Annotated in this window: 47 protein-coding genes and 1 pseudogene (2 of these 48 only partly in view); 23 read left to right on the forward strand and 25 right to left on the reverse strand. The window is 62.5% G+C overall.

Annotated elements, in window-relative coordinates; all coding sequences use genetic code 11:
* The 8 genes from DCO45_RS06915 to DCO45_RS06950 form a co-directional block, all read left to right on the forward strand.
* Positions 1–22, forward strand: partial view of an ABC transporter substrate-binding protein gene (locus DCO45_RS06915; RefSeq protein ID WP_243419269.1) — the 3' end only. The gene continues 1,202 nt to the left of window position 1, outside the view; the window shows 22 of its 1,224 coding nt (coding positions 1,203–1,224); its start codon lies off the left edge, out of view; the stop codon is at positions 20–22.
* Positions 22–852, forward strand: coding sequence for an SDR family NAD(P)-dependent oxidoreductase (locus DCO45_RS06920; RefSeq protein ID WP_207788053.1), 831 nt, complete (start codon positions 22–24; stop codon positions 850–852). Before DCO45_RS06915 ends, DCO45_RS06920 begins: the two co-directional genes overlap by 1 nt.
* A 52-nt stretch (positions 853–904) precedes the next feature.
* On the forward strand, positions 905–1,888 hold the full coding sequence (locus DCO45_RS06925) for a tripartite tricarboxylate transporter substrate-binding protein (protein ID WP_116925120.1): 984 nt from the start codon (positions 905–907) through the stop codon (positions 1,886–1,888).
* 63 nt (positions 1,889–1,951) lie between these two features.
* The gene (locus DCO45_RS06930) at positions 1,952–3,130 is read left to right on the forward strand and encodes an acyl-CoA dehydrogenase family protein (protein ID WP_116925121.1); all 1,179 of its coding nucleotides are present in this window, start codon (positions 1,952–1,954) and stop codon (positions 3,128–3,130) included.
* Positions 3,131–3,133: 3 nt separating this feature from the next.
* A complete protein-coding gene (locus tag DCO45_RS06935; protein WP_116925122.1) occupies positions 3,134–4,285 on the forward strand; it encodes an acyl-CoA dehydrogenase family protein in 1,152 nt (383 codons plus the stop codon).
* An 11-nt stretch (positions 4,286–4,296) separates the two neighbouring features.
* Positions 4,297–6,423, forward strand: coding sequence for an acetate--CoA ligase family protein (locus tag DCO45_RS06940; protein ID WP_116925123.1), 2,127 nt, complete (start codon positions 4,297–4,299; stop codon positions 6,421–6,423).
* A complete protein-coding gene (locus tag DCO45_RS06945) occupies positions 6,420–6,995 on the forward strand; it encodes a nuclear transport factor 2 family protein (RefSeq protein WP_116925124.1) in 576 nt (191 codons plus the stop codon). Before DCO45_RS06940 ends, DCO45_RS06945 begins: the two co-directional genes overlap by 4 nt.
* 226 nt (positions 6,996–7,221) lie before the next feature.
* Positions 7,222–8,415 carry a porin gene (locus tag DCO45_RS06950; RefSeq protein WP_165841136.1) on the forward strand — a complete coding sequence of 398 codons (1,194 nt, stop codon included), beginning with the start codon at positions 7,222–7,224 and terminating at the stop codon, positions 8,413–8,415.
* Between the two features lie 65 nt (positions 8,416–8,480).
* On the opposite strand, the gene DCO45_RS06955 is transcribed toward DCO45_RS06950, so the two are convergent.
* Both DCO45_RS06955 and DCO45_RS06960 read right to left on the reverse strand, forming a co-directional pair.
* Complete coding sequence (locus DCO45_RS06955; RefSeq protein ID WP_243419285.1) at positions 8,481–9,128, reverse strand: TetR/AcrR family transcriptional regulator; 648 nt, start codon at positions 9,126–9,128, stop codon at positions 8,481–8,483.
* A 447-nt stretch (positions 9,129–9,575) separates the two neighbouring features.
* On the reverse strand, positions 9,576–10,349 hold the full coding sequence (locus DCO45_RS06960) for an enoyl-CoA hydratase/isomerase family protein (RefSeq protein ID WP_021028139.1): 774 nt from the start codon (positions 10,347–10,349) through the stop codon (positions 9,576–9,578).
* Between the two features lie 413 nt (positions 10,350–10,762).
* Here DCO45_RS06960 and DCO45_RS06965 point away from each other — a divergent pair, with 413 nt between their 5' ends.
* Both DCO45_RS06965 and DCO45_RS06970 read left to right on the forward strand, forming a co-directional pair.
* Positions 10,763–14,215: a CHC2 zinc finger domain-containing protein gene (locus tag DCO45_RS06965; RefSeq protein WP_116925127.1), complete on the forward strand. Its 3,453-nt coding sequence runs from the start codon at positions 10,763–10,765 to the stop codon at positions 14,213–14,215.
* Positions 14,216–14,221: 6 nt separating this feature from the next.
* Positions 14,222–18,301, forward strand: a complete 4,080-nt coding sequence (locus tag DCO45_RS06970) for a hypothetical protein (RefSeq protein ID WP_133248082.1) — start codon at positions 14,222–14,224, stop codon at positions 18,299–18,301.
* 348 nt (positions 18,302–18,649) lie between these two features.
* On the opposite strand, the gene DCO45_RS06975 is transcribed toward DCO45_RS06970, so the two are convergent.
* From DCO45_RS06975 to DCO45_RS07010, 8 genes are all read right to left on the reverse strand, one after another.
* The gene (locus DCO45_RS06975) at positions 18,650–19,474 is read right to left on the reverse strand and encodes a glucose 1-dehydrogenase (RefSeq protein ID WP_116925129.1); all 825 of its coding nucleotides are present in this window, start codon (positions 19,472–19,474) and stop codon (positions 18,650–18,652) included.
* A 2-nt stretch (positions 19,475–19,476) separates the two neighbouring features.
* Positions 19,477–20,487, reverse strand: a complete 1,011-nt coding sequence (locus DCO45_RS06980) for a branched-chain amino acid ABC transporter permease (protein WP_116925130.1) — start codon at positions 20,485–20,487, stop codon at positions 19,477–19,479.
* Between the two features lie 64 nt (positions 20,488–20,551).
* Positions 20,552–21,433: a branched-chain amino acid ABC transporter permease gene (locus DCO45_RS06985; RefSeq protein WP_116925131.1), complete on the reverse strand. Its 882-nt coding sequence runs from the start codon at positions 21,431–21,433 to the stop codon at positions 20,552–20,554.
* A 17-nt stretch (positions 21,434–21,450) separates the two neighbouring features.
* Positions 21,451–22,191 (reverse strand): ABC transporter ATP-binding protein, encoded by a 741-nt coding sequence (locus DCO45_RS06990; protein WP_116925132.1) that lies wholly within the window; start codon positions 22,189–22,191, stop codon positions 21,451–21,453.
* Positions 22,184–22,957 carry an ABC transporter ATP-binding protein gene (locus DCO45_RS06995; protein WP_116925133.1) on the reverse strand — a complete coding sequence of 258 codons (774 nt, stop codon included), beginning with the start codon at positions 22,955–22,957 and terminating at the stop codon, positions 22,184–22,186. Before DCO45_RS06995 ends, DCO45_RS06990 begins: the two co-directional genes overlap by 8 nt.
* A gap of 14 nt (positions 22,958–22,971) precedes the next feature.
* Positions 22,972–23,724, reverse strand: a complete 753-nt coding sequence (locus tag DCO45_RS07000) for a glucose 1-dehydrogenase (RefSeq protein WP_116925134.1) — start codon at positions 23,722–23,724, stop codon at positions 22,972–22,974.
* A 44-nt stretch (positions 23,725–23,768) separates the two neighbouring features.
* Entirely contained in the window at positions 23,769–24,689 is a 921-nt protein-coding gene (locus DCO45_RS07005) for an SMP-30/gluconolactonase/LRE family protein (protein ID WP_116925135.1), read from the reverse strand.
* Between the two features lie 95 nt (positions 24,690–24,784).
* Positions 24,785–26,449 (reverse strand): long-chain-fatty-acid--CoA ligase, encoded by a 1,665-nt coding sequence (locus DCO45_RS07010; RefSeq protein ID WP_116925136.1) that lies wholly within the window; start codon positions 26,447–26,449, stop codon positions 24,785–24,787.
* A 254-nt stretch (positions 26,450–26,703) separates the two neighbouring features.
* Between DCO45_RS07010 and DCO45_RS07015 the strand changes: the two genes are divergently transcribed.
* The 4 genes from DCO45_RS07015 (at position 26,704) to DCO45_RS07030 (ending at position 33,850) form a co-directional block, all read left to right on the forward strand.
* Positions 26,704–28,368 (forward strand): NAD(P)/FAD-dependent oxidoreductase, encoded by a 1,665-nt coding sequence (locus tag DCO45_RS07015; RefSeq protein WP_116925137.1) that lies wholly within the window; start codon positions 26,704–26,706, stop codon positions 28,366–28,368.
* 124 nt (positions 28,369–28,492) lie between these two features.
* Entirely contained in the window at positions 28,493–30,598 is a 2,106-nt protein-coding gene (locus DCO45_RS07020; protein WP_133248083.1) for a 3-hydroxyacyl-CoA dehydrogenase NAD-binding domain-containing protein, read from the forward strand.
* Between the two features lie 42 nt (positions 30,599–30,640).
* Positions 30,641–31,825, forward strand: coding sequence for an acetyl-CoA C-acyltransferase (locus DCO45_RS07025; protein WP_116925139.1), 1,185 nt, complete (start codon positions 30,641–30,643; stop codon positions 31,823–31,825).
* A 177-nt stretch (positions 31,826–32,002) separates the two neighbouring features.
* Positions 32,003–33,850: an acyl-CoA dehydrogenase gene (locus tag DCO45_RS07030; RefSeq protein ID WP_116925140.1), complete on the forward strand. Its 1,848-nt coding sequence runs from the start codon at positions 32,003–32,005 to the stop codon at positions 33,848–33,850.
* Positions 33,851–33,991: 141 nt separating this feature from the next.
* Here the strand turns inward: DCO45_RS07030 and DCO45_RS07035 are convergent, their stop codons facing one another.
* Complete coding sequence (locus DCO45_RS07035) at positions 33,992–34,432, reverse strand: hypothetical protein (protein WP_116925141.1); 441 nt, start codon at positions 34,430–34,432, stop codon at positions 33,992–33,994.
* A gap of 172 nt (positions 34,433–34,604) precedes the next feature.
* Positions 34,605–34,799 carry a hypothetical protein gene (locus tag DCO45_RS22565; RefSeq protein ID WP_133248084.1) on the reverse strand — a complete coding sequence of 65 codons (195 nt, stop codon included), beginning with the start codon at positions 34,797–34,799 and terminating at the stop codon, positions 34,605–34,607.
* Between the two features lie 560 nt (positions 34,800–35,359).
* Between DCO45_RS22565 and DCO45_RS07040 the strand changes: the two genes are divergently transcribed.
* Positions 35,360–35,614 carry a hypothetical protein gene (locus DCO45_RS07040; protein WP_133248085.1) on the forward strand — a complete coding sequence of 85 codons (255 nt, stop codon included), beginning with the start codon at positions 35,360–35,362 and terminating at the stop codon, positions 35,612–35,614.
* Between the two features lie 107 nt (positions 35,615–35,721).
* Here the strand turns inward: DCO45_RS07040 and proX are convergent, their stop codons facing one another.
* Positions 35,722–36,732 (reverse strand): glycine betaine/L-proline ABC transporter substrate-binding protein ProX, encoded by a 1,011-nt coding sequence (proX, locus tag DCO45_RS07045; RefSeq protein WP_116925143.1) that lies wholly within the window; start codon positions 36,730–36,732, stop codon positions 35,722–35,724.
* 622 nt (positions 36,733–37,354) lie between these two features.
* On the opposite strand from proX, the gene DCO45_RS07050 reads away from it, so the two are divergent.
* Entirely contained in the window at positions 37,355–38,545 is a 1,191-nt protein-coding gene (locus DCO45_RS07050; RefSeq protein WP_116925144.1) for an ankyrin repeat domain-containing protein, read from the forward strand.
* Positions 38,546–38,942: 397 nt separating this feature from the next.
* Here the strand turns inward: DCO45_RS07050 and DCO45_RS07055 are convergent, their stop codons facing one another.
* The 9 genes from DCO45_RS07055 to DCO45_RS07095 form a co-directional block, all read right to left on the reverse strand.
* Positions 38,943–39,959: a PleD family two-component system response regulator gene (locus tag DCO45_RS07055; protein WP_116925145.1), complete on the reverse strand. Its 1,017-nt coding sequence runs from the start codon at positions 39,957–39,959 to the stop codon at positions 38,943–38,945.
* The gene (gene cheB / locus DCO45_RS07060; protein WP_116925146.1) at positions 39,956–40,963 is read right to left on the reverse strand and encodes a chemotaxis-specific protein-glutamate methyltransferase CheB; all 1,008 of its coding nucleotides are present in this window, start codon (positions 40,961–40,963) and stop codon (positions 39,956–39,958) included. Before cheB ends, DCO45_RS07055 begins: the two co-directional genes overlap by 4 nt.
* A complete protein-coding gene (locus tag DCO45_RS07065) occupies positions 40,960–43,182 on the reverse strand; it encodes a hybrid sensor histidine kinase/response regulator (protein ID WP_116925147.1) in 2,223 nt (740 codons plus the stop codon). The genes cheB and DCO45_RS07065 overlap by 4 nt, the downstream gene beginning before the upstream one ends.
* 55 nt (positions 43,183–43,237) lie before the next feature.
* Positions 43,238–43,924, reverse strand: a complete 687-nt coding sequence (locus tag DCO45_RS07070) for a chemotaxis protein CheW (RefSeq protein WP_116925148.1) — start codon at positions 43,922–43,924, stop codon at positions 43,238–43,240.
* A complete protein-coding gene (locus DCO45_RS07075; RefSeq protein ID WP_116925149.1) occupies positions 43,908–45,167 on the reverse strand; it encodes a protein-glutamate O-methyltransferase CheR in 1,260 nt (419 codons plus the stop codon). Before DCO45_RS07075 ends, DCO45_RS07070 begins: the two co-directional genes overlap by 17 nt.
* Positions 45,164–45,646, reverse strand: a complete 483-nt coding sequence (locus DCO45_RS07080; RefSeq protein ID WP_027010358.1) for a chemotaxis protein CheW — start codon at positions 45,644–45,646, stop codon at positions 45,164–45,166. The genes DCO45_RS07075 and DCO45_RS07080 overlap by 4 nt, the downstream gene beginning before the upstream one ends.
* Positions 45,647–45,648: 2 nt before the next feature.
* The gene (locus DCO45_RS07085; protein ID WP_116925150.1) at positions 45,649–47,286 is read right to left on the reverse strand and encodes a methyl-accepting chemotaxis protein; all 1,638 of its coding nucleotides are present in this window, start codon (positions 47,284–47,286) and stop codon (positions 45,649–45,651) included.
* A gap of 840 nt (positions 47,287–48,126) precedes the next feature.
* Positions 48,127–49,407 (reverse strand): dynamin family protein, encoded by a 1,281-nt coding sequence (locus DCO45_RS07090; protein WP_243419270.1) that lies wholly within the window; start codon positions 49,405–49,407, stop codon positions 48,127–48,129.
* Positions 49,404–50,231, reverse strand: a complete 828-nt coding sequence (locus DCO45_RS07095) for a hypothetical protein (protein WP_133248086.1) — start codon at positions 50,229–50,231, stop codon at positions 49,404–49,406. Before DCO45_RS07095 ends, DCO45_RS07090 begins: the two co-directional genes overlap by 4 nt.
* Positions 50,232–50,247: 16 nt before the next feature.
* On the opposite strand from DCO45_RS07095, the pseudogene DCO45_RS07100 reads away from it, so the two are divergent.
* Positions 50,248–50,460: pseudogene (locus DCO45_RS07100) on the forward strand (LysR family transcriptional regulator); the annotation flags it as partial.
* Between the two features lie 669 nt (positions 50,461–51,129).
* On the opposite strand, the gene imm45 reads toward DCO45_RS07100, so the two are convergent.
* Positions 51,130–51,540 carry an Imm45 family immunity protein gene (gene imm45 / locus DCO45_RS07105; RefSeq protein ID WP_116925152.1) on the reverse strand — a complete coding sequence of 137 codons (411 nt, stop codon included), beginning with the start codon at positions 51,538–51,540 and terminating at the stop codon, positions 51,130–51,132.
* Positions 51,541–51,661: 121 nt separating this feature from the next.
* On the reverse strand, positions 51,662–52,282 hold the full coding sequence (locus tag DCO45_RS07110; protein ID WP_116925153.1) for a LysE family transporter: 621 nt from the start codon (positions 52,280–52,282) through the stop codon (positions 51,662–51,664).
* Between the two features lie 104 nt (positions 52,283–52,386).
* On the opposite strand from DCO45_RS07110, the gene DCO45_RS07115 reads away from it, so the two are divergent.
* The 6 genes from DCO45_RS07115 (at position 52,387) to DCO45_RS23170 (ending at position 57,118) form a co-directional block, all read left to right on the forward strand.
* Positions 52,387–52,842 (forward strand): Lrp/AsnC family transcriptional regulator, encoded by a 456-nt coding sequence (locus tag DCO45_RS07115; protein ID WP_116925154.1) that lies wholly within the window; start codon positions 52,387–52,389, stop codon positions 52,840–52,842.
* A 115-nt stretch (positions 52,843–52,957) separates the two neighbouring features.
* Positions 52,958–53,476: a sigma-70 family RNA polymerase sigma factor gene (locus DCO45_RS07120; RefSeq protein ID WP_116925155.1), complete on the forward strand. Its 519-nt coding sequence runs from the start codon at positions 52,958–52,960 to the stop codon at positions 53,474–53,476.
* Complete coding sequence (locus DCO45_RS07125; protein WP_116925156.1) at positions 53,469–53,858, forward strand: DUF4880 domain-containing protein; 390 nt, start codon at positions 53,469–53,471, stop codon at positions 53,856–53,858. The genes DCO45_RS07120 and DCO45_RS07125 overlap by 8 nt, the downstream gene beginning before the upstream one ends.
* Positions 53,855–54,466: a FecR domain-containing protein gene (locus DCO45_RS07130; protein WP_116925157.1), complete on the forward strand. Its 612-nt coding sequence runs from the start codon at positions 53,855–53,857 to the stop codon at positions 54,464–54,466. Before DCO45_RS07125 ends, DCO45_RS07130 begins: the two co-directional genes overlap by 4 nt.
* A gap of 103 nt (positions 54,467–54,569) precedes the next feature.
* Entirely contained in the window at positions 54,570–56,375 is a 1,806-nt protein-coding gene (locus DCO45_RS07135) for a TonB-dependent receptor (protein WP_243419271.1), read from the forward strand.
* Between the two features lie 98 nt (positions 56,376–56,473).
* Complete coding sequence (locus DCO45_RS23170) at positions 56,474–57,118, forward strand: TonB-dependent receptor (protein ID WP_347707641.1); 645 nt, start codon at positions 56,474–56,476, stop codon at positions 57,116–57,118.
* A 138-nt stretch (positions 57,119–57,256) separates the two neighbouring features.
* On the opposite strand, the gene DCO45_RS07140 is transcribed toward DCO45_RS23170, so the two are convergent.
* A protein-coding gene (locus tag DCO45_RS07140) for an excalibur calcium-binding domain-containing protein (RefSeq protein ID WP_198424369.1) crosses the window boundary here: on the reverse strand, positions 57,257–57,422 show its 3' portion. The gene runs 155 nt beyond the window's last position; only the last 166 of its 321 coding nucleotides appear in the window; the start codon falls outside the window, past its right edge; the stop codon is at positions 57,257–57,259.

Below are 57,422 nucleotides of genomic sequence, written 5' to 3' on the forward strand. Positions count from 1 at the left end.
CGACCTGCTCAAGGGGCAGTGATGGGCCGCACTCTCGTCACCGGTGCCGCACGCGGCATTGGCCGCGCCATTGCGCTGCGGCTGGCCCAAGACGCCCATGACCAAGGTGCTAGGGCGCAGCTGACCCTGCTGGACCAGCATGCGGCCGAGCTGGATGCCGTGGCCGCCGAGCTGCAAGCCCTGGGCGCCCAGGTCCAGGTGCTGGCGGGTGATCTGTCGGGGCTGGACTTTGCCGCCCAGGCAGTGGCCGCTGCCGTGCAGCACTGGGGCGGGCTCGATGGCCTGGTCAGCAATGCCGGCGCGGCATTTCCTGGGGCCTTGAGCGACTACCCAGTCGCCGACTGGGACCGGACCTTTGCGCTCAGTGCGCGGGCGCCGTTGCTGCTGGCCCAGGCGGCGCTGGCGCCGCTGCGCGCCAGTGGCGGCAGCATCGTGGTCATCACCTCGGTATCGGCCAGCCATGCCACACCACCACTGGGCGCCTACAGCGCCAGCAAGGCAGCGGCGCTGATGCTGGTGCGCCAGCTGGCGACCGAGTGGGGGCCGCTGGGTGTACGCATCAATGCGCTCTCGCCCGGCTTGATCGCCACGCCCGGTACCGCGCTGGCCTATGCCGATCCGGCAGCCAAGGCCCAGCGCGAGCAGCGCGTGCCGCTGCGCCGCATCGGTGAGCCGGGCGATATTGCCGGTGCCGTCAGCTTCTTGCTGAGCGATGCGGCTGCGTACGTCAACGGCGCCGAGCTGGTGGTCGATGGCGGGCTGGCCCACACCATGATGGCTTCGCTGCCGCAAAAAGCCTGGCAGGACCAGGCGGCGCTAAGCCGCTTGCCCCAGGCCGTTGCCGCGCGTTAGGCGCCTGCTGGCCAGCTAGTAGCAACAACGTATTTTGTGATGGAGACCTGCCGTGTCTATCTCTCAAAAATTCAAGCGGGCCGCCACCTGGGGCGTGCTCATCGGTGCCTGGGCCGGGGCCGTGGTACAGGCGGCGGAGTTCCCTGACAAGCAGGTCACCATCGTCGTGCCCTATGCGGCCGGCGGCTTTACCGACCAGGTGGCCCGCGCCATTGCGCCGGTGCTGGCCGAGAAATGGGGCAAGCCGGTGGTGATCGACAACCGGCCCGGCGGTGGCACCACCATTGGCACGGCCCTGGTTGCCCGGGCCCCGGCCGATGGCCATACCCTGCTGCTGAGCAGCCTGGGTTACTTGACCAACCCGCTGATGATGCCCCGCCTGCCCTATGACCCGCAGGATCTCAAGCCGTTGATGATGGTCTCCGAGTCGCCCAGCGTGCTCTATGTGGGCAAGCAGGTGCCCGCCAACAACCTAGCCGAGTTCGCCAGCTATATGCGCGCCAACGATGGCAAGGTGGCCTTTGCCTCATCCGGCGTGGGCTCCAGCCCGCATATCTGTGCCGAGATGCTGGCCTCGGCCGTCGGCGCGCACATCATCCACGCGCCCTACCGGGGCAATGCCCCGGCCTTGAATGCCTTGATGGCCGGCGAGGTAGCGGCCTTGCTGGATGCGCCCAGCTCGGTCAGCTATGTGCAGGCCGGGCGCATGAAGGTGCTGGGTGTGGCCAGCGACAAAGCCGTGCGCAGCGCGCTGCCGCTGACGCCGTTCTCCCAGTCGTCCGCGCCCGAGCTCAAGCCCTACAGCTGCAGCAGCTTCTTTGGCTTCTTCATGCCTGCCAAGGTGCCCGCAGCTTTGCAGCAGCGCATCTACCGCGATCTGCGCGCCGTGGTGGAAGTGCCCGCCGTGGCCGAGGGCGTGACCCGCCCCGGCGGCGAGCTGCACCTGCTCGGCCCCGAAGACTTCACCGCCTACCTGGATGCCCAGCGCCCGCGCTGGGCCGCCGTGATCCGAGAAAAACACATTACCCAGGAATGAGGGCAGGGGGCACCCAGCCCTTGCCCGCCCCTTGTCGTTTGATTTGACCTTGAACCCGGAAACATGACAGCAACCACCGATCCCTATGCCGACTTTCGACAATCCCTGCGCGACTTTGCGCAGCAGCATTGCCCGCCCGCGCTGAAAGCCAAGGTCCGCGCCAACGAGAAGCTGGGCCGCGCCGAGATGAGCGAGTGGGCCAAGATCCTGCAGCGCAAGGGCTGGAGCGCCCCCAACTGGCCGATCGAGTGGGGCGGCACCGGCTGGGACATGCAGCAGCGCTATTTGTTTGAAGAAGTGATGGCGCAGGAAGACTGCCCGCCGCTCTACCACCATGGCATCGGCCACATCGGCCCGGTGATCATGCACTTTGGCACGCCCGCGCAAAAGGAGCGCTACCTGCCGCGCATTGTGGACGGCAGCGAATGGTGGTGCCAGGGCTATTCCGAGCCCGGCGCCGGCTCCGACCTGGCCTCGCTGCGCACGGCAGCGGTGCGCGATGGCGATGACTATGTCATCAACGGCCAGAAGATCTGGACCTCCCATGCGCAGGAGGCCGACATGATGTACACCCTCGTGCGTACCTCCAAGGAGGGCAAGAAGCAGGCCGGCATCTCCTTGCTGCTGGTGCCGATGGACGCGCCCGGCATCGAGGTGCGCCCCATCCCGACGATTGACCACTGGCACCATGTCAACGAGGTGTTCTTGCGCGATGTGCGCGTGCCTGTTGCCAACCTGATTGGCGAGGAGGGCGGCGGCTGGGCCTGCGCCAAGTTCCTGCTCGACCGCGAGCGCCTGTCGCCCGCCACTGTGCCGCGCCTGGTGCGCCTGCTGGAGCAGATCGAGCAGCCGCTGCGCGAGCGCGGCCGTACGCAACAAGGCGCCAGCCAGCACATGCTGCTGGAGCGCTTGTTCCTGGCCCAAGCCGCTGTGGCCGGCGCCAAGGAGATGCTGATCAGCGCCATCGACGAAGAGATGCAGGGCACGCTGGCCTCGTCCAAATCCTCGGCACTCAAGCTGTTCTGCTCCGACCTGGCCCAGCAGATCATCGGCATCGCCTTTGACATGAGCCCCGACTACGCGGCGCGCCTGATTCCGAGCCTGCCCGAGGACAGCCCCGCCGATGTGGAGCTCAAGCGCGAGCTGATCCACACCTACCTCTTCTACCGCTCACGCACCTTGGCCGGCGGTACCAGCGAAGTACAAAAAAACGTGATTGCACGCGATATCTTTGGAGCCTGACCCATGCCTTTTCAAGCCTCTCCCATGTTTCCGGGCGACCTGTACGACACGACGCTGCGGGTGGCAGAAGACGCTACCGCGGTTAATGCCACGCTGACTGAGGCCCAGGCCTGCGACCAGGCCAGCGACAGCTGGCAGCAGTTTCTGGAGCTCGGCTGGCAAGCCGTGCTGGTGCCCGAGGCCAGTGGCGGCGCGGGCTCGACCTTTGCCGATGTGGCCTCCATCGCAGAGGCCGCTGGCCGCTATGGCCTGACCACGCCGCTGGTCGCACGCTGCGCCGTGGTGCCCGCGGTGCTGGGCGCCATCCCCGGCCGCGACGATGTGGCCCAGATGCTGGGGCTGCTGGCCGCCGGCGAAGTCTCCATCGCCCCCGTGTTTGCGCATGACGGCAGCTGCAGCCTGACGGCGATGGTGGATGCCGAAGGCGTGCAACTGCAGGGCAGCCTGCGCGGCATTGACCTGAGCGAGCCGGCCAGCCATCTGCTCTTCCTGGCCCGCAGCGCTGCTGGCGAAGCCTTGCTGCTGCTGGCCAGCCGCGATCAGCTGGGCGGCAGCCTGCAAAGCTGGGCTGGCCACGATGGCCGGTTGACCGCCGACCTGAGCCTGAAGGCCACGCGCCTGCCCGCCAGCGCCGTGCTGCAACGGGGCCGGGCGGCCGTCGCCTCTGCCGAGCGCGCCAATACCGTGGGCGCGCTGGTCTGCTGCGCGCAGATCGTTGGCGCCATTGGCGCGATGGTCGAGCAGACCATCGAGTACCTGAACACGCGCCAGCAGTTTGGCGTGCAGCTTGCCACCTTCCAGGCACTGCGCCACCGCACGGTGGACATGTATGTGGCCTATGAGAGCGTGCGCGGCATGGTGCGCGAGCGTGTCGTGGCCTTTGACCAGGGCGACAGCGATGCGCATGCCGTGGCACTGCTCAAGCACTACCTGTCGATCGCGGCCCGCCAGGTGGGCGAGTCGGCGATCCAGCTGCACGGCGGCATTGGCATGTCGCGCGAGCTGCCTGCCGCCCGCCTGGCCATGCATGCGATTGGCTGCAGCCTGCAGTGGGGCGACCGCTACGAGCAGCTCGATAGCCTCGCAGCCGACATGGCTGCCGAGATCGCGGCTGAAGTCGCCGCTGAATCCGCACCCGCCGCCGCCCGCGCCTGAGAGGACCCGCCATGAGCCACGCATCTTCGTCCCTCGACGCCTTGTTCCACCCCCACTCGGTGGCCTTGGTCGGCGCCTCGTCCGATCCTGAGCGCATTGGCGGCCGGCCGCTGCGCTTCATGCTCGAAGCCGGCTTTGCCGCGCCCATCTACCCGGTCAACCGCAGCGGCGCGCTGATCCAGGGCCTGCAGTCCTACCAAAAGGTGTCGGATATCCCGTTCCCGGTCGACCAGGCCATCATCTGCGTGCCGGTGGCCGGGGTGGAAGAGGCCGTGCGCGATGCCATTGCCAAGGGCGTTAAGGCCATCCAGGTGATGACGGCCGGCTTTGCCGAGATTGATGCAGCCGGCCGCGCGCTGCAGGACCGCATTGTCGGCCTGTGCCGCGCTGCAGGTGTGCGCATGCTGGGCCCCAACTCGCTGGGCATGCTGAATGTGCCGGCGCGCTTTTTCTCGACCTTCTCCACCTTTCTCAATGGCGCCCAGCCCCAGCCCGGCTCCATCTCGCTGGCCACGCAAAGCGGCGCCTTTGGCTCGGCCGCCTATGGCCTGGCCACCTTGCGCGGCCTGGGCTTCAGCAAGATCATCGCCACCGGCAATGAGGCCGATGTCGATGTGGCCGAGAGCATCGACTACCTGGCCGATGACCCGGGCACCCGCATCATCTGCGCGGCCGTTGAATCCTGCCGCGACGGCAACCGCCTGCGCCGCGCCTTGCTCAAGGCAGCCCGCGCCGGCAAGCCGGTGCTGATCATGAAGGTAGGGCGCACCGAGCTGGGTGCCGCTGCCGCCTCCACCCACACCGGCTCGCTGGCCGGCAACGACAAGGTCTACGACACGGTGTTCCGCGAATGCGGCGCCCTGCGGCCCGAGTCCATTGAGGAGATGCTCGACATTGCCTACCTCTACACCGTCAGCGGCGTGCTGCCGGCCAATGACGAGCTGGGCGTGTTCACCGGCTCGGGCGGCATCGGCGTGCTGATGGCCGACGAGGCAGGCGCACAGGGCATGGAGCTGCCGCCCTTACCCGCCCCTGCACGCGAGGCCACCCTGGCGCTGCTGCCTTTTGCGGTGGCCGCCAACCCGCTGGACATGACGGCCCAGGTCACCTCGGTGGCCAGTGGCACCGCGCGCACCCTGGGGGTGATGCTGGAGTACACGCGCTATGGCGCAGTGTTGGGCTACCTGGCCCATGTGGGCCTGTCGCCCGAGCGCTTTGTCAGCACCCAGCAAGAGATTGCGGAACTGGCCGCGCAGCACCGCGAGCGCCTGACCATCCTGGTGATGCTGGCCTTGCCCCAGGTGCGCAGCGCGCTGGAAAAGCAGGGCGTGGCCGTGTTTGAGGACCCGACCCGCGCCGTGCGCGCCGTTGCCGGCCTGGCCAAGATCCGCCAGCGCTGGCAGGCGCTGTACCAGCTGCCCGGCAGCGCGCAGCCCGCCGCAACAGTCTTGGCGCTGGACGACGTGCATACCGAAAGCGGCGCCAAGCGCGCGCTGGCGGCCGCCGGCCTGCCGGTGCCGCCCGAGCACCTGTGCAGCAGTGCCGCGCAAGCTGCTGCTGCCGCAGCGCAGGTGGGTTTCCCGGTGGTGGCCAAGATCGTCTCGCCCGATATCGCGCACAAGACCGAGGTCGGCGGCGTCATGCTCAACCTGCAGGATGCTGCTGCCGTCGAACGCGCCTTTGCGACCTTGATGGACCGCGCCCGCACAGCGCGGCTCGATGCCCGGCTGGACGGCGTGCTGATCGCCCCGATGCTGAGCGGTGGTGTGGAGGTGATCCTGGGCCTGCACCGCGACCCGACCTTTGGCCAGATGGTGATGTATGGCAGCGGCGGCACGGCGGTGGAGCTGTTCCAGGATGTGGCGCTGGCCTCGGCACCACTCACGGCAGCACGCGCCCAGGCCCTGGTCGATGCCGTGCGCTCCAGCCAGCTGCTGCGCCGCTGGCGCGGCGGCCCGCAGTATGACGAGGCCGCGCTGGTGCAGGCGCTGTGCCGGCTGTCGGAGTTTGCGATGCAGCATGCTGACAGCATCCAGAGCGTGGACATCAACCCGCTGATGGTGCGCACCCAGGGCGCCATGTGCCTGGATGCGGTGATCGAGCTGCGCGCGCAGACGCAGCAGGGGGCCCAGCCATGAGCAGCGAAGCAAGGCTGGCGCAGCTGGAGGCGCGGCTCCAGGCGCTCTGCGACCGCGAGGCGATCCGCGAAGCACTCTATTTGTATTGCCGGGGCATTGACCGGGGCGACGAAGCGGCGCTGCGTGCCGCCTACTGGCCCGATGCCACCGACCGCCATGGCGCCTACCAGGGCAGTGCGGAAGGCTTTATCCAGGCGGCGCTGCCCCAGCTGGCCAAGGGGCGCTATATCCACAACATCGCCAACCTGTCCATCCACCTGAACGGCGATGCCGCTGCGGTGGAGGCGTATTTTCTGGCCTACCAGACGGACAGCGATGCCGCTGGCGCGCCGCGCGCCACCTTCTTGTGCGGCCGCTATGTGGATCTGTTCACCTGCCGCGCCACGGCCACCGCCGAGCGCGAATGGCGGGTGGCCAAGCGCGTGGTGGTTTACGACTGGCAGGACATCTGGGCCGCGCCCACGCAGGACGAAGCCACGCGCTTTGGCCGGCGCCTGCCCCTAGGCGCCAGGGCGCCTGACGACCCCTGGTACGCGTTGATGCGCGAGGTGGCCATGCCCGCTAGCCCATAGCTGCGCCGCTCACCGCGCTCCATCTGGCGGATCGCGTCCGCCCCTTCTGCCCCTGCGTTTGACTGCAGGGACTCTCTTTCTCACTGCGCTGCCTAGCACTGCATAGCACGGCTTAGGGCGGTGGGGATCTGCTCGGTCTTAAAAAAACAGCAAAGCGTTTTCACCGTGGTCGTGCATGGGGCCAGGCCCGACCACGTCTTTCCAAAAGTACACCAGGAGACAAACCATGAAAGCCAACAAGCCCAGACTTCATCCGCTGCTCGCAGCACTCATCGCGACTACGGCGGCCGGGGGAGTGGCGGCGCAAACCGCGCAGACCCAGGAGCTCAAGCAGATCACCTCGCCAGCCGGGGGGCTGGCCTCGGGCGGCAGCAGCTCGGTACAGGTCTATGGCCTGATCGACAGCAGCGTGGCCAGCGTATCGATGCAGGGCCAGCGCGCCACCAAGCTGGAGAGCGGCCACATGATGGGCTCGCGCCTGGGCTTCAAGGGCAGCGAGGACCTGGGCGGCGGCCTGCGGGCCAACTTCCAGCTGGAGATGGGCATCAACACCTCCAACGGCGCGCAGCAGCAAAACCAGGGCTTTGGCGCCAAGGCCTTTGGCCGGGGCTCGCTGATCAGCCTGACCGGCAACTTTGGCGAGCTGCGCATGGGCCGTACCTTGGCATCACTGCCGACCGAGGTGCAGGCCGTCGGTGACCCCTTTGGCCTGGGCGGCGGCGGCAACCTGCAGGGTATCCAGCCCTCGCCCGGCCGGCAGAACAACAACATCCTCTACCAAAGCCCGTCGATCGGCGGCTTTATCGGCAAGGCGGCCTACACCATCAGCGAGTACACGCGCCAGAGCATCGACATCGAGCACCGTGCCCACCAGTACACGCTGGCGCTGTTCTACAAGAACGACGCCTGGAGCGCAGCCGTATCGGCCACGCGCATGACCAACCCCACGGATGGCTCGGCGACGCGCTATTTCAACTCGGCGCTGGCCTATGACTTCAAGGCCTTCAAGCTGTTTGGCTCGTTTGCGACCTTCAAGAACCCCGGCGCCGCCATCACGCCCACGGTGAACACCGGCCTGGACAACAGCGGCCAACTGGCCGGCTTCCCCTCCGTGGGCTATTACGAGGGCCAGGACGACCGCAGCTTCTCGATCGGCGCCTCCGTCAAGCTGGGCCCAGGCACCTTGCTGCTCAACGCCATCGACCTGAACGACACCGGCCCGCTGAACCACGATGCGCGCCAGTACGGTGTCGCCTACCTGTACCCCATGTCCAAGCGCACCACCTTGTACACGGACTATGGCTATGTGAAGAACAAGAACGGCGCCGGCTACACCTTGACCGGTGCGGTGACCGCTGCGGGCTTTACCAACAACGGCAACAGCAATGCCTACCGGGTGGGCATCATCCACAGCTTCTGACGGCTGACCAAAGCAACAAGGCCCAGGCGTTTGCAGCGCCTGGGCCTTGTTGATGGGTACTAGCTTCAGCGAGCGGGATTGCTGGCCAGCAGCCCTTGGAAAATCATGTCAATGTACTGCTGCACCACCTGGCGGGCGCTCAGCCGCCCGGTGGGCGAATGCCAGCGGGGCAGCTGGTTGAGCACGGCCAGCAGCATGCGGCTGGCAATGGTGGGGTCCACCTTCTGGAATACCTCGCTGTCCACGGCTTGCTTGATTGCATCGCGCAGCAGTTTTTCGTACTGGTCGCGCAGGGCCAGGTTCTCGGTGCGGGGCTTGGCATTGTCGCCAAACCAGAACATGTTGGAGCCGGCGATCCAGGAGTCGCGGTTGCGGTCCATATAGTCGGCCGAGGACAGCATGAACTCGCGCACCTTGCCCTCGGGGCTGGCCACCTTGCCCATGGCTGTAGACACGTAGTTGACAAGGGTGCGCATGCCATCGACGAGGATGCTTTCGTAGAGCGCATCCTTGTTGGGGAAGTGGTAGTAGAGCGCCGCCTTGGTGATCTGGGCTTCTTCGGCAATGTCGCGCAGCGAGGTACCGTCAAAGCCCTTGCTGGCAAACAGCCGGACCGCTATCTCTATCAGTTGCTCTTTCCGGTCTTCCACACGCATGCGCGTGCTGCTGCCTTCTTCGGGGGCGTCGGAGGGTTTCGTCGTGTTTTTTTGCATAGTCACCAAAATTTGTTTGCCCTGATATCGGCCGGGAGACGGTCGATCCGCACCCGGCGGCTTGTGGCTTCTGGGCGGTGGCACCATCATAGTTCAACGAAAATCATCCATCCATCGGGCCCAGCCCGACGCTATTTGGCGGCCGTTGAGGATCCTCTGCAAAACCCTCGCCAAGCGGGATGGACGCGGATCGCCCGAGTCCGCGTTCAGACCACGGCAGGGAGTTTTGCAGAGGATCCTTAAGGCTGCACTGACCGGGTTTATAGCCCTGGGGCAGCGGCAGCCATCGATGATTCTCGGCACGTGGGATTGAGAGCCGCTAACAGGCCCCGGCAAACTGAAGGTTTGCGATGAAGGCTCGCCGCCCCCGACAAGGCAGGGCGCGGCCTGCTAGCCAAAAGCGTATCAAGGCCTGTGTAAACGGTTCTTAGCGGTACCCGGCTGGTCTCAGCGGCCCTTGTAGACCGGCTCGCGCTTTTCCAAAAACGCCTGCTGCGCCTCGCGTGTGTCTTCCGTCTTGGACAGCGCGACGGTGTTGCCTTGCTCATAGCGGTAGGCATCACGCGTGGGCATCAGCAAGGTCATGCGCGCAGCTTCCTTGGCCAGGCGCAAGGCGATGGGGCTCTTGGAGGCAATCTCGCGCGCCATCTCCATCGCATAAGGCATCAGCTGGTCGGCGGGCAGGCAGGCCTCGATCAGGCCCAGGCGGTACATCTCTTGCGCCGACACCTTCATACCGGTAAAGAACATGCGGCGCGCACGCGACTGGCTGAAGTAGCGCTGCAAGAAGGTCACGCCCCCCGCCAGGCCCACATTGATTTCAGGCATCGAGAAATAAGCGTCTTCCGAAGCCACCCAGATGTCCGAAGCCATCACCAGCCCAAAGCCGGCCCCCAGCGCCGGCCCGTTGATCGCCGCAATGATGGGCTTGGAGCATTCCATGATCGCGTTGTTCGACTCGCGCACCAGGCGGTTGTGGCGGCCATAGGCGCCGGGCTCACCGGCCAGGTTAGGGCGCTCGCGAATGTCGGCACCGGCCGAGAACACCTTGCCCGTGCCCGTGAGCACGATGCAGGCCACATCGTCGCGGTCAGACAGCTCGTCAAACAGTTCCATGATCTCGTTGCGGAACTCCTTGTTCTGCGCGTTGACGGGCGGGCGGTTGAGGGTGACAACGGCAATCTTGTCCTTGATATCGACGATGAGCGTGTTGTAGGCCATGCAGGGTCTCCTGGTTGAATACTAGTAATTTACCGGTCGGCAAGTAAATATTAGCGAATAACGGCGGAGGGCTCAAGCGGGTTGGTACGGGGGAGGGGTGGGGGTGTCGCTCAGGTGATTGGGGTGTTAGGCGAGAGGAGAAGGGGCAGAGGGCCTGGGTTGTGAGTTGTCGATGCTAGATAGATATGAATCTTCGCGCAAAGCGTGAACTTGCTGCATATGCATTGAAGGCGCATTCACACGGCCACGTCCAGTCCTCGAGGTGGTGGCTGCTAGCGATAGCTTCTGGGTGGAAGCTGTTAATCTAAAAAATGATGGCTGCGAGGAAGATTGGACAGGCAAAGTTTCTGAGACGATCCAGTTTCATACGCCTGATATGCTTGGCACAATGTATCTAAAAGTACGGAGGGTATGTGGATCGATACGATATTGGTGAGTTGCTAACCAAAGTTCCACTCGAGGATGTAGTTGCACGACTCGGGATCGAGACAGAGCGACGCGGTGGGACAACTCGGGCGCTCTGCCCCTTTCATCAAGATACCCGGCCGTCATTGAATCTCTATCCAGCAGAAGGTAATTCTCCAGCGCATTACCACTGCTTTGCCTGCGGAGCCCATGGAAGCGCCATTGACTTGGTTAAGCAAGTTGAAGGACTGGAGTTTCTGCCTGCCGTTCAATGGCTTGCTCGGCAGTTCAATATCAGGCCCATACGTATCCAAAATTCGCGGAGGGGCCAAAACAGCACCGCTGCAAGCGAAACGACTCAACAGTTTGCACAGCGCATTTTTAACGCTCGGCACGATGCAGATCAGTTCCAGCGCTGGTGCGACGAGCGCAGTTTTGATCCCGCGTTTTTGCATGAGCAGGGCTTACGCTGCATCACTCGTAGCGTGCTGGTCGAGAGTTTGCAAACAGTGCCTGCTGGTGAGCGTGCTGTGCTGATTGACGAGCTTCTAAGTCTGGGTCTGATCAAGCGCTTGCGATCTTATTCTGCGACTACACAAGGCAAGCTAGACCTCGTCGATCAGTTCCAGGACTGCTTTTATGACGGCCGCATCGTTATTCCGATCCGCAGCGGTGTGGCCAGTCGGACGGAGGTGGTCGGATTTGCTGGCCGTGCCTTACAGAGCGTTCCACCAGAGGGCGTACCCAAATACTTACTCACACCGGGCTTCGAGAAGTCTGAGTACCTTTTCAACGAGCCTGAGGCATTCAAGGCTGTTACTCATGCATTAAAGAACAATCAGCCAGCAAAACTCTATCTGGTAGAGGGATTCCTCGATGCACTACGGCTGCAGTCCTTGGGACAACCTTCTGTGGCGCTGATGGGAATTAGTCTCGGTAAGGGACAGTTTGAGCGATTAACGAATTTTTCCCAAAAGGTAGCAGGAACAGCCCCCCTCGAGTACAGCATCTTTTTCGATAACGACGCCGCCGGTTTCCACGGCGCAGATCGATTGGCACGCGGATTGTTAGGTCTTATTGGTGTTGAAATACGGTGGGTGGGCATGCCCTGGCGTACGGAACCCGCGCTGTGCAAGGATCCTGACTCTTGCCTGCGTGAGTTCAGTGAGTTGAGTGCTCCAGATGAGGCCGATGCTTGGCTGAAGCGATTCGATCTGCCCGCCGAGGCAGTTCTGCTTGCATCTGCTTTAGGGAGCCAAGATGCTTCGCAGCTTTACATGCCACGCTGGGGTCAGCTAGCGCCCATCACACGTGAGCGAGCCTTGTTCCGGACAGCCTTAGCCGTTAGCAAGTTGCATGGCCGCCGCTCACCAGAAGGTATTGCAGCACGCCTTCAAGAAAGCTCTTGGGTCTGGGCGAAAGAATTGGGCTCCATGATGGGTGACCCTAGCGGTGGTACGCGCCCCAGCAGCCGCGGCATGTTTCTCGATGAACGTAATCCCCGCGCTGCCTTGGCGCGCGCCTTGGCGTACCACGGCTCGCGCCGAGGTGAGCTGCCTTGTGATGAAGATGCATGGCAAACGTTAAGTGGCAACGAGCGCTTGTTTGATCAGACAGCCTTCGCGCGGCTGCAGGCTACTGTCGCCCAAGCGAAGCCATGGCGCCAAGCCGCACCATTCGACGCCGTTCATCTTCCTCGCAAGCTCACAGCTGATCCGAAGGTTTTGGCAGACCCACGTCTCAAGGTCATGCCGCATCCGGCGGATCTTCATGTACAGCAGATACTGCTCAACGAACTGCTCACCCAGCGGCATGACCGACTGAGCGCCAGCGGCAATGCCTTTTCATCAAGTATTCCCGCAGTACGTTGGTACGCATCAAGGCAAGCGGTAGAGGTAACCGGACCGTTTCACTTACTCAACGAACCTGACATTGAGCGGGGTGAGCCCGAGACCTTGAGCTTCGGCTATCAGGTTGATATGGACGTCTTGGAAGGCGACAAAACTCCGTCCGATCAAGGTATGTTCCGACCGTTTGGCCAATGCTGGCGGGCGTTCATGGCGTGCCTTTCCGACCAGTGCCATGCTATTGGTCCGCGTGTGCATGTTCTGCGCCTTGATGCCAAGCGCTACTACGACTCGATTCAACGCTATCTGGTTCGTGACGCTTTGCTGGCACCATTGAAAAATGCACTGACAACGCATGGTGTGCCCAGCGGGTTTCGAGGCATGCTCGGCTTAAACGACGCAGATGCACCGGATTGGGACGCTGCGCTGGAAAGGTTAGTGAGCGGATTGGTATTCGAGTATGAGTACCGAGATCCTGGTGCGGGAGGTACGAATCGACACAGTGATGCGGTCATGGGCATTGCACAAGGGCCCGTGTTGTCAGCTTACCTTGGGACGATTGCGTTGTTTCCCGTGGACGAGGTCGCCCGGAGGTTCATGCGCGAAACAGCAGAAAAAGAACCTGACGGGCGCTGGCGACAGCGTGCTGGCTATGCACGCTATGTTGACGACATCGTGCTGTTTGCCGACAGTCAGGAGTTGCTAAAGAAGCTGCGTGAAGTTCTACAGGCCAAGTCCTCAGAACTTTCCATTTACTTGATCCACAAAGGTGACCGGGTTCGGGCAGGCTCTCCGGATCAAGTAATGCGCCAGCTTAACGAAGGGCGTGGTCTCGCGGTATCTGTGCCAGCTTGGGAGACACCAATCGTTGGTGACGGTGACTCGGATTGGAGCTTTGGCGACGACATCTCCCAAGTGGACCGGCAATGCGCTTTGCAGTTGCTGAGGCACCCAGGCCTCATTGGAGACCCCCTGCTCATTGTCACGCAGGTGAAGGCGGCGATCTCAGCCCCCGACCTTCGTCCAAATGACCTAGGCTTGTGTGCCCGCTTGTTATGGTGGCAAGTTGCCGCAACGGAACTTTGGTCGAATGGGAAAGCAGCGTGGCAATGCTTTGAAGGACTGTGGAAGGAAGTATGCGCGGGCCAGCCTTGGGTCGAAGCCTTCGAGCAGCGCGGCTACAACTGGCTCTACGCCGTGGAAGGTTTAGACAGGTTGATGGATCCCAATCCGTGGCAAGCCAACGGGCTGCAGCTAAAGGAGCGAGATGAACACCGCTCCAGGCGTATACATCTGGCTGGCCTCGTATGTCAGCCAACATTTTTCGTCGATGTGAGACCCGCTGAGAATTTAGAACATGTGCAGAGGCGCGCTCGCTTAGTAGCACGTAAAGCTCGGAGGCTCTCCCACGCCGAGCTACTTGTGCCTCCCGATATGCACGCGGAAGAGCACCTTACCGCCATTGAGTGGCTGTGTCATGCAAGCCATGCCATCGCAGCGGCCTCTACTAACAATCCCATTGCGGCGTTAATAAATCGTCAATTGACTCGAATCCCTGGTGATAACTTGGCGTATGGGGTGATTGAGCAGTTAAAACGCGCACAGACCCGGTAGGAAACCATGAAGAAGGATCACTCCCCTCCATTTCAAAACGATGAGGCAGCTGCTATCGCATTGGCAATCGATTTCATTCTTGACAGTTCTCCAATGAGAGCTGGCTTGCAGCGGATCGCTATGCATTTCCCTGGGTTGCTTCCAGGGATTGACAACAATGGAAGACAGTTGATTCCAAATTTGCCGATCACCGGCGAGCTTGACTCACTTTATGCCATAGATGCAGAGCAACAAGATGGTGGTGCCAACAGAAGACTGTACCGCTACTCTGAACGTGGGGCATCAACGGGGAAACTCCCAGCAAGCGTCGATCTAATTCAGGTAACCGTGGCTAGCGAACAGCCATACTCAGCCGAGGTTCGTCCATACCGTTTCAGGAACGATTCGCCCGAGGTTGCTAGGCTCGTGGTTGATGTAAGTGAAGATGCGCAACGCTGGAGCGATCTTTGCAAAGTGGGTGCGACTGAAGTGGACGAATCCATCACGCAAAGAGCTGTGAGCCTGTTCCACGCTCTGCTGGCCATTCACCAATACTCAACCGCGGAGCATGACGAGTGCACCTATGTTCCCTTCAGGCCGCAACTATTCAGCCAGGGCGAAATGCCCAGCCTTACTCTGCATCTACTTTCTGATCGCGTTCCTAGAAAGCTGCTAGGCACAAGCGCTTGGTACCATGACCAAGATGATCGAGTAGCATCTGTGATGGTGCCCAAAGCGCGTGCCGACCTGTGGCGCGTAGGCTGGGCAGTGGCTGATGTGTTGGGCGTGGCTGCCGACATGTCGGGCGAGACGGGCGAGCGCGATGAGCAACTAGACGATTTTGGCGATTCGCACGGTGAGCAGGGGGACACTGAGTTTTCTCCAGTTCACGCCCAGAAGGAACTGGAGGGCTATGTCCTTCGTCAACAACTCCGCAAACTGCAGGGCGCATATCTTTCCGAGGCACAGGTCGAGACGGAAAGGGTGACGTCACTTGACTTGCCTTCAACGGTGCGGCGGGCGTTGGAATTGCTACATACCTATCCATCAGCCCAAAGCTTGCACGAGCAGGTAAGACATGTGCTGCTAGTTGAAACTGAGAGCCGCGCTATGGCGCTGCGTCTAAAAAGACGTAGCGGGGATGATTTGCGCTACGCCATGCATCGGATCTTTCCGGATGCGCTGGCGAGATTGCCGCTCTGGTCATTGGAAGGGCTGAAACTGGAACTTCCGCCAGAGCATGAAGTGCCGTTGCGTCCCGAGTTGACATTGATGCAGTCGCTTTACCGCGTGATGTATCCGGCCTCAGCATCGTCTGACGAAGTCGACAAAGACTCGCTCCTGCGCGTGGCGCTTGCGCTGGCAGCTGTCGGGATCGGTCTGCGTGGCTGCGTGGCTGCGCTTTGGGGGGCGTCGGTTGCGTCACGTTCTGAACGCATGGCAGAGCACCTGAACGTCCCAGCCAGTTGGGCCATGCCTGACGCGGTTCGCTTTGATCCGCAAAGCGACTACAAGGCCATGAGAAAAAAGTTGTTTGACGGCGATTGGCCTGAATTATGTAAAGCCAGCCCATGGCAGTGGATGTTGGCTTTGATTGGACTGCTCGACGCTGGATACGCGATGGCATTCGATCCCAGTGAAGATGCAGCCGAGCCCTTGAAACGTGTGTTTTGGGCCCTTTGCGTTTGGCAGACCGAATCTGGTAGTGAGGCAGATGCTGTCAACTCCGAAGTATTGCAGCCACGCTGGCCCTTCGATGCATTGCCAAGATTCACATCAGCGCGTTGTTACGAGCTAATGCAGGAGTTACCCAAGGCATTGAGGGAACTGGACAAGTTGTGTGGCATGCGCGTCGTGCGCGTAAGGGCGTCTGCGTTTGGACGCGGTCGAAATGACACCGAGTTTGTTGATGCTGATGGGGCAACCTGGCAATTGACCAAACCGCAGTTCACCAGCCTTTATGACAACACGGTGGAGCAACATCGACCCGCAAATAGCTTACGCGTACTCAAGGTATGGAGCGAAACACGACGCACCTCAGACAATGAGCTCCTGGCAGTGCACACCTTGGACGCCAAGCTGGGCAGGTGGTTGCAGATGGCATCGGTGCATATGGGCGAGGTCGAAGATTTGCAGGACGTCCCGGCCACGCCAGATGCTGCGAAGGAAGACGTTGTGCCCATGGAGACTGAATCGGTAAACGGCGGCGATTCGCAGTCAATACCGTTGCCTTCTGAAGCCGGGGAGGCATTGACTACGCCAGTCAAGCGGGACTCAGCATTGGTGCCCGTCGATCTTTTGCGCGATGGGCAACAGGCATCGTGGAAACAGCGGTTTGGAGCTGGCAGGACCAGCGAAGACAAAGGTGCGAGCGTCAGCAGCCATTTCCGTATTGCTTTGTTGCAGTGGCGCATTGACGACAGCTACGCACATCCAGTAGCTGAAGCTGGTCTCAACGGATTGCCGTTACATGAGACGTCATTGGCAGAACTACGCAAGCACTTGAGTGGCAGCTTCAAGGACTTGAACAGAGCGGCAAAGCCAGGGGGGGAGTATCAGTGGGGGATGGATCAAGTCAAAGCCGTGTCCTGGCCGGAGCATCGACGGAGGGTTTTCCTTTTGGAGGCGTTGGAGGCTTGCCACCGTTTAAAGGTGCAGTTGCTTGTCTTGCCCGAAGTTTCGGTGCGGCCGGATACTGTGTCGTGGTTGAAGGACGAGTTGCGACGTTACCCAGATTTGGCAGTCTTGGCCGGAACCTATCGACATTTTGGCGATAGCGTCGATGCCGAGCATTTGATGGAGAAGATGACACTCCTGTGGCAGCCTGATGACGAGCTGGCTGACGCCTTGGGGGTAAAGGGTAGCTCTGAGGTTTTTCAGTTTCAGCGCGGCAAAAAGTACCGCGCAGTGGCTGCTCACGAACTGTTCCGCCCGGACGTCAGGGTGCTTGCCCCATTGTTTACGGAGGAGTGCCTTCTGGATATCTTGAACGGGAAGCGAAAAGGTGGCTGGTCAAGTAGTCAGTTGAAAGCGCTTGTCCGAGCGTTGATCCATGCACCGAACAAACTGCGCTATTGCATGGAGCTTATCTGTTCCGAGCTGTTTTTGCTCACAAGTCCTGCGAATCGCAAGCCATTGCAGCAAGAACTGGCGAAAGTGCTGAAGCAGTTCAACGGTGACGCCAGTGAGGTGGGGCAGCTTGTAGACAGCGACTTCAGGGAACTCGGCGAGTTGCTCACCGTTGCCCAATCAAATCGAGAGCGCCGTTCAGTACTACTGGTCCCCGCCTGTACGACACGCAGCAACGACTACTGGCACGCTGGTCAAGCAAGTGTCTTGGCCTCAGGTACTGCCACAGTCTTCTGCAATACACATGGCGCTGGCGGAAGTTGCTTCATCGGCATCGACTCGGTGGTGCCGCAGAACGGAAACCACGCTGGCATTGTCCACCTCCTGACGCCTTATCACGGGTGGCATAAAGGTATTCTGCAGCCCAACGGGAGAGGAGCCTTATCTAAGACGGACCAAGCGCTGGTTGTTGTAGATCTCGACCCCGTTCATGTGGTCAGCGGAAAACCGCGCCCGCAGTTACTGCCCGAGCCTATGTCTTTGGTCGCCTATCTCCCAATTGTGGAAGTAGTGAACAAGCAAGAAAACGCCGAAAACTTATCGACTGCTTTGAAGGATGTATTGACACCTGAGGGTCAGAGTGTGCTCCGCCGTCTGCTGAAGGCAAAAACGTTTCCAGCGCCGTGCGCTCCCCCTCATGAGCATGACGTGTTTGAAGAAGCCTTAACAGAACTGCTGAAGGCCAAAAGGAATGACGAGTTGAAGCCGGACGTCGGTGGAGAAGCACTGGATACGTTCGCGGCTCTTTTCGGCGACGAAAGCGCTGTGCGGGAGCGCATCATGGCGTGGCTGAAGAATCGTCATCAGCAACCAGCGCCTAAAGCTGGTGAAGAAAAACTGGAGCCAGCATGGCTGGACTTCTTAGTCGCGGATTTGACCTGGAGGGCAAATGAGGACTACGCCCCTTCAATTCGAGTCCCAGCGTGGCACGGAGGGGTGAATCCTAATTCGACTAAACAGGACGTTGGTGAAGTCTAGCCTAGATGATAATTTTTCTCGATCACATTGGATTAAATCCAAAGAACGAATGGTCCGGCAGCGGTGACTATTTACGCATTCTGCGAACGATTTTTTTTCGGCGTGCTTACAGCAGGCTGCCGACGAAACCTAAGGTGCTGACGGATGGAGAAGCGCTAGTCAAAAGCTGCGCTTAGTTAATTCTCAAATTCAGAACTCAGCAAAAAATTGACGAAGGGCGGTACTAAGTGAAACACGAACTCAGGCTTGAATGATCTAAGTTCGCATATTGCGTTTTTAGTGCTGTGTAATGGCTAAATTTATCGCGGATCCACACTTGCCAAATCGTTAGCCCTAAGACCATCCCCCCTAAACCGCCACCGTCCCCCCATCCACCGGCAACGTCACCCCATTCACATAACTAGCCAACCCCGACACCAAAAACACCGCCGGCCCTGCCAGCTCTTGCGGCACGCCGATCCGCCCGGCAGGCGTCCGCTGGATAAAGCCTTGCAGGCGCTGCGGGTTGTTGCGGGTGGCTTCGGTCATGGGGGTGTGGATGACGCCGGGGGCCAGGGCGTTGACGCGGATGCCGTCGCGGCCCAGGTCCAGGGCCAAGGTTTGGGTGGCCATTTTTACGGCGCCTTTGGAGGCGGAGTAGCCCATGGCGTTGCCCTGGGCGATAAAGGCCGCGCCGGAGGCGATGTTGAGGATGCAGCCGCGCGTGGCGCGCAGGGCGGGCAGCCAGGACTGCACCATGTTGTAGAGGCCAAAGACATTGACGTCGATCACCTGGCGCAGGTGGCGCGATGCCTGGGGGTGGTCGATGCCTTCGCGGATCAGAAGACCGGCGTTGTTGACGAGGGTGTCCACCGGGCCGATGTCGCTGCCGATGCGGGCGGCCAGCGCCTGGCAGGCCTCCAGATCGGTGACGTCGAGCGCAAAGGCCCAGCCGTCTGTGCCGGCGGCTTTTACCTCGGCGAGGGTGCCCGCGCAGCGCGCAGTGTCCAGATCCGTCACGATGACGCGGGCTCCTGCCCTGGCAAAGCTGATGGCAATGGCCTGGCCGATGCCGCTGGCCGCGCCGGTGATGAGGGCCAGACGGCCTTGCAGCAAGCCGGGCGTCTCGGGGAAATGGCTGGGGGCCTGGGCTTGGGCAGGGGCTTGCGCGGGTGCGGGTGTTGGATCAGTCATGCTCATGCTCCTTGTCCCGTTTGGCTGCGGCTTTGGCGCTCGGCCTGGCTTTGGGCCTCCTGCGGTGCCGCCTGGCGTGCCTGGCGGGTTTCCAGCCAGGCGTAGAGCTGGCCGATGATGCCCTTGCGGAACAGCATCACGACGACGACAAAGACGAGGCCCTGGATGATCAGCACCCACTCGGCCATGGCGACCAGGTAGTTCTGCATGCTGACGATGATGGCCGCGCCGATGACGGGGCCCAGCAAGGTCTGCAGGCCGCCGACGATGCAGATGAGCAGCGCCTCGCCCGAGGTGGTCCAGTTCACATCATTGAGGGTGGCCAGCTGGAAGGTGATGACCTTGAGCGCACCAGCCAGGCCGGCGAGCGCGGCCGACAGCACAAAGATCACCAGCTTGTAGCGCAGCACTTGGTAGCCCAGCGACTGGGCGCGTGCCTCGCTGTCGCGGATGGCGCGCAGCACCTGGCCGAAGGGCGAGTAGACGATGCGGTAGATGAGCCAGAAGGCGGCGGCGACCAGGGTGGCGGCAAAGTAGTACAGGGTGGTGTTGTCGGCCAGCGAGATAAAGCCAAACACCTCCGGCCGGGGCACGTTCTGGATGCCGTCCTCACCGCCGGTAAAGGGCAGGCGCAGCGCAAAGAAGTAGATGACCTGGGAGAAGGCTAAGGTGATCATCGAGAAGTAGATGCCATGGCGGCGGATGGCCAGCAGCCCGGTGACCACGGCCACGGCCATGGCGCAGAGCATGGCGAGCACGATGGCGGCCGAGCCGTCCCAACCCCAGACCTTGATGGCATGCGCGGCCGCATAGCCGGCGGTGCCAAAAAACATCGCATGGCCAAAGGACAGCAGGCCGGCGTAACCCATCAGCAGGTTGACCGAGGCGGCCAGCAGCGCGTAGCACATCAGCTTGATCAGAAATACCGGGTAGGCCACCAGCGGCGCCAGCAGCAGGGCCACCAGCGCCAGCACCAGCAAGACGGTGTTGGTGCGTTGTGAGAAGAAATGCATGTTCAATCCTTGGGAAAGACAAGAGCTTGGGTGGAGACCCAGGGGGCAGGGCGGTGCGGGTGCATCAATGCGCTCTGCCAAACAGGCCGTTGGGGCGCACGGCCAGCACGATGATCATCACGATGAAGATGACGACGCTGGCGCCTTCGGGGTAGATGACGCGGGTGAGGCCCTCAATGGCGCCCAGCGCAAAGCCGGTGATGATCGATCCCATGATCGAGCCCATGCCGCCGATGACGACCACGGCAAAGACGATGATCATCAGGTTGGAGCCCATCAGCGGGCTGACCTGGTAGATGGGCGCGGCCATCACGCCGCTGAAGCCGGCCAGGCCCACGCCCAGCGCATAGGTCAGGGTCAGCATGCGCGGCACATTGATGCCAAAGGTGCGCACCAGGGGCGTGTTCTCGTTGGCGGCGCGCAGGTAGGCGCCGAGCTTGGTTTTTTCGATGAAGTACCAGGTCACCAGGCATACGGCCAGGCCCGCCAGGATCACCCAGACGCGGTACATCGGCAAAAAGCTCAGCCCCACATCGATGCCGCCTTGCAGCGGGTTGGGGTAGGGCTGGCCGCTGACGCCAAACCACAGCCGGAACGCGCCCTCCATCAGGATGGAGATGCCGAAGGTAAGCAGCAGTGCATAGACATGGTCCACCGCATAGAGGTGGCGCAGCATGGTGCGCTCCAGCAGGATGCCAAAGGCCGCTACCACCAGCGGTGCCAGGATCAGCGCCCACCAGTAGCTCAGCCCCAGGTAGTGCAGCAGGCCCCAGGCCACAAAAGCGCCCAGCATGTACTGCGCGCCGTGGGCAAAGTTCACCACATGCAGCAGGCCGAAGATGATCGACAGGCCCAGGCTCATCAGCGCATAGAACGAGCCATTGATCAGGCCCACCACGAGCTGGCCGATCAGCGCGGCTGTCGGGATTCCGAAAAGAGTATCCATCGTATTGTCTCCGCCTGTCACAGTCCCAGCAGCGCTTCGATCTCGTCGCGTCGCGTCTCCAGCTCGGCGCGGTGGAAGTGGCTGGCCACGCGCCCTTCCTCGATCACGTAGAAGCGGTCGGCCACCGATGCGGCAAAGCGGAAGTTCTGCTCCACCATCAGCACCGTGTAGCCGCGCGCGCGGATCATCTCCAGCGTCTGGCCGATCTTCTGCACGATGACGGGGGCCAGCCCTTCGGTGGCCTCATCGAGCAGCAGCAGGCGTGCGCCGGTGCGCAGAATGCGGGCAATGGCCAGCATCTGCTGCTCACCGCCCGACAGACGCGTGCCCGGGCTCTTGCGGCGCGCCTGCAGGTTGGGGAAGACCTGGTAGATCTCCTCCACCGTCAGCCCGCCGGGGTGCAGCACGGGCGGCAGCATCAGGTTTTCTTCGGTGCTAAGGCTGGCAAAAATGCCGCGCTCCTCCGGGCAATAGGCCACACCCAGGTGGGCAATGGCCTCGGGCGGCAAGCCTTCGGTGGGTTGGCCCTGGATGCTGATCTGGCCTTCGCGCTTTTTGAGCAGGCCCATGATGGCGCGCAAGGTGGTTGTCTTGCCGGCGCCGTTGCGCCCCAGCAGGCAGACGACCTCGCCTTCGCCGACATGCAGGTCGATGCCGTCGAGCGCCAGGGTTTCGCCATACCAGGCGCGCAGGTTCTGTACCTGCAGCATCTGGCGCGGTGTGGTGTTGTTGTTAACGTTTTGGTTGTTCTCAGGCATGGGCGGCCCCTCCGACATAGGCTTCAATGACCCTGGGGTCGCGCGATACCTCGTCATAGCTGCCTTCGGCCAGCACCTGGCCGGCCTGCAGCACGGTGACGGTCTCGCACAGATGCGATATCACTTTCATGTTGTGCTCCACCATCAGCACGGTGCGCCCCTGCGCCACCTTGCCGATCAGTTCCACCACCGGCCAGATGTCCTCATGGCCCAGGCCCGCCATGGGCTCGTCCAGCAGAATCATCTCGGGCTCCATCGCGATCGTGGTGACCAGCTCCAGCACGCGCTTGCGGCCATAGGGCAGGTCACAGGCCTTGACGTTTTTCCAGCGCGTCAGGCCCACGCTGTCCAGCAGGTCCATCGCACGCTCGTCCAGCGCGCCCAGCACCTTGACCGAGCGCCAGAAGGTGAAGGTGCCACCGGTCTTGCGCTGCAGCGCGATGCGTACGTTCTCCAACACCGTCATGTGGCTGAAGACGGCTGCAATCTGGAACGAGCGCACGAGGCCCAGTGCCGACACGCTGGCCGGGTCGCTGCGCGAGATATCACGCCCGTTGAACAGCACCTGGCCCGAGCTGGGGCGCAAGAAGGTGGTCAGCAGGTTGAAGCAGGTCGTCTTGCCGGCGCCGTTAGGGCCGATCAGCGCATGCACCGAGTGGCGCTTGACTTTCAGGTTCACGTCCTTGACGGCATAGAAGCCGCTGAACTGGCGGCAGAGCTGGCGCGCCTCCAGGATGGGGGCATCGGCCTCGGGGGGAGCAGTCATCGCGGCGCCTCCGATCAGATGAAGGACTGGGTGGCGCCGCCGTCGACCAGCATCGATTCGCCGGTGACAAAGCGGCTGTCGTCCGACGCGAAAAAGCAGGCGGCGCGGGCAATGTCCTGCACCGTGCCCAGGCGGCCCATCGGCGTCTTGGCGATGCGCAGCCGCACTTTTTCTGCATCCACGTTGATGCCCACGCCTTCGGTCGGGATGGAGCCAGGGCATACGGAGTTGACGCGGATGCCGCGTGGCCCGAGCTCCGCCGCTGCTGCGCGCGACAGGCCCAGTGCCCCGGCCTTGACGCCGCAGTACACCATGCCCTGGGGCATGCCGATAAAGGCGGCCGCCGAGGCGATGTTGACGATGCTGCCGCCGTCGTCCATGGCTTCCGCTGCCGTCTGGATGCCCCAGACGATGGAGTTGAAGCCCGTGCCCACCATGCGCTGCAGCGCCTCGGGCGTGATGTCGGCAATCGGGCCGTAGCGCACCCAGATGGCGTTGTTGACCAGGATGTCAAAGCGGCCGTAGCGGTGCTTGAGATCGGCAATCGCACTGCTGAAGCTGTCGCGGTCGGCCACATTGCCGCCATAGGCATGGGCGCGGCCACCCTGGGCCACGATGGCTGCGGCCACCTCGGCGGCCTTGTCCTCGGCGCGGTCCAGAATGCCGACGCTGCCGCCCTCGTCCGCGATGGCCTGCACGATGGCGCGGCCGATACCCTGTGCGCCGCCGGTCACGAGTGCGACCTTGCCTGCAAAGCGTTGTGTCATGGTGTTTGTCTCCTGGTCAAAATAGAAATGAGGTCCGCCACGTCTCAGCGTGGGCTGTTGGTATCGTCAAAACGCGCTTCTTCCAGCCCCGTTGCGGCCAGGCCGTCGATGACAAAGACGGCCCCCGCATCCGGGTGGCTGGAGCGCAGCAGGTTGCCGCTGTTGCTGATCGAGGTGAGGTAGATGGTCTGCAACGCCGGGCCGCCAAAGGCCGGGCAGGTGATGAAGGCATCGGCGGGGAAGTCCACCGTGGCCGCCAGCTCGCCACTGGGCGTAAAGCGGGCCAGCTGGCCGCTTAGCACCATGGCCACCCAGAGGTAGCCCTGGGCATCGACCGTGGCGCCATCGGGCGCCAGGCCCAGCGCGGCGGTATCAATAAAGGCCTCACGCGTACCGCAAGCGCCGGTGGCCGGGTCATAGGCATAGCGCCAGATCTGGCGCGCCGGGCTGTCGGCAAAGTACAGCCAGCGGCCGTTGGGGCTAAAGCAGGTGGCATTGGCTACCTGAAAACCCTGGTCCAGCTCGCGCAGGCGGCCATCACCGCTCAGTTGGTAGAGTTTGCCGGTGGGCGACTGCGGCGTCATGCTCATCGAGCCGACCACAAAGCGGCCGCCCCGGTCGCAGCGCCCGTCGTTCAGGCGCATGCGCTCGCCCTGGTGTTGCACCTGCACGCCCATAGGGGTGATCCGGCCGCTGTCCGGGTCCAGAAAATGGAAGTCATCTTCCAGCGCCAGCAGCAGGCGCCCGCTGCGGCACAGCGCGATCGAGCCGATATGGGCATGCAGCGCCCACTGCTGCTGCCTGCCGTCTGCCGGCCAGTAGCGGTGTACCCACTGGGCGCGGCCATCAATCCAGTACAGCGATTGCGTGGCCACATCCCATAGCGGGCATTCGCCCAGCAGATCGCGCTGGGGCAGCAGAGGATGGATGCGCGCGGCCAGCGCCTGCGCGGTGAGGGCGTTCATGTCTTGTCTCCTGGTGCGGGCAGCCAAGGGGCCTGGCTGCCGCGGCTGCGCCGGCCTTTTCTGGTGGGGCCGTGCGGGTACCGGGCGGGTGTTGCTTAGTTGGCGGCGGGTGCCGAAAGGGTGGCTGTGGGCAGCTGGTAGCCTTTGAACTGCTCGCGCAGCCGGGTCTTGAGCAGCTTGCCGGTGGCCGTGTGGGGCAGCTCATCGACAAACTCCACCGCATCGGGCAGCCACCAGCGCGCCAGCCGGTCCTTCATAAAGTCCAGCACTTCCTGGCCGCTGACATCGCTGCCGGGTTTGCGCACGATGACCAGCAGCGGGCGCTCCTGCCACCGATCGTGGTGCACGCCGATGACGGCCGCTTCCTTGACAGCAGGGTGGGCCAGCGCCAGGTTCTCGATGTCGATCGACGAGATCCATTCGCCGCCGGACTTGATGACATCCTTGGCGCGGTCGGTGATTTGTACAAAGCCTTCGTCATCGATCCGGGCCACATCGCCCGTGCTGAACCAGCCTTGCGCATCCAGCGCCGAGCCAGCCTCTTGCCCGTAATAGGCAGAGATGACCCAGGGCCCGCGCACGCGCAGCTCGCCAGGGGCCGGGTCGCCGGGCGGCAGCTGTTGCCCCTCGTCATTGAAGATCGCCACATCGACGCCATACATGGGCCGGCCCTGGCGGGCGCGCACATCGATGCGCTCGTCGCGGGCCAGGGCCTCATGCTGGGGCAGCAGGGTGCTGATGGTGGCAACCGGGCTGGTCTCGGTCATGCCCCAGGCCTGGTTGGCGGTCACGCCCAGCAGGCTGTCGAACTGGTCGATCATCGCGCGCGGTGCGGCCGAGCCGCCCATCATGATGCGCTCGAGCTTCAAGGCATCCTTGTCGCCGGCAGGCAGGCTCTCCACATACTGCAAAAAGCCCATCCAGACGGTGGGAACGCCCAGCGAGAAGGTGCAGCCCTCGTCGCGCATCAGCTGGTACAGCGCCTTGCCACTCAAGTCCGGCCCGGGCAGCACCAGCTTGGCGCCGCACATGGCGCTGGCATAGGGCAGGCCCCAGGCGTTGACATGGAACATCGGCACGGTGAGCAGCACGCAATCGCGGGCGCGCAAGGCCAGCCCATCGGCCGCGCAGACCACCCAGGAATGCAGCACGGTAGAGCGGTGGCTGTAGAGCACGCCCTTGGGGTTGCCGGTGGTGCCCGAGGTGTAGCACAGCGACGAGGCGCTGTCTTCGGCGAGTTCGGGCCAGTCAAAATCGCCGGCGTCCTCGGCCACCAGGTCCTCGTAGCACAGCAGCGGGGCGGGCAGGTCCATCGCGGGCATCTGGTCGGGTTTGCACAGCGCCACATAGGCCTTCACCGTTTTGAGGCTGGGCGCCAGCTCGGCCACCAGGCCGGCAAAGCTCAGATCAAAGAACACATAGTCATCGGCCGCGTGGTTGATGATGTAGCGGATCTGGTCGGCAAACAGGCGCGGGTTGACGGTGTGCAGCACCGCGCCGGCGCCCGATACCGCGTAGTACAGCTCCAGATGGCGGTGCGTGTTCCAGGCCAGGGTAGCCATGCGTGCACCGCTGGCCATGCCCTGGCGCAGCAGGGCGGCGGCCAGGCGCCGCGAGCGCTGGGACACGGTCAGCCAGTTCGAGCGCGTGAGCTCCCCGTCCGGGGTGCGGGAGACGACTTCCACCTGGGGATGAAAGCGTGCTGCATGTTCCAGCAAGCCGGAAATCCGCAGCGCGCGCTGCTGCATTAGCCCTTGCATGTTGCTCCTTGTTTTGTTTTATATACCTGTCGGCAGGTAAAAAGTTTAGCAGCCGCAGCAGCGTCGCAAGCCCGGGATTACCCTGGACTTGTCCCCTCCAAAACGCTTGCGGGGAAACCCTGTTGTTTACCGGTCGGCAAGTAGGCATGATGCAGCGAGAACAAGGTGGAGGCGAGCTGCCATCCCCTATCAAGCCGGTGCCCCACTGCGGTGTGGCGGGGCGGCCGGCACCAGCCAGCAGGAGACAAAGAGCAATGGACAATCACACAATCCACCAGGTGGATGCGGTCATCGTGGGCGCCGGTTTTGGCGGTCTGTGCGCAGTGCACAAGTTCCGGGAGATGGGGCTGAAGATCCAGGCCTTCGAGGCCGGTGGCGATGTGGGCGGCGTCTGGTACTGGAACCGCTACCCCGGCGCGCGGGTCGATCTGCCCAGCATCGACTACAGCTTCTCCTTCTCACCCGAGATCGAGCAGGAATGGACCTGGTCCGAGCAGTTTGCCGCGCAGCCCGAGCTGATGCGCTATTTCAACTTTGTCGCCGAGCGGCTGGACCTGCGCAAGCACTACCAGTTCAACACCCGTGTGGAGAGCGCCCGCTGGGATGAGGCGCGCCAACTGTGGGTGGTGCGCACCAACCGGGGCGAATGCTATGAGGCGCGCTACTGCATCATGGCGACCGGCCCGCTGTCGGTGCCCAAGGAGCCGGAGATTGAAGGCATTGCGCGCTTTGGCGGCCAGATCCTGCGCGCGGCGCGCTGGCCGCATGAGCCAGTGGATTTCAGCGGCAAGCGCGTGGGTGTGATCGGCACCGGATCGACCGGCATCCAGATCGTGCAGGAAGTGGGCAAGCAGGCGTGTGAGCTGTTTGTCTTCCAGCGCACGCCCAGCTTTACGATGCCGATGCGCAATGTGCCGCTGGAGCCTCAGTACGTCGCCGAGGTCAAGCGCCACTATGCCGGCATCCGCGAGCTGGCGCGCAACAGCAATGTGGGCGGCGTGCGGCCGCAGTCGAGCCGTCCCTTCTTCAGCGTGACGCCGGCGCAGCGCCAGGCGCTGCTGGAAGATGCCTGGCTGCAAGGCGGCCTGGCGATGCTGGGCACCTTTGCCGACCTGATGCAAAACGAGCAGGCCAACGAGGAAGTGGCCGAGTTTGTGCGCGGCAAGATTGGCGAGGCGGTAGATGACCCGGCCACCGCCGAGGCCTTGAAGCCGCGCGGCTACCCCATCTTTGCCCGCCGCCCCTGCCTGGACACCGGCTACTACGAAACCTACAACCAGCCCCATGTGCATCTGCGCGACTGCATCAGCGACCCGATCGTGTCCATCACCGAGAAGGGTGTGCGCACGCAGTCGGGCGAGGTGGAACTGGATGTGCTGATCTTTGCCACCGGCTACGACGGCCTGACAGGTGCGCTGCTGGCTTTTGAGGTGGAAGGGCGCGACGGCCTGACGGTGCAGCAGAAGTGGAAGGAGGGTGCGACCTCGTGCCTTGGCATCATGATGCATGGCTTTCCCAACCTGTTCATGACCACCGGGCCCAACGGCCCCTCGGCCCTGGCCAATGTGGTGCGCACCAGCGAGAACGATGTGGACTGGACGGCCGCTGCCATCCGCCACATGCAGGCCCAAGGTTTCGGCAGCATCGAGCCGAGCGCGCAAGAGGAGCGGGCCTGGATGGACCTGGTCCATTCGCTGGCGCCGCGCACCTTGCTGTCCAAGGCCAAGACCTGGTATGTGGGCGCCAATGTGCAGGGCAAGGCACCGGGCCTGACCATGTTTACCGGCGGCTTCCAGAAGTACCGCGAGCACTGCAACGCCGCCATCCAGAAGGGCTTTAGCGGCTACCACTTTGCGCAGAAGCGCGACCGCGAGCGCGCGGCAGACGCCAGCGCAACAGTGGAAAACGCCACGCACTGATAACCTGGGTCTCCAAGCCCCCTGGGTGTTTGAACGGCCTGTCTGCTGGCCGATCCGCCCTGGGGCTGTGCCTGCCTGCGCCCTGCAGCGGGGCATTTTTATCTTCCACCAAGAGCTGCCAGCCATGAGCAACGTCACCTTTCACAGCGCAGACGGGATAGGCCGTATCTGCATCTCCCACCCGCCGTTGAACCTGTTCTCGCACAGCCTGCTGACGGGGCTGAGCGCCGCGCTGGCGCAGTTTGAGGCCGATGCCTCGCTGCCGCTGCTGCTGATCTACTGCGAGGGCCAGTCCTTTGTCGCGGGCGCGGACATTGCCGAGTTCAACAACCCGGCGTTTTCTGCCGAGGCCATCAATGCGCTGCTGAACCGTATCGAGGCGCAGACGCGCCCTGTTGTGGTGGCCCTGCATGGCACGGTATTTGGCGCTGGCATGGAGCTGGCCCTGGCCTGCCACTACCGCGTGGCGCAAAAGGGAACCAAGCTGGGCCTGCCCGAGGTAAAGCTGGGCATTCTGCCCGGCGCAGGCGGCACCCAGCGCCTGCCGCGCCTGGTGGGCGCAAGCTTGGCGCTGGACATGATGCTGAGCGGCCGGCCGGTGCCCGCGCAGGAGGCGCTGGCCAGCGGCATCGTCGATGCGGTGGAAGAGGGTGAGCCGCTGGCTTTTGGCCTGGCCTTTGGCCGCCAGCTGCTGGCCAGCGGCGGCCAGCCGCGCCGCTTGAGCGCGCAAAGCGCCCCTGCCGGCGAGCACAGCCAGGCGATCGCATCAGCGCTGGAGGCTGCACGCCAAAGCCCGCAGTACCCCGCCAAGGAGGCCATCGTGCTCTGCGTGCAGCAGGCGCTGACCGCTGACTTTGCCAGCGGCGCCCGCGCCGAGGCCGAGGCCTTCAAGCGCTTGCTGCCGTCGGCGCAGTCGCGCGCACTGCGCCATCTGTTTTTTGCACAGCGCCGCAGCCGGCAGATTCCGGGCCTGGAGCGGCAGGTGCCGGTCGGCAAGATCGAGCAGGTCGGCATTCTGGGGGCCGGCACCATGGGCAGCGGCATTGCGATGTGCTTTTTGAATGCCGGCATCCGCACCGTGCTGGTGGATGCCGCCGCTGCCGGCCTGGAACGCGGTCTGCAGCTGATCCGATCCACCTACGAAGCTCAGGTGGCCAAGGGCCGCATGGGGGCTGAGCAGGCCAGCGCGCGCCTGGCGCTGCTTTCCACATCGCTGGACGACCAGGCGCTGGCGCCCTGCGACCTGGTGATCGAAGCGGTGTTTGAGGACATGGCTCTGAAGCTGCAGGTCTGCCGCCGCTTGGGCGAGGTCTGCAAGCCCGGCGCCATCATCGCCAGCAACACCTCGACCCTGGATGTGGATGCACTGGCACAGGCCACCGGACGGCCTGCCGATGTGATGGGCATGCATTTTTTCAGCCCGGCCAACATCATGCGTTTGCTGGAGGTGGTGCGCGGTGCGCAAACCGCCCCGCAGGTGCTCAAGACCGTCATCGACCTGGCCGGCAAGATCGGCAAGACGCCGGTAGTCTCCGGCGTCTGCTTTGGCTTTATTGGCAACCGTATGGCCGAGGTCTACCTGCGCGAGGCCGAGTTCTTGCTGATGGAAGGCGCAAGCCCCGCACAGATCGACGAGGCCGTGCAGGCGCTGGGCCTGGCGATGGGCCCTTGCCGCATGCTGGACATGGCCGGGCTCGATGTGGGCGCCAAGACGGTCATCGAATGCGACAAGGCCGGCGGCCTGCCGCCCGATGCCAGCTACCGCGCGGTGGTGCGCAAGATGTATGCACTGGGCCGCTTTGGCCAGAAAACCGGCCTGGGCTATTACCGCTACGAAGGCCGCAACGCGCTGCCTGACCCGGAGGCTGGCCGCATTGCTGCAGAACTTGCCCAGGCGCATGGCATTGCCCAGCGCAGTGATATGGCAGCGCAGGAGATTGTCGAGCGCCTGCTCTTCAGCATGGTCAACGAAGGCTGCAAGATTCTGGACGAGGGCATTGCCTACCGCGCCAGCGATATCGATGTGGTCTGGGCGGCGGGCTATGGCTTTCCGGATTTTCAGGGCGGGCCCATGTTCATGGCCGAGGAGATTGGCCTGGCGCAGATCGTGGAGCGGCTGGAGCACTATGCCGCCAGCCGGGGCAACCGCTATGGCTACTGGACGGTGTCGCCACTGCTGCAGCGGCTGGCTGCACAGCGCCAGGGCTTTGACAGCCTGCAAGCCGCCTGAGGGCCTGAAGGCCGAAACCCATCAATATTGAAGAGCACCGCCATGAAAGACGCCGCCATTGTTTCCACCGCCCGCACGGGCATCGGCCGGGCCTACAAGGGCTCGCTCAACCACACCCGCTCTCCCCAGATGATGGGCCACGCCATCGAGCACGCGGTGGCGCGCGCCGGGGTGGACCCGGCAGAAGTGGACGATGTCGTGGTCGGCTGCGTGCTGACCGCGGGCACGGCCGGCATGAACCTGGCACGCAATGCCTTGCTGGCCGCAGGCCTGCCGATGAGTGTGGCCGGGCAGACGATAGACCGGCAATGCGCCTCCGGCCTGATGGCGATTGCCACGGCGGCCAAGCAGGTGCTGGTCGATGGCATGCAGGTGGTGGTGGCGGGCGGCTGCGACAACATCACCGCCGTGCAAACGTCTTATATGGAATGGGCCAGCCGCGAGCGCGATCCGGCCGTCATCGCCCGCGCGGCCCATGCCTATATGCCGATGCTGCAAACGGCCGAGCATGTGGCGCGCCAGTACCGCATCAGCCGCGAGGCGCAGGATGCCTATGCGCTGGAGTCGCAGCTGCGCACCGCGCGCGCCCAGGCCGCTGGCCTGTTTGACCGTGAGATCGTGCCCTTCAGCACCCAGATGGCGGTGACGGACAAACTCACGAAGGAAGTCAGCCTGCAGCAGGTGACCCTGGCCCGCGACGAAGGCAACCGCCCCGACACCAGCCTGGAAGGGCTGGCCGCCCTCAAACCGGTGATCGAGGGCGGCGTCATCACCGCCGGCAATGCCAGCCAGCTGTCGGATGGCGCATCGGCCTGCGTGGTCATGGATTCGGTACTGGCCGAGCGCCGGGGCCTGGAGGTGCTGGGCATCTACCGGGGCATGGCAGTGGCTGGCTGCGCACCGGAAGAGATGGGCATCGGCCCCCTCTATGCGATCCCCAAGCTGCTGGCCCAGTACGGGCTGCGCGTGCAGGACATCGGCCTGTGGGAGCTGAACGAGGCCTTTGCCTGCCAGGCGCTGTACTGCCGCGACCAGCTGGGCATTGATCCAGCCTGCTTCAATGTCAACGGCGGCGGCATCTCCATCGGCCACCCCTATGGCATGACAGGCGCCCGCATCGCCAGCCATGCCTTGCTGGAAGGCCAGCGACGCGGTGTGCGCTATGTGGTGGCCACCATGTGCGTGGGCGGCGGTATGGGAGCGGCAGCCTTATTTGAGGTTGCTTAAGAACGTGCTGACGATCTCCTCGCGCCGCGACAGTGTCCCTACGGGTTGGAGCGAAATCGGGCGATTTCTTCGCGCTGGCCCTTGCTTGCACCCCGGTGCAAGCTGCGTTCCATCCCTTCGAACCCATCCCGATTGCTCTCCAACGCCGCTGCGTAGAGATCCTCAACACGTTCTAACATGCAACTCGACTACGCCAGCATCCGCCAGACCCTGGATTTTTTGCTCTACGACTGGCTGGAGGTAGAGGCACTCAGCCGCCATGCGCGCTATGCCGGCCATGACCGGCAGACCTATGGCGCCGTGCTGGACATGTGCGAGCGCCTGGCTGCTGACAAGTTCGAGCCCTTCAACCGCCTGGTGGACCAGCAGGAGCCGCATTTTGACGGCCAGCAGCTGCATCTGCCTGACTGCACACCGGCAGCCTGCGCCGCCTATGCCGAATCGGGCATGCTGGCTGCGTCGCACGACTACGAGGTGGGGGGCATGCAGCTGCCCTGCGTGGTGGATATGGCGGCCAACAGCATGGTCTCGGCCGCCAGCATTGCGCTCAAGGCCTATTCGATGCTGACAGCGGCCAATGCCGGCCTGCTGCTGGCCCATGGCACGCCCGCGCAGCAAAAGGCCTTTGCGCTGCCGCAGCTGCAAGGCCGCTTTTTTGGCACGATGAACCTCAGTGAGCCCCAAGCCGGCTCCAGCCTGTCGGACATCACGACACGTGCCGTGCCCGATGGTGACGACTTTGCAGATGACCCGCTGGGCCCGCGCTACCGGCTGACGGGCCGCAAGATGTGGATCTCAGGCGGCGAGCATGCGATGGGCGAGAACATCGTCCACCTGGTGCTGGCCAAGGTGCCCGATGACAGCGGCCAGCTACCCGCTGGCGTGGGCGGCATCTCGCTGTTCATCGTGCCCAAGGTCCTGGTCGATACCGAAGGCCAGGTGACCGGCCAGCGCAACGACATTGCGCTGGCCGGGCTGAACCACAAGCTGGGCTACCGGGGCACCGTCAACACCTTGCTGCATTATGGCGAGCAGGGCGGGGCCGTTGGCTACCGTGTGGGCGCGCTGGGCGCGGGCCTGAAGTGCATGTTCCACATGATGAACGAGGCCCGCATCCAGGTGGGGCTGGGCGCCACGATGCTGGGATACGCCGGCTACCTGCAATCGCGTGACTATGCCCGCCAGCGCCCGCAGGGCCGCCCGGTCGCTGCCGGCCAAAAGGTGGTGAAGAACGCGCAGCAGCCCCAGGTGCCGATTGCCGAGCATGCCGATGTCAAGCGCATGCTGCTGGCGCAAAAAAGCTATGCCGAAGGCGCGCTGGCGCTGCAGCTGTACTGTGCCAAGCTGGTCGATACGCAGCGCGCCGGCGCGCCGCAGCAGGGCGATGCCGCGCAGCTGCTGCTGCAGGTGCTCACCCCCATCGCCAAAAGCTGGCCCAGCCAGTGGTGCCAGGAGGGCAACAGCCTTGCCATCCAGGTGCTGGGCGGCTATGGCTATACGCGCGACTATGCGGTGGAGCAGCACTGGCGTGACAACCGGCTCAACATGATCCACGAAGGCACGCACGGTATCCAGGCCCTCGACCTGCTGGGCCGCAAGCTGCGCATGGATGGGGGAGCCGCCTGGGCCTTGCTGCAAGCCGAGATCGCGCAAACCGTCGCCACTGCCCGGTCGGTGCCCGCATGCGCCCCCTGGGCCGATCGCTTAGATGCGGCCACCCAAGCCCTGCATGCCGCCACCGACGCGGCCTGGGCCAGCGGCAACGCCCAGCTGGCCCTCGCCAACGCCACCGCCTACATGACCGCCTTCGGCCATGTCACGCTGGCCTGGTTGTGGCTGGACATGGCGCTCAAGGCGCATGGGCGCATGGCGGCCGCTGATGCCGGGCAGCAGGCCTTTTTGCAGGGCAAGCTGGATTGCGCGCGCTACTTTTACGCGTATGAGCTGCCGCTGGTGCAGGCCTGGCTGGCGCCGGTGATGGCGGGGGAGGCGCTGTTTGTGGAGCTGGGGGGGAGTGGGTTTTGAGCCCTGGGGGAAAGGGCGGGGCAGGGTGCCGCAGGGCTTTAATCCGCGTTCAGCGCATGGTGCAGGTGCTGGCGGCGGGTAGGGCTCTATTGGTTGATGGGCCGCTCAAGCCTGCCAATAGGGCCTCTGCGGGCGGCGCACTCATACCTTGGCGAGGAAGGCCGCCGCATCACCCGCTTCACACTTCCAGTCTGCGAAGACCCCCACCAGATCGCATTCAACGCAGTGGCAAGCGATGTAGTACCAGCGCACATCATGCGTGCCCTGGTACACGGAGACGCCGGACACCAGCTCGAACACCTCGTTCTCGCACACGCAGGCGTGCCCCTCGGGGGTGGCCTCTTCCATGTAATCCTCGCTGTCGCCCATCAGGTGTTCCTGCCCGCAGTCGGAGCAGGTGCGGATGGCCACGCCGGCTTCTTCGTCGGTCTGCAGCGCAAAAGTCCGGGAGCCGCACTCGCATTTGGACGAGGCAAACCGGGTGGCCTCATGGCCATTGGCAACGCTGTAGCTGCGCAGCTCGGCTTGGGTGTCTCCCGACGTCGTCCCGTACATGAACTCGCCCTTTTTCGTCAGTGCCATTGGTGTTGTTCCATTCTTCAAAGTGGGCTTCCCTGCAGACCTGTGCCAGGCTTGCCCCGATCATCTGGATTTTGCCTGAATTGGCCGATCCCAGACGGTTGCAATGACACCTACCGTGATCGCAAGCACTGGCCGGATGTGTCGCGCTACAGGCTCGCTTTGCCGGCGTTTATCAATGCGGCCATGTCTTGGATGGCATCCTTCCTGAAGGTCTGCTGCCACTGCGCAGTCCATTTAGCCGTCCCTGCTCTTCCCATGCGGCCAGAGCCAGTGCATTCACGATCTCTGCATCCAGCCAGGCATCGGCATAGCGTGGATCCGTCGACAGATCTTCGGCCGCTGCAACAAACGCTGCGAAGGAGAACATACTCTCTGTTGCCCTCGTGGCGCGAGACTCAAAGGTGTTTAAATCCAACTTGTCCTCCAATGCCTGCTATGGGGCGGCCTTGCGCTTTTGACAGCATGACAATTGCACCATCTCAACGTGGAGACGATGGACGCGTATGCTATGCGCCCACCACCCGATGGAAATCGGACAATATGCGACGGATGGGTTCCTACCCATCGGATTCACTAAAAGGAAACAATGCCTGTGGAGCAATATCGCTTTGGGCCTATGCAAGCACGGCACCTTCCAGTGTTGCCTGAGGGCAGTGTGCAGCACCTGGCCGATCACTACAGCAGTGCCTGGCGCGGCACGGTCCTGCGCATGGGATGCAACGGACGCGCTGGATTTGGTGCTGGACTGGCAGCCAGACAGTACGTCCATGCGTTGCCTGGCATCGCGCGCAGCGGGTGTGGGCCAGCGAGATGCAGTAGTGCGGCATTCCTTTGCGAAGCCATGGGCCTTTGGGCCTTTGCCAAGGCAGTGAGCAGGTGATGGGCCTTCCGAACACCCCGAGCCGACGGCGACCGTGGCTGCAGTCGATGGCAGCCCTCGCCATCGCGGCCTTGATCGGCTGGGGTTGCATTATTGGCGCGACTGAAGTGGTGGAGAGCTTGCGCTCCGGGGTGCTCAACAACCGCAAAGGACCTGACATCCTTGCTGCCGAGCAGCCCGTCCTTTACTGGGCATTGATCAGCTTCTACACGGCCGCAACCCTGACCGCCGCCGGCTTGGCGCTTTTGGTGATGGCCATAGCAGTGCGCGATCTGATCCGTGCACAAGGCGCTGACCAATGAGTGCGTGGTCGACGCGCCAGGCGGCCTGCGTGGGTGTTGCCGAGGTGTAGAAGCTGCGCGCCCATCGCCCAGCGTTCAGCGCTAACCCAGGTCAGCGCTAACCCAGGTCAGCTTGCGGCGGCCTTCAGCGCAGTCTCGATCCAGCCATCAAAGGTCTTTTGGTTGGCCTTGATCCAGCTGTCCGTGTGGCGTTCCACGTCCTGCTGGCGGTTCTCGCCGTCGTGCATCCGGCGGTTTTGCTCGCTGATGTCCCCGATGGGCAGCGACATGATCTCAAACAGCTTGGCGGCGGCGGGGTTCTTTTCGACAAAGGTCTTGTTCGCCACGATGTATTCGTTGTTGACAGGGAAACCGTAGTTCTTGCCGTTGGGCAATTGGGTGTCCGTGCCCGCCTGTACACCGGGCATGGCCGAGAACGGCACTTCCAGCCAGACAACGTCCTTGCCCGAGCGCAGCACATTGCTCAACCAGTAGGGGGTCCAGGCGTAGAACAGCACCGGCTTGCCTTGCTGATAACGGGCCAGCGTGTCCGAGATCAGCGCAGGGTAGTTGCCCTGGGTGTAGTTCACCGTGCCCTGCAGCTTGAAGGCGGCGAGCTGGTGGTTCACCACGGCTTCGCCACCCCAACCGGCGCTGGGTCCGACCAGATCGGCCTTGCCGTCGCCGTTGGTATCGAAGAGCCGGGCCAGCTTGGGGTCGCTGAGCTGGCTCAGGTGGGTGATCCCGTACTGATCGGCTGTCTTCTTGTCGATCATGTAGCCCTGTGCGGCGCCGGCTGCGTACACCCCCTTGCGCGACAATTTGGCGTCGCCCCCTACGCTTTTGTAGAACTCCGAGTGGTGCGGATTCCAATGGTTGGCCATGAAGGTGGCGTCTCCGCGGGCAACGGCCAGATGCGCCAGCGGGTACTCGACTTCCTTGATGGGCTGCACGTCATAGCCAAGTTTGGTCAGCGCACGCGTGACCAGCAGGGTCTGGAAGGTTTCCTCGGCCAACGAACTTTGCAGGGGCAGCACCTTGACGCCCTTGCCGGGCAGATCGCCAGCGTGGGTGGACAGTCCAAGGGCCAGCAGGGCGCTGGCGAGCAGGGTGCGGGCAAAGTGTCGGGTGTTCATCATGTGGTGTATTTCCTATACAAGCGGGTGGAGAAAGCAAGCTAGGCTCTTGGCGCCACGCAAGCGCCTGAGCCGAGCTCAGGGAGGTCTCTGGCGCCATGGCGGCAAGCCTGCGGCAATGCAATGCGATGGGCGATAGCCGCCCAAGCCAAGGCAGCCACGTTCCACAGCCGCAAGGCAGGCGCTAAAGACGGCGAGACAGACGGCGCAAGCAAGGCCTGCCGATCGTGGGATCAGCGTCCAGCGGGCGGGACAAGGCGTTGGTTGACGACGCAGGGCGGTGGGGGCAACAGCGCCCCACGCAAGAAAATAGGTACCGCGACGGGACGCAAGCTGGTCCGCGAGTAGTACCGAAGCGCCAACATGCTCTGTTGGCTTTAAGAATCTAATAAATATAACTCCCGAGTCTAAAGCAGTCAAGGCTTGCGCGGCGTTTATCCGTTGCGCTGCAGGGCTCGGAGGGGGGCGGGGGAGGGGGACTGTCAGAGATGGGGTAAGTGCTCTGCGATTGGAGTTCCGGGCCTCGGCGCAGGGTTCTCTCAGCCCGCCTCACTCTTTCGTGGCATGGCACTAAACTTCCGATCCATCACTCCTTCGATGTGCGACTGGATCGCAGTTCCCTCCCATGCCACAGCTTGCTTCTGGAACCCCGATCCCTGGCTCAGCTGGCGCAGGCAACCAGGCCGCCGCACGCGGCGATATCTGCACGCTGGCCGCATTGGCCGAAGCGGGCGACGACCTGTCGGTCCTGTGGAACATTCGCACGCCGCTGATCGAGGCCGTGATCGCCCAGCAGGCGGAGGCGGTCGGGTGGTTGCTGGCGCGCGGTGTGTCGCTCAACACCCCCGATGCCGTGATGGGCTGGACGGCCTTGGGCTGGGCTGCCAGCGGCAATGAGGCAGCGCTGGTGCAGGCCTTGCTGGCCGCCGGCGCCGATACCGAGCACCAGGCCGACGAGCACGGGCGCACGCCGCTGATGGCCGCCGCCCAGGCGGGTGGCGACGAGGCCGTGATCCTTTTGCTGGCCGCTGGCGCGCAGCTGGCTGCCCAGGACGGCCTGGGCGCCACCGCTGCCGACCTGGCGCGCCGCAACGGCTTCGAGGCCTTAGCCGCGCGCCTGGATGCCATGCTGCCCCCCGCGCTGCGTGCCGCTGCGCCGGCGCCGCCCAGCGGTACCTTGCCCTGGCCTGAGGAACCGCTGGCCGTGCTGCACTGGCACGATGACTTTCCCGCTTTTCAGCAGCCCAATTGGCGGAGCCTGGCCAGCGGCGAGGACTCGTCGTTTGACAGCACCTTTCACGCCGCGCTGGCCGACCGACTGAGCCCCGCCTTTGCCAGCGCCACGGCGGCACTACGCAGCTGGGTGCAGGCCATGAACCACTGGGAGCGCGCGGCGAGTCAGACCATCGCTGGCGCCCGGGGCGCCGAGGCGCATCTGGACATGGGCGTGATGTGGCAGCAGCTGGCGGGTGCGATGGCCCTGCGCCAGGCCTATGCCACGCCGCGCCTGCGCAAGTACCCGCGCATCTCCATCAGCGCCAAGCCTGATTTGCCGCTCCACCTGGACCTGCTGGCGCTGGAGTGGCCAAGCGCTGACCAATGCACCATCACCACCCAGCACCGCATGCTCCCCGTCGATGAGCCCGAGTCGGCCGACACCCAGGCGGGCGCGACCACGCGCGGGGAATTATTCTCGAACCGCTGGCCCATCGTGGAGAGCCGCTTCACGTTGCTGCGCAAGGCCGGCCAGTGGCGCATCGACCGTTGGCAGCAGCGCTACCAGGGCAACAGTACCTGGGACAGGCAGGTCCTTTAAGCCCGCGCAGGCTGGGTCTCAGGGCGGTTTGACTTGATCTCAAATACCAGCAGGGCGCGTGATCTTCTCCAGCTACAAGCGTAGGCCGAGGTTCAACGGGGTGGGATTGTTTGCAGTCAGAGCCAGACACCGGGCCGCGCTGGCTAGAGCGCGTCGGGGCATGGTTCGAAGTTGCTGAGGGCGGCTTCAGGCTGGTTGCAGTCCGCCAACTCAATAAGTTGGATCACTGAGGCACCCAGAGCAGTCATTGCAAGGATCCGTCCTTGCAGGTCTGCACGACACCCTTGACGCACCCTGCGTAGACTTGCGGCCATCCAACGCTACCAGCGCTTTGGCGAGCCGGAGGAAGCCCATCCCCTGCTGATCAAGATCGCATCGAATCAGAAATTTACCGTACTCAGGCTACGCCGATGCGATTTCGACCACTTTCTTTGGCCTGGTACAGCCCAGTGTCTGCGCGCTGTATCAATGCAATGGGTTTGAGGTCTTGCTCAGGCACCATGGTGGCAACTCCGATGGAGACCGTCACTGTGGCATCGGCTACCGGTGCAACATGTGCAATGGCTAGTGCCTGGACTGCGCGCCGCACACTATTGGCGAGCGAGCATGCGCCGTCTTGCGAGGTATTGGGCAAAATGATAGCGAACTCTTCACCCCCATATCGGGCGACCAGATCACCAGAGCGCGAGCAAGATTGTGCAAGGACCTGGGCCACGCTGCGTAAGGTCTCGTCGCCCATCACATGGCCGAAACTGTCGTTATAGGATTTGAAAAAATCGACATCGATCATCAGTAGGGAGAGTTCAATTCTCTCTCGCCGTGCGCGTTTCCATTCCAGGTCCAGGTGCTCATCGAAATGCCGCCGGTTTGACAAGCCAGTCAAGCCGTCGAGCTTCGTCATACGCTGCAGCGCAAGATTGCTCTCCAGGAGTTGCTGTTGGCTCAGGCGCAAGGCTTGGTTCGCCAGGTCGCGTTGCTTCATCGCCAGATAGGCTCGGGAGTGGTATCGGAGACGTGCTATCAGTTCCACTGCATCTGGCAGTTTCACGAGATAGTCATTGGCCCCCACTGCAAATGCCTGGCTCTTGATCTTCGGGTCTTCCTTGGATGACAGAACGATGATGGGCAGGTCGCGTAATTTCTGATTGTTGCGATATTGGCTCACCAAGTCCAGACCATCAACACCGGGCATCACAAGGTCTTGCAGGATGACGGTCGGCTGGATGTGTTCAGCCATTTCCATGGCATTTTTCGGGTCTCCGCAGTAGTGGAAAGACACGCCGATCTCATGGCTCAGCATGCGGCGTACGGCCTCGCCGATGATGGCTTGGTCATCTACTAGTAAAACCTTGACTTCAAGCTCGCCAGGCTCCCCGGCAGAGGTGTTTTCATCCAGAGTTGGAATAGGAGTCATGAATTTCTCTTTACCGCCATCCAGCGGCATAGTTCGGCCAAGCGGTTGGCGATGCGGTCCAGAGGCAGGACTTCCGCTGCCGCATCGATAGCAACGGCGGCCTTGGGCATTCCCCACACCACGCTGCTGGACTGGTCTTGGGTAATGGTGGCAAAGCCTCGCTCGCGCATAGCCTTGAGCCCATCTGCCCCGTCTCGCCCCATACCCGTTAGCAACACACCGATGGCATCACCTCGCCATTGCTCGGCAATGCTTTGAAAGAAAATGTCGATCGACGGACGGTAAATTTGCGCATCAGGCTTGAGTGAATACTGCAGGTCGCCGCGGCGGCTCACCGTCAAATGCTCATTGCGGCCAGCCAGCAAGACCACGCCGGTCTGCGGTATCTCACCAGCCTGAACCAGGCGTACCGGAAGCGTTGATTCCCGCGCCAACCATTCAGCCATGCCCGCAGAGAACTTGTCGTCCAGGTGCTGAACCAGTACCACGGCGGCGTCAAGATCTTTAGGCAGTTCACCCAGCAACTGGTTGAGTGTGGCGGGCCCACCAGCGGAGGCACCGATGGCAATCAGGCACGCGCGTTTCGCGCTGGTGCGCGTGGCTCGTTGGGTAACAGGCTGCGGGGGCGTGGCCAGCCAGGCGATGTTCTGGATCTTGCGCAGCAGCAGCGCTGGATTGAAAGCGCTGCCGTTCGCCAATTCGGGCAGATGCACCACATCAAGGGCGCCGTGGCCCAAGGCATTGAATGCCCATTCGGTATGGAGCTCGGTTGCCAGATCCAGCAGCAGCAAAGGGCATGGCGCCTCATTCATGACACGTTGCGAAAAGGCCACTCGATCAGCTGTGCCCAGTTGCAGCAGCAGCAGCTCAGGGGGCATATCACGACACAGGCGCAAGGCCTGCGTCTCGTCTTGTGCCACCCAGTGGATGTCGTGCAGCGGCTCCAAAGCGTGTTCGAGGCGTTGCGCCAACTCAGGGGTGTTAACCATCAGTCCAAGCTTCATTCAACAGCCTCGCCAATCAGCATGTGTACAGCCTCCAGTAATGTTTCATCGTGAAAGCTCGACTTAGCAAGGTAGTAGTCGGCTCCCGCATCAAGGCCGCGTCTGCGGTCTTCCTCGCGGTCTTTGTAGGATACAACCACCACGGGCATGGACTGCAGTTGTGCGTCGCGCCTTACCAGGCCTACCAGCTCAATGCCATCCATGCGGGGCATGTCGATATCGGTCACCAGGAGGTCATATTTTTCTGCACGCAGAATGTTCCAGCCATCGATGCCATCCACGGCCACGGTCACCTCGTAACCGCGCCCAATGAGCAGCTTGCGCTCCAGCTCACGCACGGTCAGCGAGTCGTCCACCACCAATACGCGCTTGCGCCGCAGTGACGGCCCTTCAGACAACCGTGCAACCCTTTCGACTTGGCCTGCACCCAAGAGCTTGTCAGCGGAGTTCAGCAAGTCATCCATATCCACGATAAGCACCGGACTGCCGTCATCGAGCAGGGCACCTGCCTCCACGCCGCGCAGCAGGCCTAGGCGGGAGTCGATGGGAACGACAGCCAGATTTTGCTCGCCAACAATCCTGTCTACCGCAATGGCAAGGCTTCGGTCGTGGTGCGGTATCAAAACCACTGGGAGGCCCAGCGGATCGGATTTGCCATGCGGCAGTTGCAAAAGCTGGTGGGCAGCGACCAGACCGATGGCGCGCTCGCGTACCCAGATATGTTGCTGGCCCTCCACCATGCTGATGGCGTCCGCCGGGATACGCAAAGTCTGCTCCACTTGCGCAAGCGGAAGCGCGTAGGCCTCACCGCCGATCTCCACCACCAAGCAGCGCAGCATCGACAAGGTCAGAGGCAGTTGCAGCTGGAACACCGTCCCTCGCCCCTGTTGCTGGCGGACGCGCACCGTACCGCGTAGTTGACGCAGCGTGTGCTGGACCACATCGAGGCCCACCCCACGGCCAGAGATCTCACTGACTTTCTCGCTCACGCTGAAACCCGGCAGGAACAGAAAAGCCAGCAATTCTTCCTCATGCATGTGCTGGGCCATCGTTTCGGTGGCCAGCTTGCGTGCGATGACTGCGGCACGTACGCGAGCGAGGTCAACGCCTGCTCCATCGTCTTCCAGCTCAAGGACCAGGAGCCCAGCAGCATGCCGAGCCCGCAGTACCAAGTTGCCTTGTGCCGGCTTGCCGCTGGCCAACCGTTGTGCGGGGCTTTCAATGCCGTGGTCCACCGCATTGCGCAGTAACTGGATCAGTGGTGCTTCCAATGTCTCCAGTACGTCGCGATCTCCTTGTACCTCTTCGCCTTCCAGATTCAGCCATACCTCTTTGCCAAGACTGCGACTGAGCTCACGCACCATGCGCGCCTTGCCAGCCATCAGATCCGCGCAGGGGCGCATGCGCGAGGCCAATACGGTGTCATACATGCGCTGGCTGCGCTGCTCAAAGGCCCAGCCAAAGCTGTCGAAAGCCGCTGTATGTTGTTGCAACTGGCTTTTGGCTTCCAGCGTCCAGTGGTTCACATCGGATAGCAAGGCCTTGGCACGAGGCGGTAGCTCCTGCCCCAGCAGCGCATCGCGCAACCCATGCAGGGATCGATCAATATGGTCTTGCAGGCGTTTGAGTTGTGCCAACTCCTGGCCCAGGGACTTGGTACGCTGTGCAGCCACCAGTGAGCGTCCCGCCAGATCGAGCAGATGGTCCAGGCGTTCGGCTGACACACGCAGGATACGGTCATGCAGTTCACCGGCGGGCTCGGGCTCGTTGGTCTCAATGGCGGAGACTTCTTCCGGCAAGGCCGGCCTGAAGTCCGGCATGGCATCGGGTGCCGGCGCATCTTGCTGCGTATCGTCTGCCAGGATTGCTTGCAGCGCAGGCAGCCCTTGCACGCTGATCCCTTCACTCAACTGCCTCAATGCCTCTGAAGCGCGTAGCAGGGCGTCGATGCGTGTGGAGCTCAGGCGGACCTTGCCGCTCTGGGCACAGACTAGCAAGTCCTCCATCACATGGGCCAATGTCACAGCGACATCCAAGCCGACAATGCGTGCCGCACCTTTGAGTGAGTGCGCTGCACGCATGCAGGCCTCCAGCTGCGCGGGATCGGTTGGCTCACGCTCAAGTACCAGCAGGCATGAATCCATGACCTGGGTTTGTGCCTGCGCTTCTAGACGGAACAACTCCAGCATGGAGCTGTCTTTGTAGGCATCAAGGCTCATGGCTTGACCTTTGGTCCATACATCGCGAGATGTGCCAGCGGTGTTGCTTGTTGGATCATCTAAGGCTCCTGGACAAGGCTTGCAACAGGCGATCAGCATGGAGCACCGTGATGCTGTGCTGCTGCCACTGCATCACCGCAGAGGCTAACTGGCTGACCGCAAGGCCACTGGCATGGCCCGTCTTTTGCAGCTTGGCAAGTGGAATCGCGTATATGCCCTCCACCGTCTGAACCTCCGTCACCAGTGGGCCACCAGGTGTGTCCAGTATCAGCATGTGGGGGCGGTCTTGCGGCGTGGTCTCGGTGGTCAGGCCCAATACCAGGTCAAGCGCCATACAGGGAACCAAGGTTCCCCGTACATTGCACAGTCCACGCAGTGAACGGTTGCGGGGGTAAGGCAGTCCGTGAACGGGCACGGGCAACGATACTTCTAGCAAAAGCGTTGAAGGCAGAGCCAACCAGTTTTGCCCAATGCGAAAGATCAGGACCGACAGTGTCTGGCCATCAGCCAGCGGGTCAGGTTGCTGATTCTCCGCGAACGATGCCTCGTCCACCATCTCCAGATCCAGCTCATGCCGATCGAGCAGCAGAGCGGCAGCCTCGGCATAGCGTTCGCAGTTATGGCAATGAACATGCTGGAGCAGCCTCTCGCAGGAGCGGTCGCCGCGAACACCAATGCGCTGCCAGCAGGCGTCAATAGCTGGGGGCTCTAGCGGGATATGGCGATCAGGACTTGCCGGCATCTTGGGTTTCTCTCTGCTTCAGCCGTTGCTGTAATCGTGCCGCACCGCTGTGGTCGCCTTGTGTCACCAGCAGGGCTGCCAGGTGTGCCAGTGCTCGGGTGTGGTAGGGCTCAAGGTAAAGCGCTTTGCGGTAGTGGCGCAGGGCAGCCTCGGCCTGGCCCGCACCGTCACATATCAAACCCCACCAGAAAAACAACTCGGCGGTCGGCCCATGCTGGGTCAACTGCTGTGCGCAGGCAGTGAGCGCCTCTGCGCTGCGTCCTGCATTGGCGAGCTCGGTGATTTTGCGCAGTCCAGCCGCTGCATCTCCCGTTGGCGGCGATTCACTTTTGGCAGCTGGTGAAGGCGCCATGCGGCGTACGGCCGAAATGGCACGCAATGGCAAAGGCGAAGGCGCGCGCGGCTTGACCGCCGCAGGCAATATGGGGCGCGCTGGCACTGGGGGGCATGGCAGGGTGCGGCGGCGGAACGCGAAACTGTGTGCGGCATCCAGCGATTCGAAGCCTTGTTGGCTTAGAACGCCTGCTTCGGCTGGCCCAGTGAACAGCAGTCCGTCGGCGCGCAGCCAGCGTTTGAGATTGGTCAGCGCCCGCAACTGCGTAGGTCGGTCAAAGTAGATCAGCAGATTGCGACAAAATACGATGTCGTAGTCCGTCAGCGAAGGCGGCATGGTGCTGCCGAGTATGTTCCCACACTGAAAGCGCACCACGGCGCGTAGCCTCTCATCGATGCGGTGGGAGCCATCCGCCTCACGTTGAAAATACCGCTCGCGGATGCCTGGATCATCGCCGCGAAAGGCATTCACGCCATATTGGCCAAGGGTCGCATGCTCTATGACGCGCTGACTGATGTCCAGCGCATCAATCTGAAATTCGTGCGCTGCAAAATCGGCATCGAACATGGCGATTGCCATGGAGTAGGGCTCTTCTCCGCTGGAGCATGGCAAGCTGAGCAAGCGCAAAGGTTGCCCTACAGGGAGCCGGCGTTGTAGCGCTCGCGCTTGGGTGGTCAACAGCGAGAACGATTCAGGGTAGCGAAAAAACCAGGTCTCAGGAACCACCATGGCTTCGATCAGTGCGCGCTGCTCTGTCTGCGATTGGCGGATATGGCTCCAGTAGGCTTCTTCATCCATGGAGTTGGCCTTCAACCGTTGCCGCAGTGAACGCTCGACTGCCCCTCGGCCCAGCGTACTCGCGTCGAGTCCGATAAGCGATCGCAAGAGTTGTTCCAGTCGTTCAATCATGCTAGCTTGCCCTGGGGCGGGAACAGCAACTGGACCATATCCGGTGGCAACAGCCCTTCAATGGAGATGTGCTGAATCATGTCGCCCAAGCCTTGCGCCTGAACGGCGCCCAGGTAGGCGCCTCCTGCATCCAGCCCCGTGGGCTGTTGTGCGGGGCTAGGCAGGCGCATCACCTGATTGGCCTTTTCAAGGATCAAGCCAAGGGATTGGGTCGACGAATAGTGCAGCAGCACCATGCGGGTGTTGATGCTATGCCGAGCCTTTTGCCCAAACACACGCTGGCAAAGATCCAGTACTGGAATGATCTCCCCGTGGTAGGACAGCAAACCAGCCACCCAGGCGGGGGCCTCCGGCACATGCTTGAGCCGTTGCAGGGGCATGATTTTGCGAACCACGCTGGCAGGCAAGGCGTAACGATCAGCGCCCAGGTTGAACAGCAGGTGCAACGGTGCAGGCTCCGTTGCTGGGGTCAATGCCACGATTAAACCTTGAAGCGGCTAACCCCGCTGCGCAGATTGTTGGCGACATCGCTCATGTTCTCAACTGCCATGCCGGCCTGGTGCAGTGACTCTACGGTTTGGCCACTGGCTTCGGTGAGTTGGCTCAAGGCCTGCTCAATTTGCTCGGCCCCGCTGGACTGAGTTTGCATGCCCTCACTGACCTGTTGCATCTGCGGGGCCAAAACCTGAATTTCGTGGATGATCTGTGACAGCTGGTCGCCAACTTGTGACATTTCAGTATTGCCGCGGCGCATCTCTTCGGAGAATTTTTCCATCCCCATTACGCCTGCAGACACGGCAGACTGAATTTCGCGCACCATCTGTTCAATATCGTAGGTGGCAACCGCAGTCTGGTCCGCCAGACGGCGTACTTCAGTGGCTACTACGCCAAATCCGCGGCCATATTCGCCCGCTTTCTCGGCTTCGATCGCAGCATTGAGAGACAGCAGATTGGTTTGGTCAGCGACTTTGACGATGGTGGTAACGACTTGATTGATGCCACCAGCCTTTTCGTTAAGCAGGGCGAGTTTGGCGTTGACCATTTCGGAGGCACTGGTCAACTCCTGCATCACCTCAGCCATGCGTACTACGCCTCGGTGGCCCGACCCGGCCAGCGCTGCAGTTTGCTCGGAGTGGGCCGAGACATCCCCCATGGTACGTACCAGCTCCCGAGAGGTCGCGGCAATCTGGCGCGAAGTTGCGCCAATTTCGCTGGTGGTCGCAGCCGTTTCCGTGACGGTGGCTTGTTGTTGCTTGGTGGTTGCAGCGATCTCAGTGATGGACGTTGTCAGCTGTACCGATGAACGCTGCGCTTGAACAACCAATTCGCGAAGCGAGGTGACCATGCCATTGAAGCCTGCCTCAATGGCAGCGAATTCATCGCTACGGTTCAGACTGAGCTTGCTCGAAAGGTCGCCCGTACCCAGCGTTTTCATGGCCGCCAAGGTTGCTTGAATAGGACGTAGTATCGAGCGGTGCAAGAGCAGACCGCAAATAATGGCCAGCACCAGAGCCAGCACCAGCGCACCGACTGCCAAGCGCTTGTTGGAGCTTGCGATTTCTTGAATCGTCTGCATGTCCTCCTCCACGGCATGTTGGTTCAAGTCAACGATGCGGCTGACCTGCTCCTGCGCCTTGCGCCATTGCGGCAGCATTTGCCCGCTGCGCAACTGCGCAGCTTCAGCGACCTGGCCACGCTCCAATATTTCAACCAGCAGATGCGTATTTTTCTGATACGCCTCACGTGTACGCGCGAACTCCGCGGTCGCATCGCGATCTTCCTGGCGGGTGATGGTGTTGAGGTATTTGGCGTAAACCTTGTCCAAACTGGCTTCGATCGCGCTCAACTGCGCCTTGTTTTCAGCGAGTACATCGCTGCTGCGACCGGCATTCGCCTCCGCATCCCGCAGTAGATTGAGCGTCTGGTAAAAATGGAGGGTCAAATCCTGGCGCATCTGGCCAGCGAATCCCATGCCCGCGAGGTCGGAGGAGAGAACGTCGGCAGCCCGCTCATGGTTCGAATCCGCACGCATATAAAAGATGGCGGACATCCCGAACATCACCGCAATAATTAGTGCAAAGCTGGCGGATATCCGCTGGCTGACCGTTAGGCCCATCATCGTATGTCTTTCTATAGAACGTACTCAAATTGTATTGCCTTGTGAACTCCAAATCACATTTAATTACTGGGCATGCTGGTGCTGCCGAGCGCTGTTTGAGGCTGAAATCCAGCTAGGTCGTTGCGCTGCGCAGGCCGTTCTCCTCTCTGTAGATCCTTCGTAATCTCGCGAGAGTGCAAGCCAAAAATCCCTCTGCTTAATTGTTCTTTGTTCGCCTCAAATCTATAAAACAGGCGCAACGGATATGCGGCAAGCTATGGGATAGATGGTAGGTCGATGATGGTATCTATCGTGTGAATCTGGCGATTGGCGGGTGCCAGCAGTTCTGGCCTGACCCGGGGCCGTCCAGCAGAAGCCCATTGAGTCCCCAAGGACCCTGCTGGCGTTGTGCAGACGCTCCAAGCGGTGTGTGTACGCATTGTTCCTTCAGCGTTGGGGTCACGCGTTCGACCATGCCGTTTTGCTGCTCTTGAGCCTCGTCCATCCACCTTGAAAAACATGGGCATGTTTTTGCCCGAAGCCCGGATCGGATGGCAAACCATGACTCTAGGTGGCTCGGTAGGTGACATGGGGGACATGGGCGTGCGTTCGCATTCAAGCCCGCAACGCAGTGCCCACGCTATGCAAATCCTGGCTGCACTGCCGCAAATGCGCCTGCATCTGCGCGACTGGCAGCACCATCGGCTCCAGTGCATGGCTGCAGGTATCGACCGCCGCAGCCAAAGCCACCTCTAGCTGCTCGCGCACAGCATTTTGCAAAGTCGCGTAAAGGGCATCAGGGCCCACAGTAGCCGGTGGCAACCCCAGGGTCGCTGGTTCTGCTTGCAGCGCAGGCAGTGCTTAGCCACCGAGATGGCTGCGCAGCTGTTCCCTAATCTCACCTCGCACCAGCGCATCAACCTGGGCGCACAGCACAGGCGATTGGTCCGCATTCCGTTCCAGCAATCCCGGCAGTGCCGGGATGGTCTGGCGCCATGCGGCGCGCAGCATCGCTGCCTTGCTGTGTTGCAGGCGCTCCTGCTCTTGGTCCAAAGCCACCTGCAAGCGCTGCAGCTGGGGCAGCAGTTCCGTATCGATGGCGCATTGCACGTTCTCTTCCAGGTGGTGCAGCAGCACCTCGGCTGGCTTGCGCTGTTGGTAGGCCTGGGCGGGGGCCAGTACCTTGGCGATGGCGGTGTAGAGGCGCAGCAGGCCGGCGTTGGCCAGGGGGTAGGGCCCCGGTTGGCTGCGTGCCATGTGGACCGAGACGGAGACGGGGCTCCTCAGCACCGACAGATCAATGCCCAGCTGGCGCAGCTTGCCCTGGGCGCGTGCCTGTACGTCGGCCTCTTGCAGCGCGCGGTTGGCTTCGGTTTTGTTGCGCAGGCATTTCTGGATCTCGCCATCGACCTCGTCTTCTTCGATCAGATCGCTGCGGGTGATGACCGGCAGCAGCGGTTTGTTGCGGCGCAGTTCGCGGGCGAGTTCGTCCAGCTCCTGCACCTGGCCGGGCGAGGTGGAGCTGCTGAGCCAGAGCAGGCCGTCGGCGCTTTCGGTAAAGCGCTGGGTGAGGGCGGCGTTCTCGGGCGTGACGGAATGCAGGCCGGGGGTGTCCAGCAGCACCAGGCCGGTGTCCAGGCACAGGCCTTGCAGCCGGGCTGTCGTTTCGGTGGCGCCTTCGCGCAGGGGCTCATCGCTTTCCACCACGGCCCCATCTGCTAGATGAAAGAAGCGCACGGGCTGGCCCTGCGCGGCAAAGCGCTCGGCCAGAAAGTTGCACAGCGAGCTTTTGCCGGCATTGAACTTGCCAAACACCAGTAGGATCTCGCGCTGCTCAAAGTCCTGGGCCAGGCTGCGCGCGGGCTGCAGCGCAGACCATTGCTGCGCCCAGCGCGCCTGCAGATCCTGGCATTGCTGGTGGAGGGCCTGGGCCTGCTGGGCCAGCGGGTGGCTGGGCTGTATCCCGGGTTCTGGTGAAAATGCGCTGCTCAGGACTTGCTGCAGTGTGGTTTGCCAAGCTTGCAACTGTAGCAGCTGGGAATGCAGATGTGCCCGCCTGGCCTGGTCGTTGGCAGCGGCGGGCCCGGCGGCGCTGCCAACCACATGGGCCAGAAACTGCTGCTCGCCGGCCATCGCATTCATGCGCGGGTCTCCAGTGCTTCGAGTGCGCTCAAGGCCGTTAAAGCCTGGGCGCTGGCCTGTACCCGGGCTTCTTGGTTGGCCATGCGCTGCACCAGCGCCTGGCGGTCGGCCGAGCGCTCAAAGTAGCGGGTAAAGGCCTGGGCCAGGGCGTTGCGCCCGGCGGCCTCGCAAAACAGGCGGCGCATGTCTTGGCGGTATTTCACCGAGACGCCCATGACGGCGACCATCACGCTGTCCAGGCTCTTGACCTGGGTCTGCTGCTCCAGCGGCAGCTCCACCACGCCATGCTTGGTCGGGATGGCGCTGATGCTGATGCAGGCCTTGGAGTAGGCGACCTGCAGGCGGTTGCGCTCGAGCTTGCCGGGCGTCATCTTGAACTGGTCGGCAAAGCTATCGGGCGTGCGCGAATGGTCGGGCCCCGGCACATCGAGCACGGCATGGATGTCGCGGCCGGTCTTGTCTTGCACGGCGGCCAGGTCGCTCGCAAAGCGCTGGCCTTGCTCTGCCTGCAGCTGGCGCAGCTGGGCCAAGCGCTGCTGGCGCTCGGCATGCAGGGCCTGGAGCTGGCTGCGAATCTCCTGCAGCAGCAGCGCTTTCTCATGGCTGCGCGCCTGGGGCACCTGGGCGAGCGCATGTTGGAGGGACTGCTGCAGCGCCGGGATGCCGCTTCTCTCCAGCAGCAGTTGTTTGGCGCCATCCACGCCCAGGCGGTAGCGGGTGGACGAGACGGCCAACCACATCGGGCCGGCGGCTTGCTCTGCGATGGCGCCGCTCACTTGCTGCTGGGCGGCGTCGTCGGCCAGTTGGTCGATCTGGGTGAGCACACACAGCGTCTGGCGCCGGGTGCGCTCGGACCTGGTCTACCGCCTGATCGACGACGAGCGCGCCACCTCGCCGATCATCCTGAGCCACCGGGTCAATGATGACTCCTGGTACATCTCGGCGATCAAGGAACTGACGGCCGAGATGTATGCACAGAACCCGCCCTGGCTGGATTTTGAGACGAATGCGTTTCCGGCGGGGGAGATGTATGGGGGTGCTGGGAAGCGGTGAGGGGGCTTGCTGGACTGTTGAATCTCCGCTGTTGAAGCCCGCTGCAGCAAAAATGGGAGATCAAATATGCAGTGGAGTTATGGCCCAAGTAGAACAGGCTGGTTGCCAAGAATTTACGGATTCTTCGCGACTACAGGGCGCTTAAGCGAACCCGTCGATGGGCGGCGTAGCTTTATCATGCGGCGATGAACATAGAAACTACGACGCACCTCCAACAGCTCATCGCTGAAGAAATTCGGTCTGCGGATGGCGACGAAGTTGTGACTAACATTTATGAAGTCGTAGAGAAAATACAACTGCTAGAGCAGCCTCGCCAAGTGATACCGATCATCTTTCGTTGGGCTGAAGAAAATCATCCCTGACTGATCGACGATGAGCCATCTCGGCTTTTTATCGAGGAGCAGGATGATTATGTTCCTGCCCTTGAGGAATCGATCAGTCGCAGGCCCACGGAACTCAACACCTGGATGGCTTACCGGCGTGCGAACGGCGAGACAGAACGCTCAAAAGTTAATCATTGGATAGCGGTATTCCAAAAAGTTTTGCCGCACCCACAAGCCAACGAAGAGTGCAAACAACAGACTGCAGATTTTATTTCTACTCAAATCAAGCGGCATGTCTAAGAGGGGCGGGTCTGGGCCGGTGATGCGGCCGGCTGATTCTGGTCGCTTACTTCATTTGAAGACCGCGGGGAGCTGACAGCGCAGCGTCTTCAATCTGAACCTCGGAAGGGTAGTTCTCTATCACCCGAACGCATTCAACTGGGCACTCCGGATAAATCCAATACGCCCAGTTGGCGATGATCCAATCGGTAGAAAGAGCCTGTGCATTCGGCGCCCTGGCATCTACGGGCAGCTTCACAAGAATGTGGCCGGCCTTGTACCCTGTGGTGACGATGAATGCAAAGCCGCAAGGTGATTCGTGATCGACCACCACCATAAAGTCAACGACATTCTCATAAGGCCAAACGGCTTTGAGGCAGCGAAACACCGTACCTCGATAAATGAGCGTGGACGGCCAACTCGAAAGTGGGCTCCAACTTGCCTTTACGCCACCGATCGCTGGTTCTTTTGTGCTCATACCGCTTTACTCTACACCGTCTGTCGCTGCCCAATGCTGAACGGCTCATCAGCACCAGCAAAATCCAGTGAAGCTGCAAACCGAATGTGCCATTGCTGCTGATCGGCAGCCACCGCCTCCATCAATGCATCGCCCGTTCAGCCAGCAGCAGCAACGCGATGCCGAGCATCAGCGCACCAGACACACGAGATACGACCAGTGCCGCGCCTGGGCGCGAGCCTAGCACGCGCTGTGCGGCCAAGCCCACGGCGAGATACACGCCGCAGCAGCTCAGCGCATGCACGGCACCCAGCATCATGATCTGCAGTGTGACGGGCCAGGCACTTTCGGCGTGCACAAACTGCGGCAGCAACGCCAGAAGCAAGAGAATCAGCTTGGGATTAAAGCTGCTGATACCTGCGGCCTTGCACGCCCATTTCCATCCACCACCAACCAGCTCGGATTGGGCGCTGACGGTGTCGGCAGGGCGGCGCAACATCGCCACGCCCATCCAGAGCAGGTAGGCGGAGTCGGCCACCGTCAGAACCGTCAAGACGATGGGATGGCTGGCGACCAGTGCGCCAACGCCTGCGGCCACGGCCGCCGTGGCCAACAAGGCGCCACAGGCTAGGCCCACAACCGCCGAGCAGGCCAAGCGGCGTCCGCGCAGGCCTGCAGAAATGACATGGGCCCAATCGGCGCCCGGGGTGATTACCAACGCAAACGACACTGCCCAGAAGGCGGCTACAGCGGTCAAAGGCACAGTACTTCTCTCTTCAAACAAAGGACAGAAGGATAGGCAACATGTAGCAGAATGTGCTTCCCATAAATTCCAATAAACAAGAGAAAAATGGAAGCTATTGAAAAATGAATGCACTGGATCGGAAAATTCTTGCAGCGCTGGAACTGGATGGGCGCTTGAGCCTGACAGACCTGGCTGCGCAGGTGGGGCTAAGTTTGTCCTCCTGCCATCGGCGTGTGCGCACGCTGGAGGAGGCGGGCGCCATCCGCGGCTACCGTGCCGATCTGGCACCGGCGGCACTGGGTTTGGACTTCGCCGCCATCGTCTTCGTCACGCTCAATAGCAGCAAGGTCGTGCGCGAGTTTGAAAAGGCGGTCGCGGAACTGGACAACGTGATCCAGGCCCAGCGGCTCTTTGGCGACCCAGACTATCTGCTGCAGATCGTTGTCAAGGACTTGCCCGCTTTTCAGAAGCTCTACGACGAGAAGCTGACGGCCTTGCCTGGCATGCAGCGCATGACCTCGACCTTGGTCATGAAGGATGTCGTGTTCAACCGCCCGCTGACCTCGGCGTTGGGCTGATCGATACCGTCAAGCACCGACACCCAAATCCTGATCAAACTTGAGGGTACAAATTAAAATAGAATAAGAATCATTTGCAATAAATTAGGGGCGCCTGCGCGGAGCTCCCATTTTTATGTCCCAAGATGCCAGTGCGCACCACGGCGTGCGACAGGAAGTCAGCGCGCTCTACCGCGACCAACACACGTGGCTGCGCACCTGGCTGCGCCGCAAACTCGGCGATGCGCACCATGCGGCCGACCTCGCGCACGACATTTTTCTGCGCCTGCTGTTGCGCGATGAGCCGGTGGCGGCGAAGGAGCCGCGCGCTTTTCTGACCACCGCTGCCCAGCATGCGCTGCTGAACCACTACCGCCGCCAACGCCTGGAGCAGGCCTACCTGGAGGCATTGGCGCAGGCGCCCGCCTTGATGGCGATGTCGCCCGAGGAGCGGGCGCTCTTGCTGGAGGCGCTCGATGAGATCGATCGCATGCTGGACCAATTGCCGGCTCCCGTGCGCCAGGCGTTTTTGATGACGCAACTCGAGGGCATGCCCCAGCTGGAGATTGCGGCCGCGCTGGGCATTTCGCTCTCGACCGTGAAGCGCTACATCGTGCAAGCGGGCATGCAGTGCTATTTCGCCGTCCATGGCTGAGGCGGCGATTCCTCGGGCCGTTGCCCAGCAGGCGGTGGAATGGATGGTGGAGCTGCAATCGCCAGATGCCACCCCCGATCTGAAAAACCAATGGCAGCAATGGCGGGCGGCAGACCCGGTGCATGAACAGGCCTGGCAGCGCATCGAGGCCGTTAACGGCCGGCTGGGTGCGATGGCGGGGCCCGATACCTTGAACTTTGCCAAAGCCGCCTTGGCGCCGCAGCGCTCGGCGCGGCGCAGGCAGATGGTCAAGTCGCTGGTGGTGCTGGTCGTTGCCGGCGGTGCGGCCTGGACAGGCTACCGGCAGACCAGCTGGCGCGAGGTGCTGGCGGGCCAGCGCGGCGCACGATCGATCTGGACGATGGCACGCGGGTGGTCATGAACGCATCCACCGTGCTCGATATTCGCTTTGGCAGCAGCGAGCGCAGGCTGCGCGTGATTGCTGGCGAAATTCTGGTGCAGAGCGGCAAGGAGGGCGGTGGCCGGCCCTTGCTGGTGGAGACGCCCCACGGGCTGGCGACCGCGCTGGGCACCCGATTTTCGGTACGGCTGGATGCGGACGGGCCGACCCGGGTGGGCGTTTATGAAGGTGCGGTTCGCCTAGCGCCGGTGGACGGCCAGCGCAGCCTGGTGCTGCAGGCCGGCCAAAAGAGCAGCTTTGACCGCCAGAACATCGCCGAGCCCCAGCCGGCCCGCGAAGACAGCGATGCGGCCTGGGTCGATGAGGTGCTGGTCACGCGGGATAAGCGGCTGGATGATTTTCTGCAGGAGCTGGGGCGCTACAGCGTGCATCCACTGTCCTGCGATGACGACGTGGCGACCCTGCGCCTATCGGGTGCCTACCCACTGGCAGATATTGCCAAGGTGCTGGACAACGTCGCCGGCCTGCTGTCCTTGCAGGTGCAGACCGTCAGCCGGCTGTGGGGTTGCCGCGCGGCATCGTACCGCTTGGTGCGGGCAGGGCCCCAAAAAATAATGGGGATGGGCTGAGCTGTTTGGCCGAGCAGCGTTTCAAGAAGAGGAGATCACATGGTTGATCCGAGATTCCTCTTGACCGCCGTCGCCACCGAGGCGAACAGAGAGTATTGCATCCATGGCCCATCACCGCACATCCGCGCGCCGCTTTGGCGGCCGCTCCACCGTTCTTGCCCATGGCGCTCTGGCGCTGGCATTGTCTGCCGTTCTGCTGCCTGCCGCGCACGCCCAGGCCGCCGTAGGGGCAGAGCGCCCAGGCCTAGGCCATCCCCGCCGCCCGCTAGATGCAGCCTTGACGCGCTTTGCCAAGGAGAGCGGCGTGCTGCTGTCCTTCACCCCGGATACCACCGAGGGTCTACGCAGCCCCGGCCTGCAGGGCAGGCACACGGTGCCAGAGGGCCTGGCTGCCTTGGTGGCAGGCACGGGGCTGCAGGTGGTGCAGCAGGCCAGCGGCAGTTACCTGGTGGTCAAAAAGCCGGCCAGCAACGCGCCCGCGCCGGCCGCACCGGTCGTTGCGGCTGCGGCGCTGGCGCCCGAGCGCTCGTTGGCAGAGATCCGCGTGACGGCGCGGCGCTCGGCCAATGGCACGACCGAAGGCACGGGCTCGTACACCAACCAGGTGACCAGCATTGCCTCCAAGACTGACCAGTCCTTCCGCGAGATTCCGCAGTCGGTGTCGGTGGTGACGCGGCAGCTGATGGATGACAAGCGGGTGGTGGATGTGGAGCAGGCCCTGACTTTGACGCCTGGCGTCATCGTGGCTGACAACTCCGGCCGCTATTTCTCGCGCGGCTTTCAGATCACCAGCATGCAGATCGATGGCGGCGCGCCGATGGCCTTGGGCGCCTACACCTACCAGCCCCAGCAGGACATGGGCTCCTACGACCGGGTGGAGGTGATGCGCGGTGCATCCGGCCTGCTGGGCGGGGTGGGCGATCCGGGCGCCATCATCAACCTGGTGCGCAAAAAGCCGTTGGCGCAGCGGCAGGTGGAGGTGTCGCAATCGCTGGGCAGCTGGGGCAACCAGCGCACCGAGATCGATGCTACCGGCCCATTGACGCAGGATGGCCGCATCCGGGGCCGTACGGTGCTGAGCTACCAAAAGGGCTACTCCTACTTTGACTACATCAGCCAGGAAAAGCCTTCGCTCTACGGTGTGCTGGAGGCCGACCTGACGGCCGACACCTTGCTGACCGTGGGCCGCTCCTACGGCAAGGTGCGGCAGAAGGGCGACTATGCCGGCCTGCCACGCTTTGCCGATGGCCGCAGCCTGGGCCTGCCGCGCAGCACGGCCTTCTCCAACCCCTGGGCCTACTTCCACTACGAGAACGACGAGATGTTTGCCCAGCTGAAGCACCGTTTTGACAACCACTGGAAGCTCAAGCTCAACGCCACCCATGCGCGCACCGAGCAGCAACGCCGCTGGAGCACGCTGTCCGGCGCAGTAGATCCGCAAAACCTGGCCGGGCCGGTGTGGCGCGGCAGAGTGCTGGACTCGTCCAACACCCAGGACATGGTGGATCTGAACCTGAGCGGCCCGTTCTCGCTGCTGGGCCGCAGCCATGAGCTGTTCATCGGGGCTGATTGGCAGCGGGTGCGCAGCCGCTGGCAGAACATGAGCTATACCGACAGCGGCACGGTGGGCGGCATTGTGTTTGATATTCAGCCCTGGAACCCGGCATTTGACCAGTTCAACCTGAACCTCAGCGAGCGCTACGGCCCCTGGGGCCAGGAGCAGCTGGGCGCCTATGGCGTTGTGCGGCTGCACCCGAGCAACAAGCTGCATGTGATTGCTGGCGCCCGCATGGCGCTCTATGAGTTCACGCAGACCATGTCCGACATCATCGACACCGCTGGCAACACAGCCCCTGGTCCGCCAAATCGTTCAAGGAAAGCGCCAAGCTCACGCCCTATGGCGGTGTGATCTATGACCTGAACCCGCATTGATCGGCCTACGTCAGCTAATCGTCGATCTTCAAACCCCAGGCGCTCAACCTGGCGGGCCCGCAGCCGGGCACGCCGCTGAACCCCATCAAGGGCAAGAGCTATGAGGCGGGGCTCAAAGGCGAGCTGATGGATGGGCGCATGAACGCGACCTTCAGCGTCTTCAACGTGGAGCGCACCGGCACTGCGGTGCTCGATGAACGCTATGCGGAGAACTACAGCTTGTGGGGCGCGAGCTGCTGCTACCTGCCACAGGGCAAGGTCAGCAGCCGGGGCTTTGATGTGGAAGTGGGGGGCGAGGTCTCCAGCGGCTGGCAGCTGGCGGCGGGCTATACCTTCAACCAGACGCGGGACAAGACCGAAGGCACGGTCTTCAGCAGCATCACGCCCAAGCATTTGTTCAAGCTGTCCACCGTCTATACCTTGCCGGGTGCTTTGTCGAAATGGCGCGTGGGCGGCAGTGGCCGTATCCAGAGCACGCAGTATGTGAGCGGCTCTGTCACCAACAGCAGCGGCGAGAGCCAGCCTTACAAGTTCACGCAGGGCGGCTATGCGACCTGGGATCTGATGCTGCAGTACCGCTTTGACCCGACCTGGACCTTGAGCCTGAACCTGAACAATGTCTTTGACAAGACCTACTACCAGACCGTCAGCTCGGTCTACAACGGCAATATGCAGGCGCTGCAACCCAATGCGATGCTGACCCTGAACGGCAAGTTCTAGGGATGCTATGCAAAACGCTCGCCAAGCGGGATGGACGTAGATCACCCGAGACCGCGTTCAGACTACGGCAGGAAGTTATGTAGAGGGTCCCTAAGCCATCAGCGATGGAAAAAAGAGCCTGCAGCGCAGGCTCTTGGTTTATGGTCTTTTGTTGACGTTGCAGAGCTGCCGCTCGCAGGGAATGCCATCGTTGTCGCCATCCATCTTGGTGTCGGGGCAGTTCTTCAGAAAAAACTTGGCCTCTTTGCACGATGTCATCTGCGAGCAGTGGGTGCGGCCATCGCATTTGAACAGTGGGTTCGGC

Source organism: Comamonas sp. JNW, assembly GCF_003105075.1.
Lineage (GTDB): Bacteria > Pseudomonadota > Gammaproteobacteria > Burkholderiales > Burkholderiaceae_C > Comamonas > Comamonas squillarum.

What these genes read in the sequence shown, in the direction of transcription:
- DCO45_RS06990 (WP_116925132.1), bottom strand. Translation starts at nt 22,191, where the DNA reads ATGCCTGAGAACAACCAAAACGTTAACAACAACACCACACCGCGCCAG.
- DCO45_RS07085 (WP_116925150.1), bottom strand. Translation starts at nt 47,286, where the DNA reads ATGATGGGCCTAACGGTCAGCCAGCGGATATCCGCCAGCTTTGCACTA.
- DCO45_RS06960 (WP_021028139.1), bottom strand. Translation starts at nt 10,349, where the DNA reads ATGGCCTACAACACGCTCATCGTCGATATCAAGGACAAGATTGCCGTT.
- DCO45_RS22565 (WP_133248084.1), bottom strand. Translation starts at nt 34,799, where the DNA reads ATGTTCTCCTTCGCAGCGTTTGTTGCAGCGGCCGAAGATCTGTCGACG.
- DCO45_RS06950 (WP_165841136.1), top strand. Translation starts at nt 7,222, where the DNA reads ATGAAAGCCAACAAGCCCAGACTTCATCCGCTGCTCGCAGCACTCATC.
- DCO45_RS07090 (WP_243419270.1), bottom strand. Translation starts at nt 49,407, where the DNA reads ATGAATGCGATGGCCGGCGAGCAGCAGTTTCTGGCCCATGTGGTTGGC.
- DCO45_RS07125 (WP_116925156.1), top strand. Translation starts at nt 53,469, where the DNA reads ATGGCTGAGGCGGCGATTCCTCGGGCCGTTGCCCAGCAGGCGGTGGAA.
- DCO45_RS07010 (WP_116925136.1), bottom strand. Translation starts at nt 26,449, where the DNA reads ATGCAAGGGCTAATGCAGCAGCGCGCGCTGCGGATTTCCGGCTTGCTG.
- DCO45_RS06975 (WP_116925129.1), bottom strand. Translation starts at nt 19,474, where the DNA reads ATGACTGATCCAACACCCGCACCCGCGCAAGCCCCTGCCCAAGCCCAG.
- DCO45_RS07120 (WP_116925155.1), top strand. Translation starts at nt 52,958, where the DNA reads ATGTCCCAAGATGCCAGTGCGCACCACGGCGTGCGACAGGAAGTCAGC.
- DCO45_RS07130 (WP_116925157.1), top strand. Translation starts at nt 53,855, where the DNA reads ATGAACGCATCCACCGTGCTCGATATTCGCTTTGGCAGCAGCGAGCGC.
- DCO45_RS07020 (WP_133248083.1), top strand. Translation starts at nt 28,493, where the DNA reads ATGAGCAACGTCACCTTTCACAGCGCAGACGGGATAGGCCGTATCTGC.
- imm45 (WP_116925152.1), bottom strand. Translation starts at nt 51,540, where the DNA reads ATGAGCACAAAAGAACCAGCGATCGGTGGCGTAAAGGCAAGTTGGAGC.
- DCO45_RS07025 (WP_116925139.1), top strand. Translation starts at nt 30,641, where the DNA reads ATGAAAGACGCCGCCATTGTTTCCACCGCCCGCACGGGCATCGGCCGG.
- DCO45_RS06955 (WP_243419285.1), bottom strand. Translation starts at nt 9,128, where the DNA reads ATGCAAAAAAACACGACGAAACCCTCCGACGCCCCCGAAGAAGGCAGC.
- DCO45_RS07075 (WP_116925149.1), bottom strand. Translation starts at nt 45,167, where the DNA reads ATGATTGAACGACTGGAACAACTCTTGCGATCGCTTATCGGACTCGAC.
- DCO45_RS06930 (WP_116925121.1), top strand. Translation starts at nt 1,952, where the DNA reads ATGACAGCAACCACCGATCCCTATGCCGACTTTCGACAATCCCTGCGC.
- DCO45_RS06985 (WP_116925131.1), bottom strand. Translation starts at nt 21,433, where the DNA reads ATGGATACTCTTTTCGGAATCCCGACAGCCGCGCTGATCGGCCAGCTC.
- DCO45_RS07030 (WP_116925140.1), top strand. Translation starts at nt 32,003, where the DNA reads ATGCAACTCGACTACGCCAGCATCCGCCAGACCCTGGATTTTTTGCTC.
- DCO45_RS06970 (WP_133248082.1), top strand. Translation starts at nt 14,222, where the DNA reads ATGAAGAAGGATCACTCCCCTCCATTTCAAAACGATGAGGCAGCTGCT.
- DCO45_RS07050 (WP_116925144.1), top strand. Translation starts at nt 37,355, where the DNA reads ATGCCACAGCTTGCTTCTGGAACCCCGATCCCTGGCTCAGCTGGCGCA.
- DCO45_RS07070 (WP_116925148.1), bottom strand. Translation starts at nt 43,924, where the DNA reads ATGCCGGCAAGTCCTGATCGCCATATCCCGCTAGAGCCCCCAGCTATT.
- DCO45_RS07035 (WP_116925141.1), bottom strand. Translation starts at nt 34,432, where the DNA reads ATGGCACTGACGAAAAAGGGCGAGTTCATGTACGGGACGACGTCGGGA.
- DCO45_RS06935 (WP_116925122.1), top strand. Translation starts at nt 3,134, where the DNA reads ATGCCTTTTCAAGCCTCTCCCATGTTTCCGGGCGACCTGTACGACACG.
- DCO45_RS07065 (WP_116925147.1), bottom strand. Translation starts at nt 43,182, where the DNA reads ATGAGCCTTGATGCCTACAAAGACAGCTCCATGCTGGAGTTGTTCCGT.
- cheB (WP_116925146.1), bottom strand. Translation starts at nt 40,963, where the DNA reads ATGAAGCTTGGACTGATGGTTAACACCCCTGAGTTGGCGCAACGCCTC.
- DCO45_RS07115 (WP_116925154.1), top strand. Translation starts at nt 52,387, where the DNA reads ATGAATGCACTGGATCGGAAAATTCTTGCAGCGCTGGAACTGGATGGG.
- DCO45_RS06940 (WP_116925123.1), top strand. Translation starts at nt 4,297, where the DNA reads ATGAGCCACGCATCTTCGTCCCTCGACGCCTTGTTCCACCCCCACTCG.
- DCO45_RS07135 (WP_243419271.1), top strand. Translation starts at nt 54,570, where the DNA reads ATGGCCCATCACCGCACATCCGCGCGCCGCTTTGGCGGCCGCTCCACC.
- DCO45_RS07040 (WP_133248085.1), top strand. Translation starts at nt 35,360, where the DNA reads ATGGCAGCCCTCGCCATCGCGGCCTTGATCGGCTGGGGTTGCATTATT.
- DCO45_RS06920 (WP_207788053.1), top strand. Translation starts at nt 22, where the DNA reads ATGGGCCGCACTCTCGTCACCGGTGCCGCACGCGGCATTGGCCGCGCC.
- DCO45_RS07015 (WP_116925137.1), top strand. Translation starts at nt 26,704, where the DNA reads ATGGACAATCACACAATCCACCAGGTGGATGCGGTCATCGTGGGCGCC.
- proX (WP_116925143.1), bottom strand. Translation starts at nt 36,732, where the DNA reads ATGATGAACACCCGACACTTTGCCCGCACCCTGCTCGCCAGCGCCCTG.
- DCO45_RS06995 (WP_116925133.1), bottom strand. Translation starts at nt 22,957, where the DNA reads ATGACTGCTCCCCCCGAGGCCGATGCCCCCATCCTGGAGGCGCGCCAG.
- DCO45_RS06945 (WP_116925124.1), top strand. Translation starts at nt 6,420, where the DNA reads ATGAGCAGCGAAGCAAGGCTGGCGCAGCTGGAGGCGCGGCTCCAGGCG.
- DCO45_RS07055 (WP_116925145.1), bottom strand. Translation starts at nt 39,959, where the DNA reads ATGACTCCTATTCCAACTCTGGATGAAAACACCTCTGCCGGGGAGCCT.
- DCO45_RS07000 (WP_116925134.1), bottom strand. Translation starts at nt 23,724, where the DNA reads ATGACACAACGCTTTGCAGGCAAGGTCGCACTCGTGACCGGCGGCGCA.
- DCO45_RS07005 (WP_116925135.1), bottom strand. Translation starts at nt 24,689, where the DNA reads ATGAACGCCCTCACCGCGCAGGCGCTGGCCGCGCGCATCCATCCTCTG.
- DCO45_RS06980 (WP_116925130.1), bottom strand. Translation starts at nt 20,487, where the DNA reads ATGCATTTCTTCTCACAACGCACCAACACCGTCTTGCTGGTGCTGGCG.